We start from the raw sequence: 57,497 nt of genomic DNA on the forward strand, positions 1-57,497 counted from the left end.
TTACCCTGCTTTCCTTCTTCTATCGTCTTATTGACTTCAGGAGAACGTATCTTCTTTTTCAGTTTATCATCCTGATACAGGCTATGGAACTTATCCCATTTCTCAGAATTATTATACTTCAACTCCCTGAACTTCGCAAAGTCTTTCGGTACATCATTCCCCAGAATGGCCCGATACTCTTTATGCTGCTTCATATCTCTGAGGAGCTGCTGCCGGTTCTTCTCTTTTTCCCGGTACGCTGCGATCTGCTTCTTCGTCCGCGGATCTCGGCTCAGAGGATTCTTTTCGATGCTTGAAAAGTCCTTGTCCTTCTGGATCCGATCCGCGCTCTTCCCGATCGTGGTGTACTTGACCAGGCTGTGCAGGCAGTTCGGATGGATGTTCAGATAGGTGTTCGACAGATCATTACTCCCATACGGATCGACCTTCCCAAACGCTACCGTTAACGGCGGATAATCCGGATTGGTGCCGCTCTTCGAGTACACACGCCCTTCTAACGGCGCACACACCGGACAGGTTGTCCCGACTTTCGTGATCTGCCAGAGATCATATTCATCGGATGTCAGGAGTGCTGCCACTTCCGCCTGTCTGGCCGTCGTCCGGACCGCCATGTTTCCGTAGGCCTGCATGCTCCATTTCCGTCCAGCTTTGTCCGTAAAACCTGTAATTCCGTTTGTCTCCAACTCCTTTACAAGGTCCTGGCTGCTCTTGATCCACGGCTTCCCTGCCGCCTCCTGCCGGAGGATCTGTTCCAACGCCAGTTTCCGGTACGGATCGTTCTCCAACCTTGCGATCGTAAGCACATTCTCAACGCTACTCTTCGCCGTTCCCGCCATCTCCATGAGTTCCCCTTGAAGATTGTTCGCCAACTGCTCCATAATAGCAATCTGGGTCACGGAGCGTGTTCCTGTGATCGTCCTCGCGTTGGTATACCCGGCGGCATCTTTATCCGAGTGATAAAAAATCTTTTCAATCATCACTGGCACATAGTTCCAGGAGGTGTCCACCATGTTCTGAAGGATCTTCTGGACCCGCTCCAGCGCCGCTACCTCGGCATATTCTACATGCCCTGCGGCACGTTTCCGGGTGATCTCTCTGATCAGTTCCTGCTCTGTCCGGAGGAAAAGATTTCGAAGCAGCGCCGTAACATCAGCCTTCTTTGGCGGCCGGATCTTCGTTGCCATCGCCTACATCATCCTCCCCTGTGCTCCCTGGGAAGGAAAAGCCCGCCATAGGATCCTGCATGCTGCGGGACTCCGAGTAGAACTTTCCTTTCCCGGCTTCGATTGCTTCATCCGTGATCTTGCTGTAAAGTCCTGTCTCATCGGACAGACTCTTCAGTTCCTGCATAGCGGTTGCCGCATCAATCAGGTCATTCTGATATACCGCAAGGACCGCATTGCTCTTCCGCTCTGTGATCTCCGCCACGTCTTTCGCATCCGGCGTCTGCATCGGCGGGAAGTCGATGTCCATATCGTCCGGAATCCTGCCCCATGCCGATAGCGCCATGATCGGGAGTAGCCGTTCAATGATTCCCCGGAGCTCCGTCTCCCGCAGTCCATCGATGTAATCATAATAGTTCTTCAGGTCGGATTCTCCGGTGGAGTTCATGCCAGCAGGCGAACGTCCAAATAACTTCGTCACCGGCGTCCTTGCGGCTCCGGCCACGTCCATCATGACACGGTCATAGACATCCGGAAGTCCGGTAAAGGTGTACTGGGTATTGTGGATCGCGTCCCCCTTGTTGATCATCCGGGTTCCGAAGTTGCTCTCCATCACGGACTGCGCCGCCAGTGTGTTCCAGAAGCGCCGCTGAATCTCTGCATTCGCAGACCCGAGTAACTGATCCAGTCCATCGGTCTCCTGGTAGTTGATATTCGCCCGGAATGTGAGTGCCGCAATGTTCCCGGCCACGTTGTCCCGGCGGGTCAGCTCCTCATAGATTGCTTCGACCTCCGACTCCCCCCAGTACTGTTCGGTCACCTGCTCCATCCATGGAAGCTCCCTGCCGATGAACCGGATCACCCGACTGTGGTGCACTCTCGCCACCATGGTCCCTGTTTCATCATTCCGGACCGTGTAGAACATCGGAAGCCCGAAGTCTGGATCTTCCGGATCCGTGACAAGCTCTCCTTCCGGGTACACTCCGTTCCAACGATCCAGAATATGAAGTCCAAGAAAGCTTCCCGGCATGATCGTGTCCAGGTTCAGCGGCTGGCTCATGTCATTGTGTCCCTTGATCAGGATCACGCCCACCGCGCCGCCATAGAGCCGTCCCCAGCACATTCCAAGGAGCAGCTTCTTCCGGATCTGTGTCCGGCGCTCTAACTGTGTCATCTGCTTCAGGTATTCCGGTGCCACACTGGTCCTCAAGTCGTACCATTTTCTCATCATGTCGTTCGGGATCGTTGAGATAATGTTCTGAATAATCCAGTTCTCCCGATACAGGCTTGTCAGAAGCTGATAGTTCTGCGTCATTCTGGTCATCGGGTACTCTGTTGCCTGGAGAAGATCCAGCGTTCCGAATCCGATCCTTGCCGCAGGATTAGAAAAGGCGTCCATCGTCATGACGGGCGCCCTCGAATCCATATTTTGTTTTGTAGCCGCCCTTGTCTGGCGTGATGTCCTTTTCTTTGACATTTAACTTCCTCCTATGCCCCGATCCGCCACTTTGGAAGGACCGTATAGCAATAATATCTTAACGCATCCGGGCCGTGATCCTTCTGCTTCACGGGCTTTTCCTCGCCCCGCTCTGCCGCCTTGTCGTCCCAGACGTAGGACCGCATCTCTCCGAGCAGTCCCTTGCAGTTTTCTTTGTTGATCCGGATGTTCCGCTTTGCCAAGAGCGATCCGACCACGCGGATCCCGTCCTCCACCTCGTTGTTCGCCGGTTTTACATACACGCCACGGCTGCGGAGCTCTGCAATAAAGGATGCTGCTGACGGGTCCACAACGACCATGCACTGATCTTCTGGCGTCGATCCCATGAACTCCTCCATATCGTCCGCGTACTGCGAATCCGTCCTCTGTGGGTTCCCGCTGCGTCTTGCTTCCTCTGACCGGCTGTCCCAACGGTACTCCCGATCAACCCACAGCGTTTCCCCATCGTCCCACACCTCCAGAAATACGCAGGGGTTCGTGGTACCGTAGTCCACGGTGATCGTCTTGGCTGCCGTGCTCTTCAGGCCTGCCGGGCGTTCCGCGTTCGTGTACAGGTTCTCCTTCGTGAGCATTGTGTAGATCAGACCTTCCGCCACGGCCCACATGCCCTTGATATACCGCAGATAGAAAACCCCGGCGTACATTTCCCGGTATTTTGCCTTGACCTTTTCCGAAAGACTTAAGTTGTCATCCATCGTAAAGTGAAGGTACAGGAGCCTCTTTTTCTTCCGCTTATCGATCCACTCAAGCTTGAACCAGTGCATCGGTCCCGCCGGGTTGCAGTTAAACCACCAGGTCGCGCCCTCAACGGAGCAACGGCCCGTTGCCTGATTGACGAAGCTCTCCGGCATCAGGGCGACCTCATCAAAAAAGGCTCCCGCTGCCGTGATACCCTGTACCAGGTCCTGGGAACCTTCGTCCTTGCCTCCGAAGATATAAAAATAATTGGTCTTGCCGTTTCTGGTGACTTCCAGCATGTTCGGAAATTCTCCGGAGATGTGGTAGATCCAGTGATACCCGCGGCTGGTCAGCATCAGCTTGAGGTTCTGCAGCACATTTCGCTTGAAGGAGCTGATCGTCTTCCCCGCCATGATGAAGTTCTGGCCGTCATACTTTGACATCGCCCACATCACATAGGACAGGCTCATGCTGACAGTCTTTCCGGAACGGATCGCTCCGTCCGCGATAATGCCGACTGCATCCTTTACCAGGCTCTTGTCCGCCCACCAGGTGAAGATCTGGCGTTGTTTCCTTGAAAATGCCTGAAACTTAAATATCGGTCGTTTCTTCTTCATCATCTCCGTCTTCTCCTTCCATTGCTCCCGGATCCCAGTCATCCGTAGCGGATTCGTTCAATGCATCCAGGAATCCGTCGTCCTCCGACTCTTCCTCCACATCGGTTCCCAGCTTCGACTTGGTCGCTGCCATGCGGAGCTGCTGCTCTTCCAGATCGGTATCCGACTTGGAGGTCTGCCCCAGAACATCCTTGATCGCCACATACGCTTTCACGTTCCCCGCCAAGGCCTCTTTGATCATCGCCATGTTGACCGCTGATTCCAGGGTGGAGTCCAGCCCCATTGCCTTCAGGATAGGCGTCCATTCCGTGCTATCTATTTCTGTCGTGAGAAGGGCGTTGAGTGTCCTCCGGAAGTCTGCTTTCCTGCGCCTGGCTTCCCCGGATGCCTTGCCGCCCGCTCTCCCACGTTCTCTTGCTTCGCTCTTGGTTCGTACAGGTTTTAAGTTTTCATTGTTGGCCACTCACCTCACCTTCCAATCTGTCTGATTTTGAGTAAAAGAAAAGAGCCACGCGGTGGTGGCTCCCTTCTATTGAATCAACTTACAAGTTCAGCTGGATCTTGATTTACTATTTCGCAATTCCATTCATCGCTTCCATCCTCTTTTACTCCAAATAAATAATGCACTTTCATATCAAATTTCTGTCTATACTTATTTCCAAACATATCTACAAAGCTGAAATTACAAGTAATTGTTTTTTGCCATCCTATTTCTCGATCATAATTATCAACGATGCTAAATTTCTTGCGAATATTTTTCTCATCTTTATTGGGAATAGTTCCTATCTTCTCTTCTCCAAGGTATACTATTTCATCACATTGGCAATTTTCTAGAATTACTTTTTGCGCAGGTCCTAAACCTATATTACAGACCTGCAATTCTATCTCTAATTGAAAACTAAAATCTCCTTTTTCTGAAGACTTTATATTTCCTAACGTCTTTTTGGACTCCTCACTTAGCCTGTAATTTTTACAATTTATATTGAGAACTTCGTAATCCAATACAGGTATTATCTGCAAGCGATGCTCTTCTTTTCTTGTTTTTTCCGAATCCTTAATAGTCCAGAAGAAAACTATAACTGTAATTATTCCTCCGCTTACACCTCCGAAATAATTTCCCCAAAAACCAATCCAATCACTATCTTCTTTAACAGATGCTAAAAAAGTACATATGTCACTCAATATTGGTATTGAGGTGTCAATCGGTGTTATTAAACGAATCGTTAAGCATGGAAAAATTATTGCTATTATTAGCAACAATATCATTCCTAACCCAAAATGCATATTCTTTAATTTGTTTAAAAGACATTTAGCACATTTCATAGTTTTCCCCCTCTCAGTGTTGTCTTATTATACACATGAATATATTCGGTTTGCAAGCAAGAAGTCGAAAAAGAAAAGCACCCATCTCTCGACAGGCGCTTTTCATGGGGGATATTATGAAATTAAAGCAAAGTACCGTTTCTCAAACCTGCGGCTCATGCCTCATCCGAGAAGATTCTTTGCTACCTGGAATGTCTGGGTGGAGATCCCGAAACCAGGCAAATTGCGGAGACTGGATTTGAACCAGTGACCTTCGGGGTATGAACCCGACGAGCTTCCAGGCTGCTCTACTCCGCGAACCAGGACGGAAGGCCTTGCACCCTCGACACGCTGATTAAGTATCAGCTGCTCTGCTTACTGAGCTACGCCCTGATAATTGGCGGCCGCTCTGCCTAACGGCCGCCCACGTATACCTTCACTTGAGGAGGATGTAGGAAGCCGCCGGCTGTATGCCCTTGGCTTCAGGTTACACTATAACATTTTGAAAACGAAAAAAGCGAAAATAACGAAATTACTTACTCTGATTTCATAAAATTGGTATACTCCATCCTCACGCTGTCCGCCGTGGCCTTCCGTCCCATACGAATTGCCACCTCATTCCAGGATAACTCCTCGAACACCCGGTACCGAATAATCCGCTGCATCCGCTGCGGAATTGTGAGCATCCACGCCTCCACCTGGCGCTTGATCTCCTCCGCCTTCTGAAGCCGCTCCTGAAGGATTGCTTCCCGCCGATCCAGCTCATCCGGATCCTTCACCACCGGATATGCCAGGCCCTCGATGTGGAAACTCTTGGCGGTATACGGAAACTCCTGCGCCGATCCGGACACCCGGTCCTGCACGATTTTCTTCCGGTTCTTCTTAAGCCTCAGTATATCTTCCTTCGCTTCCTTCACCTGCTCGCAGGCATCTATGTACTGCTTCAGAATCTCCTTGTCCATTGGAATCACCTCCTCGATATCTTGGATCCGGGCAAAGGCTTGTCCCCGTATACGGCAGATGCGACGCGCTCCAGCTCCGCAGGCTCTGGTCCTCGCTCATGATCGCGTATTCAGTAGCCTTCCGCTTCTTCATCATGGCACCGGCTATTTTCTCATCCCATTCCTTTTTACTCATCACTTCACCTCGTACTTTATGCCATACATCTCATAAGTCTCATCCCGATATGCCCGAATGTCCGCATTCTCATCCCCACAGATCCGGTTGACCTCCGCAACAACTGCCTCCGAAAACCGGTATAACCTGGACCTGTGATCATTCTCACTCCGAAGTCCAGTCCATCCAAACTGCTCACACAGGATCCGGGCCGGGACTGACATCAGAATCGCCAGAACCGCCTGACGCTTCATGGCTTCGATCTGCTCCAGCGTGAACTGGTATGTAGTCCTGCTGCCTGACTCCCGTTCCATCCGCCGTCTCTCCGCCCTGGTCATCATCACCACCGCCGCCCTTTCCTATCGACTAAAGTCACTTTCCCGAGGACCCGCACATGACAGATCACGCTCAGCGCCTTAATCATCTTTCGGAACATAATGATCTCCTCCGGTGGCCGATCCGCTGCTTTGATTGCCCTGGCCGCCGTTGGACCCGGATATCCCTCTTTGTTTTTATATCCCATAATATCTCCTAATCTTACCAATGTCTCCGACTTTAATGTCGAGAACATCAGCTCTTAATTTTCCTGACCTCATTCAACTTTTTCAAACCGTCCCATATAATGGTCTTTCCAGCCGGTATCCGCAACGGGCTTTTCTTCCACCTCTGCCTTATATGGCTCTGGCAATGGCATCCATGCATTCACAAAAAGTCCTACAGAAAGATACGTACAATCCAAAGCGCCTACGTAGAATGCTCCGCTGCCGTCATCATCAACTCTATAAATCGCAATATCCGGGAGTGTATAATTATCAAACGAAACCAATATATAGGTTTCTGGTTCCGGCAGTTTCTCTGCAACCGGGATCCACTGCTGCCGTTCTTCACCTTTCATTCGCTCAATTTCATCCGAGAGCCTCGCAACCCGCTTCAGCATCGCACGAGCCTGTTCCTGCGTTTCCTCGTTCAGTTCCAGAACTTTGTCCGGCATCAGTCCTGTCTCTTCATAGTTCTTGAGCTTCCAGAGCGCCCCGCAGAGCTTTTTCCACACCTTCTCAGTAATCACTGCACCCGGCTTGATCTGGCTCCATTCCATGCCTTTCAGCTTCCAATTGCCATTATCATCCACTTCTGTAAGTCCCATATTCACTCCTCCTAAACCACATACTTCTTATGCGCCTGTTCCAGCTCATCCTCCGTCAGATCCAGATAGATCTGCGTTGTTGATATCTCTGAATGGCCTAACATTTTTGAAACCTGCTCGAGCGGCATTCCTCTCCGAAGTGCCATCGTTGCGCAGGTCCTGCGGAACTTATGCGGGTTTGCCTGTTCGACACCCGCTCGCTTTGCGATTTTCCGAGTTATCGCTTCGATTGTACCTGTTCCAATATGTCCCTCACCTACGCACTCCGGGTTCATCCACCAGAATTTCTGTTTTCTTACACTAATTCCTTTTTCATGAATTTCGTGTATTGATATCATCCCCGGCAAAAGATACGGATTTGTATCCTGGCGCTTACTCAGATATGCTTCAAGCATTACCTCGGCCTTCGCGTTTAAATATACATAACGCTCTTTCTGCCCCTTGCCATGAATTAAAACCTTTGTTCCATCAATTTCTGAAAGCAGGATCTGAGACAGTTCTGTCACGCGGCAACCGGTTGACAGAAGCACCTCGATAATCATTTTTTCCTGCTCTCCTTCTGCTGCCGCACGTAATTGTTCAATTTCAAGCTCCGTTAATGCTTTTTTCTTTTTCTGCTCATATCTGACTTTCTCAACTCTCAGCATTGGATTTTTCAGTAAGATTTCTTCAGCATTCAGCCATGCCATGAAACTGCTGAGACATCTTACTTCGTTCCCGATTGTAGTCTTTGTCACTTTGTCCCTTCTTTGCCTGATCGCCATATAATAGCGGATATCATCCGCTGTAATGTCATCTACTGTTTTTTGCATTGACCTCAATATCAGCCGAATTGACATCTTATAGTGCTGTACTGTTCTCGGAGTACGTCCGCTTACTGTTTTCGCTATCAGAAACTTCTTCAGAAGGTATTCATTCCGTTCTTCATCCTGTACCGCGATCTCCGTACACCTGGAAGTAATTTCATACTCATTTGTAAGCATATAAAGTGTATTTTTTATTTCCCTTATATCCGGCACAATCGGCATTAAGTAGTTGCAGATTTTATTGATCAGAGTCTCCCGTTCGTCTGTTACTGTCATACCAACACTCCCATCATTCTTTCACTTTGGATCCTCTAAACCACATATTTCTTATGAGCCTGCTCCAACTCATCCTCTGTCAGATCCAGATAAATCTGTGTTGTTTCCAGTTTTTCATGCCCTAACATCTTTGAGACCTGTTCAACCGGCATTCCCCTGCGGAGCGCCATCGTTGCGCAAGTCCTGCGGAATTTATGAGGGTTTGCCTGTTCAACACCCGCTCGCTTTGCGACTCTCTTTGTTATGATCTCTATTGAGTCTTTCGTTATATGCTGCTCTTCGCTAATAAATTCCGGCTTTTTCCACCAGGATATATATGCTTTTTGACTGATTCCTTTCCTGGGAATCTCCGCTATCGACTTCATTCTTGGAAACAGATATGGATTATTGTCCTTGCGCTGCTGTAGATACGTCTTAAGTGTCAGCTCGGCCCTTGCATTCAAATAGACGTATCGATCTTTCTGACCTTTGCCATGAATCAGAATCTTTGTTCCGTCTATTTCTGAAAGCAGAATCTGGGACAGTTCTGTCACGCGGCAACCCGTTGATAAAAGCATCTCGATAATCAGTTTTTCACGGTCATCCGTCAATACTGCGCGCATTTTTTCAACTTCAAGCTCCGTCAATGCGTTTAGTTTTGTTTTCGGATTCTTGATCTTTCCAAGTTTCATCACCGGATTTTTCTGTACAAGTTCCTCCGCAACAAGCCATGTAAAGAAACTGCTGACACTTCTTATCGTGTTTACCAGAGTTGTCTGTGATATCCCATCCCGTCTCTGGCGTATCGCCATATAGCACCGGATATCATCTGCCGTAATATCATCCACGGTTTTCTTTATTTCCCGAAAAAAGCCCTGAATGTTACAGTTGTAAAAAACAAGTGTTCTCGGTGTGCATCCATTTACTTTTTTCGCGATCAGGAACTTTTTCAGAAGATATTCATTCCGTTCCTCGTCCTGCGCCACAATTTCTGTACATCTGGAAGTAATTTCATACGGGCTTACAAGCATATAAAGCATGTTTTTTGCTTCCTGGATGTCTGGTGCAAACGGCATCATATAATTGCAAATATCATTGATCAGCGATTCCCGCTCATCTGTCACTGTCATATCAACATCCCCATTCTCTTCGGCGTCCGGAAAATGCATTCCGGCGGACGATTTTTCCAGTCAAAATCCAGCAATGCATCTCCCTGTACCACCACAGCGTTAATCCCCAAAAGCGAGAGCTGCACATAACACATATAAACGGCTTTCCAGTCGAGATCCTGGGCAACAACCTTCATGACTTTCTGGTAATTGATGTTTTTATCTTTCAATGCCTTCGCGGCCGCTATGAGCATTCCACCACCTCCACAGCTCGGTTCGTTAAGCTGGATCGGGCTGTTCCCATCTGCTCCGGCCAACGAGACCTTTGCAGTTGCCAGGGAGATATGGAACGGAGTGAAGAACTGTCCTGTGTTTTTATTTCCACACCCCGATTCCATATAGATTTCTCCAAGCACATCCGAGAATTCATCTTCCAGCGTCGTCACAAGCATGCCGGTCATTTCAGCAAACTGCTTTCCATCCTCTCCATATGCCCGGATCGTCTTTATGTATTCCTCTTCCCGTTTCTTCCAGATCTCGTCCTGGAACATGCAACAGGAATTCTGGATGCTCAGTGCCATGCATTTCACCCAATCGCAATATACTTCGTATGGGGACCGGCTTCCAGAAAGAGCATTGATCCGCTGAATGATGTTCTTTTTCTCATTCATGATTATTCTTTCCTCATCTGCTCGTCCAGTCCATTCATGGCACACACGCCGTTACACTCGGATGTTTTCACATTCTTCCAACTGCACTCCTCGCATCTGAATGTTTTCTGATCATCCCCGGCTTCAACGGCTCTCCGGATGGATTCTCTGCATTTCCAATAATCTCTCTCCATCTCATCTGATACGGAGATCCTGATCTCCACATGCGGGAACGGGAATAATTTGATCTTTCTCATCAACTGTTCCTCCTTGATTTTCTCCATCTTTCCAACTTTTCCTCATAGCTGCCTTTTCCGAACTTCAGTCCACCCAGTACCATCTTCCGCACACAATCCCATTTCATACACATCTCCTCGGTCCAGAACTCTGAATAATCATCTTCATCCAGACTCACCTTCCAGGTGTTTCCGTATACTTTCCCATCAGCCGCATAGCGTGATACTCTCTGAGACGGAATTCCGGTAATCTGGTGAACTTCGCCAGCCTTAAGACCAGTGTATTCCACTGTACCGGTCTGGATATTTCTCAGTGTATAACTGTAACTCATGCCGTCTCACCACCTTACTCGCTTTTCTGCAGCTCTTTCAGTTTCTCGATCATGGCAGACCGGTTTGTACGGCAATCCCGGAAGAACTTCCCAGGTTTAAGGATATACTGCTCACTAAGTCCATAACCCTCTTCGTACCGTGATCCACTTTCGACCTCCCATCCGAGAAATATCATTGCATGATACACTTTAACCACAAAACTCGTTCCATCCGGAAGATCATACCGGTAATACTTCTCTCCGGTTTCCTGGTTATCAATCCAAAGCGGCCAGGACTCATAATCATCCACGAAAGCGGCTCGCTGATCATTGTTTTTTAGACGGGGCAGCTCCGGCTGTTCTGCTTTTTCCTCTTCCGGCTCCGGTTCTGCTGCCTCATGGCTCTTCAGTAGAAGTTCATACGCCTGTATCATCATCATATATTTCGTACAGAGAAATTCCGCCTGCCCCATCTTCCAGCCTTCTCCCATACATTCCAACCGGGCCTTTGCATCCAGGATCATGCTTTCCAACTGATCGCGATTATAATCTGCTGGTTCAGCCGTACGTTCTGGATCTGGCGGAGTACTGTCCAGTTCACAAGCAACCGAGTTTAAATCTTTGACGGTCTTCTGTGTATCTTCCAAGGCAATCACATTCCACATGCTCTGTATCGCTGCGCATAAATAGAACCACTCACAATCTCCGAGAAAGTCTTTCCCCCAGAACTGGATATATTTATCAAACAGATTCACATGCATCATTTCCCCGTCATCACTCTTGAGCCACCATGTACGATTGGAGTAGCCTTTAATTTTTTCTTTTATCTGCTTTTCGGATTCAACAACATTCAACACTCGATTCTGGTAATCCTGTCCGAACCATGATTTCCAGTCGCTGATCAATTTTCTCGCCAGCTCATTACATCGTTTCTCTCGGAATCCATAATCATCCATCGGATACCGCTGCTTTTCGGCAGCGTTTTCACCACCATTTGGCAGCGCCGTAGTTTCTTTCTGTTGCGACATCGCAACACATTCTGTCTCGTCCTCGATCAGATCCTCCGCAGTCACCGAAAAACTTCCCCTCTCCGGGATCAGCTCCTCCGTTTCCTCCACGTCCACCGCCGCATCCGGATCATCCCCAGCATCATCCATCCCCGGGAAATCCGAGATATTGAGCTGCCCCGGAATGTCGTAATACGGCAGCTCCTTCGGTCTCTTCAATTCCCGGATCTCGCGCACCGTCATGCCCGGCGTCACATCCTCAAGCTGATCCGCATCAAGGTTTAGCATCTCCTGCAACTGCGCTTTGCTGTAATCTCGGTACTGCTCAGCCAGCTTCGGGCTGTTTCCATCCACGGAGAACCGGTCGTTTCTCGCCATGTACCGGCTGGCCGTTGATTTACTGAATCCGAACGTGGCCGCAGCATAGTCCCAGATATTTTTATATCCGGCATCCAGGTACAGCTCCTTGTCCCGGATCCTCTTGAGGTAGAACCCAACTGCGATCACGTTTCTGGCCGCATCCCTCAGGCAGGCGTGAATGTTGGTCTCCGCCTCCTCAAGGTTCACATCCAGGTAATATTTTTTCTCCGGAATCCTGGTCTCTTCCGCCACCCCTGTTTTCTCCTGTTCGTCCATCTTCCTGCTCCTTTGCCTTTTCCACGCGTTCCTGGAAAATCATCGAGTCATAGTCATACTGCCGCTCTGTAAAGTTTGCGAAACGGCCAGCAGACTTCTTCTGCGCTTTATTTGCGCTGACGGTCCGGTTTGCATAATTGCCCGCCAGTACCTTCGCCATATTGGCATCAGCGATCAGCCAGTCAAACGTTGCTGACCAGCTCCGGTTATTGTTCCCCTTCAGGAAATCGCTTGCTTCTGCCAGTTCAAAGAGTTTCCGGAAGTCCTCGACGGTATAACCGTCCCTCAGTCTGGCACGGATCTCCTCTTTTCTCGCTTCAGACAGCTTTACCGGGCGGGGATACGACCCACAAACGGAATCATAAAATTCTCGAATCGCGGCAATCTGTTCTTCAAAAAGCTCTGGCATTTCTTGTACTGCGGTAGCAGTATTCTTTATGTTTTGTTTCTGTTTATGTTTATATAATGTGTCACTAATTTGCATACCAACTTGCACACCATCTTGCGTACTGTTTTGCACACCAATTTGCGTACTAACTTGCGTACTATTTGCTATAGTGATCTTATATCTGGTCGCTTTTGTTGCTTTTTCCTGAAAGTCAATGAGCCCTCTCTGCTTCAATTCGTTTCTCGCTTTCAGTATTCCTGACCTCGATAATCCCGTCAGTACCGAGAGCACCTGATTCGGCGCTGCAAACCACTCTGTCCAGTTGCTCCTGTTGCATACATGCAATAACGCAAAGTATAACGACACCTGCCCTGTAGACAACGGATTTGTTGTGGCCGAATCCCAGAACGCATTGATCTGGGCGATATAATTCATAAAGGCAGTCACCTACCTTTCTGCTTTCTCTTTTAAATCCTGTCCGGCTTCCCACTCCCGAAAGAGGGTAAACCAGTCTTCCATACGCATGGTCACAAGCCATTCCGACCGGTCACGCCGGTGAAAGACCGCCGGGAGCTCATCATCCCTTGCATCTCTCACAGACTGCCCGACTGCGTCCAGAAGATTTAACTTCTCAACTCGCTTACATTCCACATGGATCCCTGGAAGACCGATCACGTCGGCATCTCCGGACGCTCCGCAATACTGCTGTCCGCGTCTTGCGTCATATCCATGTTCCCGGAAGATCTTCGCAAGCTCCCGCTCTCCGCGGGCGCCTTTCTGTCTGCTGTTCATCCTTGCTCCTTCATTTCCCGATGCCGGCGGCCGGAGCACCGGGATTCCTGTGACATATATCAGAAAGAGGGATGGCCGCCTGTCTACATTTTTTATCCGATGATCACGATCCGGTTCTGGATCTCCTCCGGCATATCCGCAAGCGCTTTCTTGAAATATTCCTTAATGCGGCTCACTGCTTCGTTCTTCCAGACGCCGCCCTCCGCTTCGATCAGGGAGAAGGCCGGAGTCTGTTTGTCCGCCATCCGGAACACAAAGTTCGAGAAAGGCTGTTCGATTTCCTGGAAGGTGCGGTACGGTGCCAGGAGAACCGGATTCGGTACGATCACATCCGACTTTGACGCAACTCCAACGTTCATCGTAGCGACCTGAGTCTTTCCATCGTCCGAGAATGTTGCACTGTTCTTCTGCTCCACATTTCCCGCGAACTTGATCAGAACGTCACGGTCCGAACTCGGAACAAAATTGGACTGGATCTCGATCATGAAACGCTCCTGATCATACCAGTTATCAAAACGGAATTTCGAGATCTCTGCCTTGCAGGAGAACAGGCATTCTCTTTTTCTCTCGATGTTCAATTCAGAAATAAGATTTACCTCTTCCGGATCCTCGATCTGGATGATCATCCGACTTGTCGAGAATTCATTCGAAAGTGATTTAATGTAATCGACCAGTGCTGACAGGGATGACGCCTCAATTGCTGCCGCTCTCTTCGGTGCTCCGTAACGCTCCAGACGCTTATTTGCATAGGTCTCGCCGCAGATTTCCAGGACCTGGACCTTTTCCGCCTCATTGCCGACTCCGATCAGGTACTGCATCGCTTCTTTTAATCCTTCTAACATGGTTTTCTCCTCTCATTTACGCTCTTAAGTCAATCGGTCCTTTTCTCTCCTCGTCCAAGATCTCCCCGGTCTCCGGATCAAATGGTTTCTCTTCCGTCCGCTCCACTGCAGTGTACGCTGCCACCTGCGGACGGTTATTGCCATACTCGGACATCTCGATCCGGCCGGTCTTCGCATCCTGGCCGATCAGGAACAGGGATTTGCCCTTTCTGAATCCTGCAAGTTTTGTCTTGATATCGAACTCAACGTTGATCCCTCCGGACTCATTCGGTTTGAACTTCAGGTTGATCGTCATTCCTCTGGATGCATCCGGATCAGAGTTCGGGTCCATGATATTTCTGCCGATCTGAGCCAGTGCAACCCGGAAACGTTCTGCCAGCTCTCCGCCGGCGATCGATTCAAACGTGATCTTTGCCATCTTCCTCACCTCCTCCCTAAGCAGGCTGATCATTTATTGAAAAACGCAGCCGCCATATCCATCTGGGCATTTTCTGTCATCGGCTGTACCGGCGGTGTTGTAGGCTGTTCCTGTTCCGGGATCGCTGCCGGCCCCTGATCGGTTACAGGCATGTCCGGCGGTGTCAGGAAGCTCGTCTCCTCTGTTCCTGCCTCTTCCTCACTGTAGAGACCGGAGAAGTTCTCCGGGAACGCTTCTCTTAATGCCTGGACCAGAGCAACCTTGCGGATCATCGTCGCCGGCTTCTTTGACCACTGGCTGTTTAAGCTGCCATCTTTCTTTCTGGCCGCATACTCATCAAAGGAGACCTCCACGCGATAGGAATGGGTGCGGTCCCTCCGGAATACCTCCGCATAACCTCCCACAAGCTCCTCATCCGGCAGTTTCAGGGTTCCCTTCCGGTAGATCAGTTCATCCCCGGAAAGGACGATCACACCCGCCTCGAAACCGTCAAAGCCTGGCGTTTTCTCCGCACGCTTCATGAATGCTTCCTTACCAACCACCATTGTCGCCGGCTCGCTCCCGTACTTGATGCAGTACGCTTCTTTTAACCACGGATTCAGTCCGGCATACTTGCAGAGGTTGATGAACATCACAACCTCCTGCATGGAGACACGCTCCTTATCACCGCTGACCAGGTAATCACGGACGATCTGCGGGGTCAGTGTGATCTTTTCTCCTGCTACTTCAAACTCCACTCGGTCTGAATTCTGTTTCTTTGCTGTTAAGCTGTTTCCTACTGCCATTGTTTTCTTCCTCCTTCTTACATCGGAATTTCTTCATAACGAATTCCGGAATCTTTTAAAAACTTCTGTAATTTTTGCATCTGGGACTCCGTCACATAGACGCGGAAGTCGAGGACACCAACCGGTTCGCTTTTCTTTTTCATCCCGGAAGTCTCTCCTGCTGCCGGCTCCGGAACTGCTGCCGTTACTTCTGCCTCTTTCTTTCCTGCCTGCACCAGTGCTTCCGCCTCTGCTTTCTCCTTTGCCTCACGCGCAGCCTTCTGTCTTGCGCGTTCTGCTTCATATTCCTGTCTCTTGCGTTCTGCGGCTTCCAGGCGGTTCTTTTCTGCCAGGGCCGCTCCGATGTCGTACGTTTTTAAGAAGACAGCTTTCATATCTGCCACATACGGACTGTCCACCTCATTGAGGACTGCGATCCCTTCCGAAACCTTCTGGATCGTTGCAAGGATCTCCTCCTTGATGGACTTCATCGATGTTGAAGTATTCAGATAAGCCGGCTTGATCACACGCTCAAACGGAAGATACTTCTCCATATCGAAGATGTTCTCATCATAGAACTCCCGGATCTTTGCCTCCTTCATCTTCCTCTGCCGGTTCTCATAATCCTTCACCTGGCCGTCGATGTTGTCGATCGCACCCTGGACAATGTCCGTCAAGGATTTGATCTGTGCGCCGAACTCCTCATACGGTTCCAGCATCTGTCTCCGGACCTCCAGGCGCTTTCCGTTTAAAGCATCCTTGAATTTATTCAGCTGTGCGCGGTCCGCCTTTGCATTCTTGATCGAATCATCCGTGTAGACTGAAGCCGCATACTCCGCGGACCGTGCCTCGATCTCTTTCTTCAGCTCTTCATAGTTCCATTCGATCTTCTTAATGAATCCGTCCTCTGCCGGACTGTAAATCTTTAACTCCACTTTGCATCCTCCTATATGACCGGAAGGATCAGATCCGGGCGCCTTCCGCTCTCCACGCAGTCCCAAAGTTTCTTTTCTGCGTCTACCAGCTCCCGGATGTCCTCCTCAACCTCTTCGCGTTCAATAAAATAGTGACGGACCTCGATCCGCAGCTTTCCATCCCATTCACTTTTCAGCTGGGCTTTCAGAACCACAAAATCGTATTCCGTGACTGCCAGATAATGAAGAACCTGGCAGTAATAATTATCCGGGATCCGGTTGTCCCATTTTTTCTTCTGCGCACTCTGCAGAATGTTTGTCGTCTTGATCTCCAGGATCCCATGCCGCCCTCTCTGGTCAATCAGCTCGCCATCGAGAGAGGCGTGCATCCACGGATATTTCGGGTTCAGGAACATGTTGTTCTCATCATAGAACACCTGGTATTCCGGATGATCCAGGGCGAACAGAGCGCGGAGAGACTTCTCCGCTTCTGTTCCATACCGGACATAATCCCTATCTGAAATATCTTCCGGAAGTACCAGACCAATCTTCTCCTCCCATAGCTGCACATTGTCCTTGTAAGGATTTCTCCCCACACAGGCCGCTGCATCCGATCCGCCGATGTGGTTCTTCCTCGCATCGAGCCAGGCATCTCGGTCCGGGAGTATGTACTTTTCCGCAGGCATTATCCTCTCCATTCTGCAGATTTCTCTTTAAGCTCCTGCTGCAAAGCTTCCGCTATCTCATCAGAAATTCCACAAATATCAAATCCCATATCGGTATAGCCTGTCCCTACAAAAAGCACATTTCCAGCAATCGGGAAGCCATGCTGATCTGTTTCATAAAGCCAGCTTGCAAGGATGTTCGGCTCTAGGGATTTTAAAAGGCCTTCCTCATCGACCAGCATAACGATACAGGAATCCTTCTTCAGTTCTTTGCTGGCAGTCTTTATTTTGGAATAGAGCCTTCTGGGTTTCACCACCTCATGAAGCTCACAGTCATCACCGATCAGCTTGCGAAGCACTTTATTCTGTGCCTGATATGATCCTTCCGGATAATCGTGGATTGTTACCTGCAGGTCCGTTGAAACCCTGATCAATTTTCCCATTGATTTTCTTCCTTCTTTCTCCTAAAATAGACTTGTAAATATTTTTTACTTGATCCCCTACGAGTTGCCGCTCGCCATGGGGATCTTTTTTATCCAATAACCAGTCTGGCCAGGACATACACCATTCCCAGGCAGGACACGCTGCCAAACACACACATCATTTTTTCCATCGCGTTGTACAGTGTGTTCTGCCGTTCGATCCGGATGTGGATCTCCTTGAGGATTGCTCCCTCTTTGTGCAATTCGGACACACATACTCCCCGTGGATCACTGCAAACCGGGATATATTCCAGATCCGGTTGCATCGCTGACAGAGTGCCTGTCGTCCTTTTATTGATCTCATGCATCTGTTTCACCTCCTCTCACAGCAGGATAAATTCCTTGATTTCTTTTGACGTAAGTTCCCGGCCCAGGAGCACAGATGCTGCCTGGATCGGAGTGAATTTTAATACAGTTGCGATTTTCTGTATCTCATCCAGGGAATACGTCTCTGGCCGGTGATACTTATTCTGAATCGTTTTCTTCGTTACCCCGACCTTAATAGCCAGAGCGGCATCATCGATCGCCAGCCGCTCCTTATTCCCCGCAATACATGCACGAACGATCCTGTTCCGTTCTTCCTGTATATTTGGTTTTAACTTCGGCATACTCTTTCACCCCTTCCGCATCTTTGTATGCTTGCTCTCACATCTCCATTGCGTTATACTTTCCATACAGGCTCCCGCCAGAGCCGAGTACATATAATTGGAGATTTTTTATGGTACTTTTCGGTCTTACACTAACCGTATCTGACTGCATTGATCTTTTTGGAATCATCGCTTCCTTAATCCTTAGCTCTGTGGCCATCATCATTTCAATAATGGCACTTCGCCAGAACTCAAAAATGATAGAAGACTCGACTCGCCCCAACATTCAAATTTATCCTGTGTTTCTTGGCAGCATTCTTTATATCATCATCCGAAATTTTGGAAATTCCGAGGCTATTATCGATGACTTGAAATGCAACCACGAATTCAGTAAAGAGGAATATTTCACGGATCCTAACGGCGATGATTTCGCAAAGTTAGTCGGTTCATCTTTTGGCCCGGGTTATAGCCTTCGTTGCCCACTCGCTTCTTACGCGGTTGCTGACGATTTATATGAATTCAAAATAAAATATCATTCAAGCACCCATAAGTACGAAGGAACATTTTCTTTTAATCCGATCAAGTCGACTCCTTTTGCAGATTCTTATCCTTCCGCGAACTCCGCAGAACAGGATCTTCATAATATTTCCAAGAGTCTTCGTGACCTAGTTAAACTGAAATTATGAAAAACGTGTAATTGCCGCACCGATCTGCGCAAAAAATACAGCAACCCAGCTCAAGATCATTGGACCTATGAGAGATTGTCCTCTTCTTTTTACTGCCCAAATCACACTCGCAACACACAAGCAGATGCCAATCATAATCATCGAAAGTCCTATAATGTCACCTGTCGTGAGCTGCGCTACAATGTCTCTCAGTATTCTCACCCCTTTCTGTCAGGCTTCTTCTGATCAGCGATACCCCGGTATGTTTTGACGTCATCCTGGGACATTGACTGATCGGCTACCTGCAATTCTTCTTTCAAGCGTTTGCACACTGCCTCAACAATTTTATCTGCCGACAGATTCCACTTCGACGATTCAGAACAAACTTGGCCTACATTAACATACATCGTTACTGTCAGCTCCGCTGGTCCCTCGGAATCGGCGGAGTGTTCCAGTTTGTACGCTGTCACATTCTGAAGCTCTTCCCCGTCCAGGAATATCCGTTCTGAGGAATCAATAGACACACTTTTCAGGTCCATCGCTCTCACCCCCTTCCTATTCCAGCAGATCCTTAACCTGCATTCCCATCCTCTTCGCAACTTTCTCTAATGAATCTAATCTAGGACTTCCCTTCTCCCATCCACGAATGGTTCCGTTTCCAAGACCACATTCTTTTTCAAAGGTGTACAACGGGATTCCTTCTTTTTCACAGAACTGCATCACTTTTCTGAATGGCATTTTTCCACCTCTCTTTTTAGATTTTTTTATAAAATATATTGACAAGTTTTAGAGAATAATCTAATATAAAGGTGTCTAGCAATTATAAGAGATTATCTCTAAAACTCATTTGTGATTTAGATGTTTCTCTAAATCTGAGTTCATTATATAGAGTATTCTCTAATATGTCAAGTTGTTTTTTAGAGTTTTCTATAATTTTTAGAGGTGTATAATGAACAGTGTCGAACTCATAAAGAAAATATGTAAAGAACGAAAAATTCCTATTTCAAGATTAGAAAGAGAATTGGGTTACGGAAATGGCTACATCAATCAGTTACGCAAAGGAACTATCCCTTCTGATCGTGCCGTAGAAATAGCCAATTATTTACAAATAAATCTACAGTACCTATTATCCGGTGGGGAATCAGCGTCTCAATTAGCAGAATTCACCTCCCGTGATGAAAGAGATATTACAAAAACACTTAATCGAATTATGGATCAGTTCCAAAATAATGAAAGTGGTCCCTTGTATTATGATGGAGAAGAGATAGATGAGACATCCCGAAATCTTATTCGGAATGCTTTTGAGTACGTCATAAGAGAAACCAAGAAGGAAAATAAGGTTAAATATAACCCGAATAAGAACAAAGATAAAAAGTAGGTGGTGCGATTTGGAAACAATCGATCATAAAATTTACCGTTTAATTCGGTATTATGAACGGATCCTTGGAACCAGAGATCCCGTTGCCATTGCAAAATTTGCCGGAATAGGAATTGCGATCATGCCTCTTGGTAATGTTGCTGGTTATTATACATTAGTCCAACGTAAACGATGGATCTGTATAAACGAAGATATTCCCACCGACTCTCCCCTGTTCCGGGTTGTTGCCGCGCACGAATTAGGGCATGCTCTACTACATCGTAAAGAGAACTGTGCATTTCTCAAAAAATACACTCTTCTACTTACATCTGGGATCGAACGCGAGGCAAATCAATTTGCTGCGGAACTCTTGATTTCAGATGACATGCTGCAAGATTATTCCAGCTGCACAAGCGATCAATTCTGTATCTGCACTGGATATCCGAAAGAATTACTTGAGCTGAGATTAAAACGGTCCATAATGTCTTAGTATTAGCACAAAAGAAAGAGGGAATGGGTATGGATAATTTATCAGAAACATCAACTTGTAATTTTAAGACTCCATGGTATTTCAGTACACCGCTTATATGTATACTTTGCGCAGCATGGTTTTTATACGGAATTCCTTTATTAATAGGAATTATACTTGCCATTCTAAAGAGTAGAAATGAGAAAAAGCTGGCTGCTTATTCTCAAGACTTATCTCAAAAATATGCAGATGTTCAGTCTTTATTAACACCAGAAATGCAGGATGCTCATAAACTCCAGCTTTTGGTAAATTCTCTTCATGAAGAAGAAGCTTCTGCTAACAAAAATCTCACGGACATAAAATCCGAAATACAAAGAGCCATTGAACAGAAACAATATGACCTGGAAAATATCGAAAAACAAATTTCCGAAAAGAAAAAAGAACTTATTTGTGTAGATGAGGAGGTTCTCGTTCAAGAATTTGGATTATATACTCCTCAATATGATTTTGCCTCAGCTCTTGATTATAAGGAAGAGTTAGCCAAAATACGGCAGACTCAGAAAGACCTCATCAGAGACAAAAAAGCCGTTCTCGGAAGTACTGACTGGACCGTTAATGATAGCAAAGTTAAAGGTAGAAAAATGGTTTCTGACACGCAAAAACTGTTATTATGCGCATTCAATAATGAATGCGATGATCTAATTGATCGCGTAAAATATACTAATTTTGACGCTACGTTAGATCGAATCTACAAATCAGCAGAAACTATATCTAAATTGGGATCTATAATGAAGATTTCTATCTCTCAAAGCTATTTAAATGCCAAGGTAAAAGAGCTTCGCTTAGCGTTCGAATATCGTCAAAAGAAGCAGGTAGAAAAGGAGGAGCAAAAGGCTGCTCGTGCTGAGCAACGTGAACAAGCTCGACTTCAAAAAGAAATTGATGAACAGCGGAAAAAGTTTGAAAAAGAGCAAAGTCATTATCAAACTGCATTTGAAAAATTACAGTTACAAATTGAACAGAATCCTGATAATGCCGATTTATTAAAGAAAAAGGAACAGTTAGAAAATCATCTATCCGATATTGACAAAGCGCTTTCTGACATTGATTACCGACAAGCAAATATGCGCGCTGGATATGTGTATGTTATTTCTAATATCGGAGCCTTTGGAGAAAATATATATAAGATTGGAATGACGCGTCGTCTGGATCCTCAAGATCGTATTGACGAGCTTGGAGATGCTTCAGTACCATTTAACTTTGATGTTCATGCCATGATCTTTTCTGATGATGCTCCGGCTTTAGAAGCGGCCTTACATCGTGCTTTTGAAGATCGTAAGCTTAATATGGTAAATCAACGCCGCGAGTTTTTCAACGTTACTTTAGATGAAATTAAAGAAGTAATTCGGCAGAATTTCGACAAGACGGTTGAATTTGTCGATGTGCCAAATGCCGAGCAATATCGAGTAAGTCAGAAACTACGTGCAGAGAAGAAGCTATCTGCATAAAACGCATTCTGAAATATAGAAAGGAGTGTTCCTATGCCATTATTAAAGACTGACCACTATACATCCGAAGACTACTGGAACTTACCAGAAGAAGAACGCGCCGAGCTGATCGACGGAAAATTCTACAATATGGCTCCGCCGAGCCGGATCCACCAGAAACTCGTGAGCAAACTGACAGCTCTCTTTAATCAGTACATTACTGATCACCACGGATCCTGTGAGGTCTATCCTGCTCCCTTCGCCGTCAACCTCGACGCCGATGATAAGGACTGGGTGGAACCCGACGTTTCCGTGATCTGCGATCCGAATAAGCTGACCGACCGCGGATGCTCCGGAGCTCCGGACCTCATTTTTGAGATTGTCTCGCCGGCCAGCCGCAAAATGGACTATGGCCTGAAGAACACGATCTATTCCCAGGCCGGCGTCCGGGAATACTGGATCGTGGATCCTGCCAAGGAAAGAACCACCGTGTACCATTATGAAGACGATGCAGCTCCAGCAATTTACACGTTCAGCCAGGAGATTCCTGTTGGAATTTACGATGGCTTGACGATCCGGATCAGCGATCTACTATAACTCTTTAAACTTCCATAAAATGTAAAACCGCCCGGTGCTGGTAACACCGAACGGCTTTACATAGATTTTCTCTTGCCGGATGCTCCGGAAGATATAAATCAGACTTAGAACACCTGAATTATATCATTTTCCGAGCACCCTGGCAAGGGGTGTTCTTTTTATACTCAAAATCGGGCCGTTGCGACGTCGCAACATGGAAAGGAGAATTGATATACATGGCTACTGCGAAAAAGCTACCCTCCGGATCCTGGAGGTGTCTGGTGTACAGTCACACTGAGCGTACATTCGACGCAAAATCAGGCACATGGAAGGATAAACGAATTTATGAATCATTTACCAGCGATGACCCATCAAGACGCGGGAAAGCGGATGCTGAGCGTCAGGCCGCCGAATTTCAACAGGATCGTGACACCAATGTCAGCCGGAAACGTCAAAAAAACGGAAACATTTTGCTGAAAGATGCAATGAAGAAGTACGTAGAAGCCATTGGTCCATCGCTTTCAGGTACCACCATCCAGGGATATTCAAAAGAACAATATGACTCCTATGCTTTCCTGATGGAAAAGAAGCTTAAAGACATCACCACAGAGGACTTACAGAAAGCTGTTGACGACGATACGAAGCGCCCCTCAAAACGTTCAACAAAAACGAAAGCACCTATTTCGCCCAAGACTGTTCGAAACACTTACAGCTACATACGAAGTGTTATAAACTATTTTTATCCGAACGATAACTATGATGTAAGGCTACCTAAGATACCTAAAAAAGTTAAAAACCTTATTCCTGCAAAAACTGTGCTGGAAATCATTAAAGATACGGAAATCGAGCTGCCATGTCTCCTGGCCTGCTGGCTCAGCTACTCTATGTCTGAGATCCGTGGAATCCGTGTTCGAGATATCTCTAACGGGTACATTACCCTGGACCGTGTTATCGTTGACATCGGACAGACTCCAACGGTAAAGGAAAGCGGTAAAGCGGAAGCCCGTCTGCGTAAGCATCACATCCCGAATTATATTCAGGCATTGATCGACAAGAATATCTCTGGGAAGAAACCAGATGATCCTTTGATCACCCTGAGCGGACATGCAATTTACATGCGTTGGGTATCTATTTTAGAGCAGCATGACCTACCTCACATGACATTCCACGATCTGCGGCACCTTAATGCATCTGTAATGGCAATGCTCCGGATCCCGGATAAATATGCGCAGGAACGCGGCGGATGGTCTTCTGATCGGGTTATGAAAAACGTATACACACATACATTTTCAGAGGAACGTGAAAAGGTCGATGAGACCATAGACAATTATTTTGACTCGCTTCTGGACGGAAGTGCTTCAGAAAAAGAGAAGTCCGCCATTGAGATTATAAATGCACTTCGTGAAGCTGATCCGAACGGCTGGTACAAAGCCCTGCTAAATATGCAACACGAAATGCAACACAAAAACTAAAAAGCCGCGTAAATACGCGGCTTTTGTCGTGGACCTGAGGGGAATCGAACCCCTGTCCGAAAACCAATCCCCTGTTCTTCTACTATCATAGTCTGTTATTTAAAATTCCCTCCCGCGCCCGAAAGCAGACATCCTGACTCGTTTGGTAGCTTCATGATACGCCCACGTGCGCAAAGCTTTGCACGTGTCGTTTCCTGCTTTAAATGATGCCGGTGACTTAAAATGCAGGTCTTCTAAGGCCGACAGCTGCCTAAATTAGGCTGCGTATGCTAATTCGTCGTTAGCGTTTATATTTAGGTTTGCCATTTAACGCATTGCATGCGGATAGCTTCACCAGCTTCAAAGTCCCCGTCGAAACCAGTACAAGCCCTTACTGGCACTCTCTTCGGAGTTAAGCTGTGGCAGAGTCTGTCTGCAGTCTCTGTCGCACGGCATTGTTTTTTCTGGGCGACCCCGGACCAAAAACTACACCCTTATGTAACCCAAATCCTATCATCATTTCTTCGAATTGTCAAGTGTATCTTTGCAAAGTCCCCTGCAGTTGTCATCATGCACGGATATTTCCCGCCTGCACACTGCAGACAGATCCTGCCGGTTCTTTCTATTATGGAGCCGCAGGATCTGTCCTCAGCCGCATCTTTCAGCATTTACAATTCAGAAAATTTTCTGTCCATCAAGATCCGCTGCCGTTGCCGTACGCATTTCCGGCATTTACATGCACTCCATCAGGATCTGATAGATTTCTTCGCGATCCAGTTCACGCGGATTTGTCTTTATGATATTGCAGGTATCAGCAACTTTCCGGAGTACCTCCGGTGTGATCTCCACATTTGATCCCAGCTGGCTCATCTTCGTCGGAAAACCGCATTCTTTCACAAATTCTTCCAATGCTTTTATTCCGCCCTCTGCTGTATCAGCGCCAAACACTGCTTTCGCAAAACGTGTGAATTTTTCTTCTGCGTCTTTCAAAATATGACGATAGTAAACCGGCTGGATCACCGCAAGACCCTGTCCATGGTTGCAGTCCGTATAAGCTCCAAGCTGATGCTCGATCTGATGAGCCTGGAAATCGGTCACACGGCCCACTTTCAGGATTCCATTCTCCGCCATCGCAGAATCCCACATCAGATTGCCTCGCGCCTGAATATCATTGATATCCACAAGAACGCGCCGCATATTGACAACCGTATTTCTCATGACTGCTAATGCCACATCATCGGAAACATTGTCCTGATCGGAAGTCCCGAGATATGTTTCCATCGCATGGCTCAATGTGTCAAATGCGCCGGAGAGCACCTGCATCTTCGGTACCGTCATCGTGTAGGACGGATCCAGGACCGCAAATGATGCCGCAGTGCCAAAGATCGGTCCCTTCCACATTTTTTCCTCACAAGTGATCACGGACCCGGCATTCATCTCCGCACCTGTTCCGGATGCTGTGACAACAGCTCCCATCGGGATCCCGGTCGTCGGGAATTTTCCCTTACCATATTCCATGTCCCAGATATCCTCATCAAGAACTGCCTGCGCAGAGATTACTTTGCAGCAGTCAATGACACTTCCGCCGCCGACAGCCAGGATAAAATCTACTTTCTTTTCCCTGACAAGAGCTGCACCTTCCTGTACCTTCGCATATGTAGGATTCGGCATGATCCCGGAAAAATCCACGATCTCCTTCCCTGCTTCCGTGAGCAGAGATCTCATTTCGTCGTAAACTCCCGATTTTTTGATCGAACCTCCGCCGTATGCAAGCATCACAGTCTTTCCAAACCTTCCAAGTTCTGCCGCGATCGCCTTTCTTGCCGCGCCTTCTCCAAAATATACCTTCATTGGATACGAATAAACAAACTCCTTCATGATAGTTTCCTCCTTCATATTGTCTGATCCTATTACTTTTTTTCAGCCGTATACTCTCATGGATCTTCCGCTCCTGTCCCTGATGCCGGATGCAAATCTCCCGGCGCACAGAACACGCCCGATTTACGATCCTGTGATCCGATTGTTTCTATCGGTTGTTGCCATTGATTATAGGATTCGGTTGTAACTACCGGTCAAGGGGTTTTTGAAATTTTTTACATAAACCACCAGAATCCACAACTGCATGATACAGGTTCTTCAGCCCGGAAAATTCCGTTTACAAAAAACGGCTGTCGATTCTTATAAATGTTTTCTTATATATTAGTACATCTCTCAATGCCTGAATCGCCTTGTGTTTCTCTGCCGCTCCGATATATTAAGTCAAGGAACTTTTCATTACTTTTCCCGGGTAGGAATTTTCTAAACGGAAAATTCCGTATGATACAGTTGTGGCCGCGAATTTTGCCGATTCAAAATGCGAAGTATCGGAAAAATCCGATTCCTTTGCGCTTTCCGTTTCTTATAAATGTCTCGTTTTATATTAGTATGCCTTATTTATAATTATTAGCAAATCTTTTAAGTATTCAGTCAAAAACTTTTGAAATTGCAACTATTCTTCAATTTCCAAAACATTTATTTTTTCTTATGTAAATATTGTGCAAATTGAACATTGACAGAAACCGCCATTTAATGGTAACTTTACTGTAAGTTCGCTCAGCGTTTTCATGATACGACAAACGCTGTATAAGAAAATATAATGAAGAGGTGTAGACATGCAGGAATTAAAACCGATCAAAGAAGGAAAAGTACGCGAAATTTATGACAATGGCGACAGCCTGATCATGGTTGCCACCGACCGTATCAGCTGTTTTGACGTGATCCTTCACAATGAGGTTACCTCCAAAGGTGCTGTTCTGACCCAGATGTCCAAATTCTGGTTTGACCTGACAAAGGATATTCTCCCGAACCACATGATCTCCGTCGATACAAAGGATATGCCGGAGTTCTTCCAGCAGAAAAAATTTGAGGGCAAAACCATGATGTGCCGCAAGTTACATATGCTCCCGATCGAATGCATCGTCCGCGGTTATATCACAGGAAGCGGCTGGGCAAGCTACAAGGAAAACGGTACCGTCTGCGGAATCCGTCTTCCGGAAGGCTTAAAGGAATCCGATAAGCTCCCGGAGCCGATCTATACTCCGTCCACAAAGGCTGAGATCGGTGACCATGACGAGAATATCTCCTTCGAGCAGAGCATCGACCATCTCGAGAAATACTTCCCGGGAAAGGGCCGCGAGTATGCGGAGCTTCTTCGTGACAACACCATCGCTTTATATAAAAAATGTGCTGAGTACGCCCTCACAAAGGGAATCATCATTGCCGATACAAAATTCGAATTCGGTCTTGACGAGGAGGGCAACCTCGTGATCGGTGACGAGATGCTCACACCGGACAGTTCCCGTTTCTGGCCGGCAAAAGGCTATGAGCCAGGCCACGGTCAGCCGTCCTTCGACAAACAGTTCGCCCGCGACTGGCTTACTTCCCATCCGGGCAACGACTGGACACTTCCGCAGGAGATCGTCGATAAGACCATCGCGAAATATCTGGAAGCATATGAGATGATCACCGGGAAAAAATTAGAGGCATAACCCCCACAAACCTCCTTCTCTAAGTTTTTCCATTTAGTTCCTCATTTTTACGGAAAAAGCGTCCGGAATCCATTCCTATGGATCCGAACGCTTTTTTCTGTTGTTCTGTCTTCACCCGTCTGAGGGACACTGCCGCTTTCAGGTCTCTGGGATCTTCTTATTTTAAAATATCCTGTCTGCAGATATGCCGGATCTTTTCCGCATCAAGTCCCCGGATCACTTCCACAGCAAGATCTGCTGCCGCTTCAAGATCAGACTTCGCGCAGAAATTATAATGAGTATGAACATACCGGCTCGGGACGCCGAGAACCAGAACCGGAACTGCCTTTGCTGTCAGGCTGATCTTTCCCGCGTTCGTGCTTCCGCCACGGCGGACCGTCTCCTGAAATGGGATTCCGAATTTCTTCGCAAGCTCTTCCGCGTACTCGATAAACACCGGATTGGAAATATAGCTCTTATCCATTCTGCGGATCTGGACACCGCCCCGCATGTGCCCCTGGGTCTGGGCCGCACTGAAATAAAAATCATCCGACGGGGATCCCTCAAAAACAATCGCCAGATCCGGACGGACGATCTGGGATGTGACTGTGGCACCTCTTGTTCCAACCTCCTCCTGAGCCGCAAACGCTCCGGTCACCCGTACCGCCAGCTGATCCTTCTCCCCACACAGACGGGTCATGGTGTCGATAATGCATGCACAGCCTGCACGGTTATCAAACGCTTTTCCAAAGCAGAGATCACGTTCCTCATCGTAGGAAAATGAAACTTCCGGGACTGCCGGATCTCCGATGGAAATGCCGAATACTTCTGTTACTTCTTTCCTACTCACTGCGCCGACATCCACGCTCAGCGTCTCAATACTCAACGACTGGGAGGCCCGCTCTGCCTCATTCATAAAATGGATCGGCTTGGACGAAATAATTCCCCGCACAAGTTTCCCGCTTCTGGTCCGGATCATTACTGTGTGCGCCGGAAGGTTCGTGATGATCACGCCGCCGAGCATGAGGATCTCCAGGCTTCCATTCTCTCTGATGCTCTGTACCATAAATCCACACTCATCCGTATGGGCATCCAGCATCACGACCGGTTTCTCCGGATCCTCACCGGGCATACGCGCATAAAGGTTATTCATCGCGTCATTTTCCAGCTCCAGACCTTTGCAGTACTTCGCAACCGTGCGGATTACATCCTCCTCAAATCCGCTCGGTCCAAACGCATCACAGATCTCCCCAAACATCTTTACATTCATACTGATTCCTCCTGTATTTTCATTTTAATTCTTACCTTTTCCATTGACGGTCTCCAACGGCCTGTTTTTTCAGGATCATGATTATTTTTCCTGTATCTCCGATGGAGCAACACCCGCAATTTTTTTAAATGTGTTAGAAAAATACGCAATATCTTTATATCCGACTTTTTCCGCCACCTCGTATACCTTGTTCCGGTGGTCTGAAAGCAATTCCACTGCCTTTTTCATCCGGTACCGCGTGAGCCACCCCATCACCGTATATCCCGTCTCTTTCTTGAAGCAGTGGCTCAGGTGGCCTTCGCTGATTCCCACCGCACCTGCGATCTTCGCCACATTGATCGTACTTTCCCCGTAATGAGATGCCATATAAAGCACCGCGTCCCGGACGTATCCGGTAAGACCTGCGGTATTCTCATCAAATGGCAGACAGAGCCGGATCACCGTGGCATTGCTCTCCGGTCCGTCACTTTCCAAAGCTCCAGGATATTGCTCCCTTTCCGGTGCCTTATCCGGGACAGATCTGCTCAGACCGGTATCTCTTCGCTTCTCCCGATCCGTCTCGATCCGCTCTTTTGCCCTTAGGATCGCGCTCTCCAGCTCTCCGTCCTCGAAAGGCTTTAACAGATAATCAAATGCGTAAAGCTTCAATGCCTCTCTGGCGTAGGAAAACTCGCTGTACGCGGTCAGAAAGATCACCTGTACCGGATTTTTCTCTTCCCGAAGCTTCTTTAACATCTCAAGACCGTTCATCTTAGGCATCCGGATATCACAGATCATCAGGTCCGGATTCTTTTCATGGACCAGCTCCAATGCGTCCAATCCATTTTCCGCCTCACCGACAACCTCGCATCCCAGCGAGCCCCAATCCGTCTCACCGACAATGCCCATCCGGACGAACCGCTCGTCATCTACAACGATCACCTTTATCATAACAGCTCCCCCCTTCCTTATTTCCTTTCCCTATTGGTCATCAGGATCTGTTTTCCATACCGGGATCCGGCTGTCCATAGCCATTCACCGGTATTCTTATCGTTACCTTTGTTCCTCCTGCAGCCAGCCGCTCTGCCCTGAGACCGTAGTCTTTTCCATAATGAAGCCGGATGATCGTATCCACATTGTAAAAGCCGATGTGGCCATTCTTCTGTTCCTTGTCCCGGTTTCCGAGCCGTCGGATCACTTCATCACTGATCCCGCATCCGTCATCTGAAACCTCGATCACAAGCTCCTTCCTTTCCAGATACGCCCTGACAAAAATATGTCCCTCATCCGCATCCGCCAGCCCATGAATCACCGCATTCTCCACGATGGGCTGAACGATGAGCTTTGGAACCAGGATCTCCTCCGTCTCAGGAGCGATCTCATAGCAGAAATCAAACTTTCCGTTAAACCGGATCTTCTGGATCTTTGCATAGCTTTCCACCAATGTCATCTCTTCCCGCAGCGTGATAAACTGGGCGCTTGAGATGCTGGTCCTTAAGATCTTCGCAAGCTTTGCCGCCAGCGTCGCGATCTCTGGAATATGGTTCGCCTTCGCTACCCACTTCATCGTATCAAGGGTATTGTAGAGAAAATGCGGGTTTAACTGGGACTGCATCATGGCGATCTGGGTCTCGTTCAGCTCCTTTTCACGCCGCACACGCTCCTCCATGTAGGATGAGATCCTCTTTGTCATGATATTAAAATTTTCCGCCAGCTCCCCAAACTCGTCCTGACGTTCCATGTCCACATGGGTATCCAGATTTCCCTCCTGAACCTCATCCATGGCATCATGAAGCACATGGATCGGCTTGGAGAGAAAAGAGCTGATCCCGATCGCGACACCAACACTTAAAAGAAAGCTTCCCGTGGCCATGAAAAGAAGAACTGTATACATGGATCTCGTGGTATCACTCGTAAAAACATGGGGACGGATCAGGACACTGTAAAGTCCTGTGTTACCCAGCTTTGAAACGTAAATACTATTGTTGTTCCAAACCTCCGTCAGAGATTCTCCCTGTAGAAAACGGCTTCTCAGAACATCTCCGACCGTCTCCCCCGATGCCGTGCCTACGCTGTACACGGTCTCCAGGAATCCATTAAGAATACAGATTCCATCCTGACCGCTGTATGTGCCGGAGAGCGCCTTTGCGAAATGCTCCGCCGTCATTGTGACCACAAAATATCCGGAACATTCCTCTGAATTTCCGGTCACCGCTCTGGCAAACCGCAGGACCTCATCACCGCCAATCTCCAGATCACTCCGGATGATCAGGTCATTCGGGTGGGCATGAGCCTCTCTCAGGATCCCCCAGTATACCGGCAGCATCTGTCCGTAGGTACGGTTTCCCGTAGAATACAGGCAGGAGCCGTCCGCATTGTAGAGATGAAATCCCGCCATCTCACGGCATGCAGCGGTCGCCCCGTACAGGCTGCGGTACACTTCATTTTTCTTTCCAAAGCTCTCCTTTTCCAGCGCCTCGGCGACCAGCGGATCCGTACACAGTTCCTCCGCCGCGTCATGGTAAGCGTCAAACAGCGTCATCAGCTGCTGCTCTACCGCACCGGCAAGCTCCATATCCTTTTTCTCAAAATCTCTTCCGACCTTCACCTTAAACATCTGAATCAGAAACACACAGCACACGATCAGTGGAAGAACAGACACAGCGAGAAAACTCACAAGAAGCTCACGCCGGAAAGATCTCTGGATAAAGTTCTTCATGATCCACCTCCGTTTCCTGCCATGAGCGCCGCCCATGTTTCCAAAATGGATTTCTGGTTTTTCACCGCCCATCCAAGATCGAAGTCCATGATCGAGCCCTCTTCCTTCTGATCCGGGGTAATATCATCGCGGACCGTCCGTCTGTAAAGCTTCTCGACAGCCAGTCTCTGGACATCAGGACTCACGATAAAATCCACAAAAAGCTTCGCGTTTTCTTCATGCTCCGCACCCTTGATCACCGCGCATCCGTCTGCCACCGCGCTGGTTCCCTCCCGCGGATAGACGATCGAGATCGCCGCGCCGCGGTCGATATACTTTTTCGCAGTTTCCTCCAAAGTCAGACCAACCAGATATGTTCCCTCTGACACCTCATCGAGCACGGCGCCTGACCCCGCCGCCATCCGGCGGCCGAGCACTCTGGCAAACTGTTCCAGGACCTCATTTTCACGCATCGGCAGGACCTGAATCATCGTTTCCAACATCGTGCAGCTGCTGCCGGATCTTCCCGGATCCGCAAAGGACACCTTTCCGTCCCAGTTCCCGTCAAACAGATCCTCAAATCCCCGCGGGGCGGAAGCCGCGTCCACCAGCTTATTGTTGTAGATCAGAACAATGGGAAGCTCCGTAAACGGAGTCCAGACATGATCCTCAGTCCGGTATATACTCTCGATATGATCGCTCTGGGTACTCTCGTATGACACGAAGCAGTCCTTAAAGACCTCATAGCTCTCCACACCTCCGCCAAACATCACGTCACAGGATCCCTTTTCCCCCTCTTCCCTGATCCGCTCCAGAAGCTCCGTCGTTCCCCCGGGAACCACTTCTACCCAGATTCCGGTCCGCTCCTCAAACTCCTTTATGATCGGCGCATAAACCTCCTGCTTGTGGGAAGTATACACCGTAAGCCTCTTCTCCTCACTCACCTTCTCCGGTCCCTGTCCGCTGCTCTCCCCTACGACACAGCCCGCCGCACTCATCGCCGCAACTGCAATTCCAAGGAATACCGCCCATACGTTTCTCTTTCCCTTCACTCCCCGAAATCCCCCTTTTGATTTCGATCAAATTTTGTTTATCCCTTTCATATTCAGTTCTACTATTCACTCTTTTTTTTCCATTTTATCATATTTCTTATACAAAAGCCACAATAAATAGCACTGTTGCTCCATAAAAAGAAACAACAGTGCCAATACATTCTCCAAATTATTTTTCTTTATAAAAATTGGGGATTTGTTTTTCGTGATATGTGCGGATATTTTTCTGAAAATCAGGATCTACCAAAATATCATATCCAGTCATGGCAAGTCCTTTTGCGCCTTTTAAGCAGATTTCCTGCGCCTCTAAGCTTCCTGCCGCATTTGCATACTCTATCGTATGACCCTGAATTGTTTTGTCATCTGTGATGGACAGATAATCATGAATCGCCGGAATTTTGATGGATACATTTCCGATGTCCGAAGAACCGTATTGCTTTTTCGGATCCGGCCATTCCATGTGAATTCCTATCAATTCCATATTATCCTTGAATGCCTGACACATCGGCTGATTTGGATATCGTTCCGCATAGATATCGCCCAGATTAATCAAAGCCTTTGCTCCTGTCAGTTTTTCTGCATTTTCTACACAGCGTTTTAAAATTTCAATCAGTTCCTCCGTCCTCTTCATCGTATCCGCCCGGACACAGAACTCACATTCTGCCTGCGCAGGAATCACATTTGCAGCGCTGCCACCGTTTGTTATAATTCCATTGATGTTGTCCTGAGGATCGAATGTCGGACGTAGAAGATCAATCTGCTGGAACACATGAAGAACAGCACTTAACGCATTGATTCCATTCTTCGGCACGGAGGAATGCGCTCCTTTTCCCGTAAAACTAATTGTCAGCGTACATGCTGCCCTGCCGCCTCTGCCAACCAGATTCGCTCCTCCGGATGACGGATGCATCATCAAAGCGAAGTCTACATCGTCAAATGCTCCATTTCTGAGAAGTTTTACCTTTCCAGCTCCTCCTTCCTCCGCCGGAGTTCCGATCAGGCAAACATTTCCGTTTAATTCCGCCATCATGGAGGCAAGTCCTAAAAATGCCCCCGTCGAACAGGTGGCAATCAGATTATGACCACAGCCATGACCAATGCCTCTGAGTGCGTCATATTCCGCCAGAAATGCAACATTCGGTCCCTTCCCTTTTCCCGCTTTATCTGCGCGAAAGGCAGTCTGAAGACCTCCATACCCCTTTTGCACCTGAAATCCGTGACGCTCCAGAACCGAAGAAATTGCCTCCACCGCCTGAAACTCTTCAAAACCAAGTTCCGGATGATCATGGATCTTCTTTGACAATTCAAACAATTCATCCCTGCTGCGATCAATCACATCTGCAATACGTTCTTTTTTATTATTCATGTATTTCCCTGCTTTCATTCTGGAATGCTACTGCTGCCATACACATCACTCTTGTCATCAACTGAATCCAATGCTCATCCACCATAAAATGCTCATTGTGTGCTGACGCATACTCTCCTACCGCCATCTTGATAAATTTTGCATATCGGTACAGGCTTTCCCCTGCAGCTGTCAGGGTAAGCGTATTCTTTCTGTTAAAAAACTCTATTCCAAACTGTTTTTCCAATTTTGCAATATAATTACTCAATGATTGCTGCGAAATATACAGTCGCTTTGCGGCCTTTGTAAAATTCATCTCTTCCACAGCAGCAATAACGTAATTCCAGTTTGTGTTTCCCATGATTCCATCTCCCTGCTAAAACTTATGTTTATCTGTACAGTTGTACACACTATTTTCTCTGAATTTTCCATTTATTTTGCATTAATGTTCCTTTTTCTCAGAATCATATATTATGCCGCGGCAATTATCTTTACAAACTAATATACCACATTTTAGTATTTTCCGATAGTGTTCTTTACGTGACATACTCTCTCCACTTAGCTAACACTTGAAGTGGGGGCTTCTCGTTCGATTGCCCTATTGGGCAAAGCATAGGCGAGCTATCCCCGTGTGTCCCACGGTTCTGTTATTACGAGCGGGACTGTTTCGTATCTACGCAGTCCCGAACAAAATCTACGTTTTGGGGGGAAATCAGGAAATTTTTCTTTCTGTATCAAGTTCAACTCCCGATATTCTCAAGCCTTCCCTGCATATATTGATAGCTGCATTCTCATCACGGTTCATCTGATTTCCACAGGTGCAGCTATAGATACGATCTTCCAGTTTCAACTCCTTTTTGAGTTTTCCGCAACAGCTGCAGATTTTTGAGCTGGGATACCACTTATCGATACGAACCAGTTTCTTACCGCCACGTTCTAATTTGTAGGAAAGAAACTCAGTAAACATTCCCCATCCATTATCATGAACACTCGTTCCAAACCTTGAATCCTGGCTCATTTCTTTCATGTTCAAAGATTCTATGCACACAAGATCGTAAAAATTGGTTATCTTTCTGGATTCCTTGTGCAGATAATCTTTCCGCTGACGTGCAATATGAGCATGGAGTCTGGCTATTTTCTTTTTCTGCTTCATGTAACGGCTGCTACCCTTTTCGCAATGACTCAGCCTGCGCTGCTCCCTTGAAAGTTTTTCCTGGGATTTTCGGAAAAAATGAGGATAATCTGCATGAGCTCCATTGGAATCTACATACAATTCGCTCATGGAAAAATCAAGTCCGATTGCGGTTTTTACTGGCCTGATTTCATGTTCCGGTTCTTCTGCCGTATACAGTAATGATACATAATACTTGTCATCTGCTTCCTGGCTGACGGTGGCACCCTTCAATATGTAACGATCATCGATACTCCGATGCTGTTTTATGCGGATCCAACCTGCTTTCGGAAGTTTCAGTTTCGCATTCTGCAAAGTAATATTTCCATTTACGCAGTTTGTCGTATAACTTCTCACCGGATTCTTTTTTGACTTGAACTTCGGAAAACCAACCGAAGAATCCCGAAAGAAGTTCCTGTAGGCTGTCTGCAGATGCAGCTGTGCATTACATAATGCCAGACTGTCTACCTCCTTCAGCCACGGAAACTCTGCCTTATACTTTGCAGGCGTAACCTTTAATACTTTTCCGGTTTTCTCATAATATTCGTTCTTTTCTGCCAGCATCCGGTTATACACGAAACGTACACAGCCAAATGTTTTTACAAATAATTCTTTTTGAGATTTATTCGGGTAAATCCGAAAGCGGTACACGATGTTCACTCTTATTTTCTCCCTGCGTTTCTATGTACTGGCGGATAACCTCAATGGGTGCACCACCAGCACTTAACAGACAAAAACTCTGGCTCCAGAACATTTCTTTCCAAAGCTTCTGCCGAAGCTCCGGATACTCTTTTTTAATCAATCGGCTGCTTGCGCTTTTATACGCATTAATAAATTTGCTGAGTTCCGATTTTGGATGGGCCCGAAACATGATATGAACATGATCCCGATCATGATTCTATTCCTCTAATGTAACATGATACTTCGGAGCGATATATTCAAAAATCTCCCGTGCACGCTCAGAAACAGGATCCGTCAGTATCTTTTTTCGGTATTTTATAACCAGAATCAAATGATAACAGAGTAGAAATACTGAATGCGCATTACTGTCCAATTTTCTCATAAAATCAGCCTTTCCTTTTACTTTCGACTGATTATATCATAACACAGGAACACTTGTTTGTCTATGTGTTTCAGAACATTTGTTCTTCTGCGTTTGTTTTCATTTATGTGCACAGATATGTGAGTTTTAAGATAGTTAAATGCAATACTAAATTCCAGAATGCAAGAGTTAATTCCATATGTCTTGAGGGCATGCGGACGAATTTAGTTTTTCATTTAAGTTGAGTTTTAAGATGCCAGATATTGCATGATTTTCCCAAAAGGCAATTCATCTCACCACCTAGAGAGGATGGGAGAATTCTTGCAAAGTGTTGTTAAATTTATATCTGCAGGCTTGCCTTCCTCTATCCCCCCCAACATGGAACCTCTTTTTCTCTTTTCCCTATCACCGAGCCCCTCAGCACAGGACCATCTCCGGACACGGGTGTCTGATTTCAGGGGCATGGCTTCCTCTTGGCTTCCGGGAGAATGCGTTGGATGACAGGGGTCACTTGTTTGAGCCACAGGCGAGTTGTGTCCCCTGTTCTCCGCCCTTAGCATTCTTTCGGGAGCTTAGAGGAACCGCCCCTGGAATCCACCAGCATCCGGGGCAGGAGACGGTCCTGCGCGTACCCGGAGCCACTATGACACAGCATCCCATAAAACAGAAAAAACCGCCGCACCTCCACGATCTCCCCAAAAGGAAATCATGTTCGGTACGGCGGTTTTTCGCCTGACTCCGCGTGAACACTAAGAAACAGGAACGCCTGCCCCTATTTATTATGAATTATTTACTTTCTCATCTCAAGAACATCCGCAAATGCCTCGATAGCAGTTGCAGCCTGTCCGAAGTCTCTCATCTGCTGGTCAACACCAAGCTTGATGTGCGGGATACCTGCGTTGTCGAGAGCTTTCTTGAGGTACGGATACTCCATCTCCTCCGGATCGCAGAACTGCTGCATGAAGAGTACAAGACCCTGAGCGCCGCTCTTCTTAACCATGTCAGCTACGAACTCGCCACGGCGGTTCTTGGAAGACTGCGGATCGTAAAGAAGGACATCGTAGTCCATGTTTGCAAACTGTTTTGCAAGAGCTCTAAGAGCATCCTGCTCGTCCTCCGGAACGTCTGTACGGAAGGAACGGCTCTCATGAGCAACATCATCAGCTGCGATCGCGATGTTGTTGTTCTCGAAGATCTCAAGAAGCTTCGGGTTGTCAACGATGATACCGGATGTAACAACCTTTGTTCCCTTCCAGTCACATACCGGAAGAGCTGCGAGCTCTTTGTTTAACTCTTCGAGTTTTGCAGTGTATTCCGGTTTCTCCATGAAGAAGAATGCCTTTAATACTGCGGAACGCTTTGTAGGAGTTACAACGTCACAGTGCTCGTTAGCGAGTTTTACGAACTCACGGCGGGCTGCACGGCTCTTGTTGTAAACCTTGATTGCGTCAAGGATCGCATCGTTGGTGATCTCGTGGCCACATACTTCCTCGAGGTCAGCCTTAACGTTTGCGTACTCCTCCTCACAGAACTTAAGTCCGAACTCTTCGAAACGGTTCTGCGGATGAGCAAGGAAGATAACTTTCATCTTGTCGCCCATAGCAACACGGAAGTTCTGGCTCATCGGACGTAATGTATCACAGATTGTTGGTGTGATGATTCCGTCTAACTGATCCATAGTTCCGTCAAGAAGCATCTCAAGTGCGAGCTGAGCGATTGTGCAGTAGAAGGTTGCACAATACTCTTTTGCACGGCTGATTGTCTTGTTGTTGGAGCCCCAGATTCCCATCGGAACCATGCCTGCAGCATATACAAGCTCTTCCGGAGCGTAGTACGGGAGAACGCCGATGACCTTCTTGCCCTGTGCTTTATATTCAGCAAGCTGCTGTTTCGGAGTTGCAGCTTTTACTTTAAATTCGTCAAATAATGCGTTGATACTCATGGTCTATTTAGCCTCCTTTGCCTGGATGTTTGCTTCCATAGCCTCAACAAGACCCTGTACTCTAGTCTCGTACTGAGCGGCATTGAAGTTACGCGGGTCAGCCTGGTCACCATCGAATCCTGCGCACGGGATGCCAAGATCCTTAGTGAAGCGACGCTGCATCTCAGCCATGTAACCGGACCACGGCTTACAGCTTCTGTTGTAGTGAACGAGAACGCCATCTACCTTGTTGTCGCGGCAGATGCCTTCACGCCATGCAACACCCTGCTCGATACATACAGAGTTCGGTGCTTTGTAGTAAGCACGTGCCATCTCATCCAGACCATTATATACGAAACCGAATGCCGGTGCGTATACAACTGCTGTTACGTTGACGCCGTTAGCCTTTAACGGTTTGAACAGTGCCGGAAGCTTCGGCCAGCACGGAATACCCTCGAACATTACACGGTATTTCTCCGGGAACGGAGTTGTTGTCTCGCCCTTAGCGATCGTCTCGTCAAGGTCTTTTTCTAACTGCTCAAATGCCTCAGCAGCCTCAACTCTTGCACGTGCGGTTACAACGTCAGCCATATGGTTGAACAGGTCGAAACCACTGTACGGAGCCGGTTTGTACTGTAAGTAATCACAGACTTTTAACCATGCCTTTGCTGTACGGTTTGCGTTCTCACATGCATGCTCGAACTTCTTCTCGTCGAACTTCTTGCCTGTAAGCTCCTCTAACTGCTTGATTGCCTTGTCGAACTGTCCACGAACATAGCGAACATTCTGATCAGCAACATCAACAGAGTTGTTGTACGGAATATCGATCATGATAAGCGGAATGTTGCACATACGAGCGATGTTCTCATACCACTTTGTCATACAGTTACAGATGTTGTTGCAGCAGAGAACAAAATCCGGCTGCGGGATCTGCATCTGACGGATCGGGGAGATTGCTGCGATGCGGCGCTCTTTATCCGGTCCATCCGGAAGTTTTTCAAGCTCAAGAAGGTTTACAACCTCAAGATACGGAGTCTGAGTCTTCGGATCTTTCTTCGGCTTGCCAGTTGCCTCGTCGATCACTACGTTACCGTCAGCATCCTTTAACGGCTTACCTGTGCTCGGATCGATGATGTATTCACCTGTCTCCGGGTCAAACTTACGAGCAACACGGACACCAGCTGCATATGCAAGGCTGATACGTGCATAACCGCAGATATCGTTATCGTAACCCATATCCTCAGCTGCCTGGCACATAAGCTCACCGTAACGGTTTGCTGCGATACCAGCTGCCTGGTTCTCCGGGTACATAACGTTTAAATCAAATGCTGCTGCGAGCTCGCACGGGAATTTGGAAGAAGACCATCCAACTAACTCGCCTCTCTTTTTGGCCTCACGCGCGTCTTTATGAACGTCGTCTACGACTTTACGCAGCGCAAGAACACCAGGGCTAACCTGCTTTGCCATAATAAATATCCTCCATTTCTTATCAATCATGACCGACCGCGGCTGTGGGACAATCCCGCAGCTGTTTTTCAGCCATAAAATTGCATAACCTAATTCTGTTTCACCGATCCATGCAGATTTGCATGGACGATAAACATCAAACTGTCTTATGCGCGGCGGCTTGCTGCCTGATATGCATATAAGGCTGCACCAAGCGCACCGTTATACTGTGTCAGAGGAGATCTGTGGATCTCACATCCAAGCTCATTCTGAAGAGCTTTGACAACACCGTCGTTCTGTGCGACACCGCCAGTCATGACGAGTGCCGGAACCACTCCGATCCGGTGTGCGAGTCCAGTGACACGGTGAGCCACGGAGCGGTGGATACCTGCGATAATATCACATTTGTCGGTTCCCATCGACAGCTGGCTGATAACCTCGCTCTCCGCAAATACGGTACATGTGGAGCTGATCTCGACTCTCTTTTTGGAGAGGGAATCAAGATGACCAAGATCCTGGACCTTTACTTCAAGAACGCCTGCCATTACGTCGAGGAATCTTCCGGTTCCTGCAGCGCACTTGTCGTTCATCTGGAAGTTGGTCATTGCACCGTTGTCAATATGAAGAACCTTAACGTCCTGACCGCCGATATCAATGACAGTGTGAACGTCAGGGAACAGGAAGTAAGCCCCCCTTGCGTGGCAGGATAACTCACTCATCTGTTTGTCTGCAAAATTCATTAAAGAGTTACGACCGTATCCTGTTGCCAGGGTAAAAGCCACATCCTCTTTTTTCATACCTGCGTTTTCCAGCACTGCATCGATCGCGCGCTGTGGGCCGCTGGTACCTGCACCTACATCGATCAGGGATTTCGCTACGATCTCCTCGCCATCCTTCAGCATGATGCATTTGGATGCCGTGGATCCTACGTCGATTCCCAGGGTGTAAATTGCACTCATAATAACCTCCGGGTATACTGAAAATGTAAAATGAAACTGGCTTTGTTATACCAGTATATCCAGGCCAGAGAAAGTACTCCCCTGGCCTGGATACGTATCATTTTACTCTATCCTTCAGTCAGAATCAAGCTTTTTTAAATGTGTTCCACTCACGGATCGCACGCGGTGTTACCATCTGATGGAACGGGCAGATAGACTCCGGATTCTGGTAAGCAGACTCTGTGAATGCCTGGATGTACGGACGGATCTCTGTAAGATCAACGATCTCGTCAGCCATACCCTTGATTGTGCAGTATTTCGGACGGGACTTGTCGTGGTACATCTGGATCATGTCGTTCATCTTGTCGATGATCGGCTGGAGATCCTCGCCGGCCTTCTTAGCCTTAACAAGTTTTCTGGAGTACATAGCGTTTGCTGCTGTCTCACCCGGCATTACATAGTACTCAGAAGCGCCTGTTGCAAGGGAGAATACGTTTGTATCGTTGCCCTGCGGTCCGCCAAGTACGTAGTGAGCAGCTGCGGATGCCTTACGAAGTGTAACCTCTAAGGACGGAAGCTTGGAGTTCTGGATGGAGTAGATCAGAGACTGACCAAGACCAAGAAGCTCAGCCTTCTCAGCGTCATCACCTACATCGATACCAGTTGTATCCTGTAACCAGATCAGCGGGATTCTGTCACGAGCGCAAAGTGTTACGAACTCGTTCATCTTGATCAGGCCCTGACGATATAACTTTCCGCCGATACCAACAGAGTTCTGTTTGTACTCCGGATAGTTCATAAGGAGACCCTGAACGTTTGCTACAACACCAACGAGAAGTCCGTTTACTTTAGCAAGACCTGTTACAACCTCCGGGCCGTAACCGTTCTTGTACTCAGCGAACTCACTGCCGTCGAAGAGACGGCCGATTACATCGTAGATATCGTACGGACGTTTCTGGTTCATCGGGATGATGCTGTAAAGGTCCTCTGCCGGAAGAGCCGGTGCCTTCGGATCATCAACACGGAAGAACTCGAGGTTGTATGCCGGAAGGTAGCTAACGTACTTCTTGATGCCCTCGATTACGCCGTAATCGTTCTCATATACTTCACGGAAGAAACCAGTCTCGTCGTAGTGAACCGGAACGGAACCCGGAGCCGGAACGTGCTTCTTGCCGTTTTCGATCTGTGCTGCGATGATCTGCTCAGCAGACTCTTCGTCAATATATCCCTTCGGGTTCATACCGGAAAGAATACCAGCGCCGCCTACTGCCATGTTTGCCTGGCTGTGTGCGATAAGGATTGTCGGGGAAATGCTGTGGTATCCGCCGCCTGCCGGGTTTGTTCCGTAGATACCTACGATAACCGGAACACCAAGCTGGTTTAACTCAGCGTTACGGAAGAACGGTGTACCGCCGCCGCGTCTGTTCGGGTAAACCTTATCCTGGTTCGGGAACTCAACGCCGGAGCAGTTTAACAGATATACGAGCGGAAGGTGGAGCATCTTAGCTGCATCGGAAGCACGCAGAAGGTTGTCTGCCTGTCCCGGTACCCATGCGCCGGCCATCTTCTTGTTATCGGAAGCGATGATGTAAACCCATTTTCCGTTTACACGGCCAAGTCCGTTAAGAATGTTTGTTGTACCGAACTTGTTGCCTTCCGGGTTGTAAAGGCTGTTTAACGGGCACCATGTTCCCTCATCAATGAGAGCGTTGATACGCTGCATTGCGGAGAGCTGTCCGCGCTCGTTTAACTTCTCTTCTGTTGTGATACCAGCTGCAAGAGCTTTCTCGATGGACTCATGGATGTCAGCCTCTACGGCTTTGATCTCTTTTGCGTTCTCGTCATTTACATTTACCAGCTCTTTACCAACAGTAGGCATTTCCTGGAAATATTTCGGCATGGAAAAGTAACCCATGTTCTTCCTCCTTATATATACGCGATCGCTGCGGTCAGCGGTTTTTGCCAGTCACTGACCGCGGCATGATTATATTTTAAATGATCGTTTCGATTACTTTGTTTCCTTCGGAACTTTGATGAAAGCCTGACCTGGGTCGATCTCTTCACGAATTACGCGAATGATCTCCGGATCCGGACCTTCCATAAGCTGAGCTCTTGTGGTATCGATCTCGAAACCTGTGTTCTCCTGAACCATTTCCGGAGAGGAGAATGGATAGTAGTAAGCAAGGTACATTTTCTTGGTCTCTTCGTCGAACTTCATGATACCAAGATCTGTAACTACCATCTGCGGTCCGCGGTTGCCCGGAAGACCTGCTCTCTCACGTCCGCCAGGGCCGTCCATCCAGCCGCAGCTTGTGATGTAGTCAACATGCTCCATGAATCTTCTCTTCTGGTGCTGCATCATAATGATGGTGTTGCAGAATGTAGCGATACCGTTAGCTCCGCCGGAACCTGTGAAACGGGTTGTCGGCTGAACGTAGTCGCCCTTACCGAAGATACATGTGGAGTTAACGTTACCATACGGGTCGATCTGAGCACCGCCGATGAAAGCGATCATACGGTCAGCGTCATGAAGCCACTCATTCGCCTCGAAGCCTACGAAACGAACGTTCGGCCACTGTACTGCACAGTGAGCCATGAAACGGTTATCACCTACGGAACGCGGTACCTCTACCGGTGAGCAGTCCATAAGTCCGCTCTCTACGATCGGATGGCAGCTCGGGCAAACCACACGCTTCGCAAGAGAAGCACCGATTAACGGAAGACCGGTACCAACGATAACGATCTGATTTTCTTTAATATTTTTTGCGATGGCATAAGCCTGCATTTCCTGCTTTGTATACTTTGTATAATCAGCCATTTTTGAATTTCCCTCCCTCAATTAGTGTCTGGTAGAATAGCCAAGATGCGGCTCATTCTTAAGGTTCATGAGGCGAGCGCCGCCAAGGACATTAAGAAGATCATCCTGATCCTTGCAGCCGTATACGTATTTCTGGAGGTAATCCTTGAAGGTCTCCGGAATCTTTGTGCCGTTAGCAGCATCCTCTGCAGCCTGTTTTGCAACTTCTGCAGCCTTTGCAAGCTTCTCGTCTTCCGGTTTAGCAGCAGCAGCCTTCTCAGCCTTTGCAGCAGCCTTTGCGAGCTGTGCCTTAGCATCCTCAGCATCAAGGTACTTGGAAGCCTTATCGTACTCCTTAAGTCCCTTATCATCATCATCATAGTAGCCATAGCACTGTGCCGGCCATGCGCCGTACGGAGTACGAACGACAGCGTCTACGCACTCACCGAAGATTCTTGTCTTTGTAGGATCACGGCGGATATATTCATCACTTACGATCTCCTCGCATGTAACGATCGTACGCTTTGCAGCGATTGCGATATCAACATCGTGGAACTCATCACCATCGATAATGCAGGTTCCATCCGGAGATGCCTGCTGTACATGGATGATCGCGCAGTCAAGCTTCGGAACCGGAACAGCAAGAAGCTTCTCGCCCGGCTCAAACGGGTTCTCGATATCTACGCACTTTAAGTTGTCAACGCCTTCCATTGTTTTTCTCTTCTCTTCGCTGATACCCCAGAATTTAACAAGACCGGAGCCCTGCATCATTCTTACCGGGAGGTACGGAAGACCAAGGGAAGCTGCGTGAAGCTGTAACATAAGAACGTCCTGGGAGTAGTCCTCATATGTAAGCTCACCTTTCTCGATTGCAGCACGGAAACGACGTGCAACGTTTGTATACCCAGAGTTTGCTGTGTAGCAGTTGATGTAAGCTCTTACACGACCCTCACCGATTAAGGAGTCCCAGTCTCCGCCTGCCGGGCCGGACCAGCCTACAAAACCAGTTTTACCCTGACGAAGGATCTCGTAAACAGCAGCATACGGTTTACGGTTTGTTGTAAATCCGCCGAGGCAGAGTACATCGTTATCATGTACGTACTTCTCTACGGCGTCGTGTAATGACATAACTTTATTAGCCACAATAAAGCCTCCTTTATTTATATTTGCAGTTAAAAGGCCTGCCTGTTCTCCTCAGACAGGCCTGAACTGCTTTTTAGTTCCTGTAAAAATATACCATGTTATGAAACGAATTTCAACTTCGATTCCATTTCTGGAATGGATTTTATCAAGATTTGAACATCAGCATGAAGTAACCGGCTGCTACTGCAGAACCGATAACACCAGCTACGTTCGGGCCCATAGCGTGCATCAGAAGGAAGTTGGTCGGGTTCTCTTTCGCACCAACTGTCTGAGAAACACGGGCTGCCATCGGAACTGCGGATACACCTGCGGAACCGATTAACGGGTTGATCTTACCGCCTGTGATCGCGCAGAGAACTTTACCAAGCAGGATACCACCGACTGTCGCGAAAGCGAAAGCAAGAAGACCCATAGCGATGATGGCAAGTGTCTGGACACGAAGGAAGATCTCACCATTTGCTGTAGCACCTACGGTTGTACCGAGCATGATTGTAACCATATTACAAAGTGCGTTCTGTGCAGTATCGGAAAGTCTTCCGGTAACGCCGGACTCACGGAACAGGTTACCGAGCATCAGCATACCAAGAAGCGGTGCTACGGACGGAAGAAGCAGGGAGCAGAACAGAACAACGAATACCGGGAAAACGACTTTCTCGACTTTGCTGACTTTTCTTAACTGCTTCATAACGATCTGACGCTCTTTCTTTGTTGTGAGGAGCTTCATGATCGGCGGCTGGATCAGCGGGATCAGAGCCATATAGGAATATGCGGCTACAGCGATCGGAGCTACAAGATCCGGAGCCAGGTTGTTTGCGATATAGATCGCGGTCGGGCCATCGGCACCACCGATGATACCGATTGCTGCGCACTCACCCGGTGTGAAAAGTCCGGTTGCATTTGCGAGTGCAAATGCAACATAGATACCGAACTGAGCGGCTGCACCGAGAAGAAGGCTGACCGGGTTCGCGATCAACGGACCGAAGTCTGTCATCGCGCCGACTGCCATGAAGATCAGGCACGGGAATAAGCTGGACTTAACGCCCATGTACATAATTCTTAACACACCGGACTGATACCAGTGATCTGCCTCATTCATAAGACCTGCAAGCGGAAGGTTCGCAAGGAACATACCGAATGCGATCGGGAGCAGAAGGAGCGGTTCAAACTGCTTCTTGATTGCAAGATATAATAAAACGAAGGATACAAGGAGCATAACACCCTGCTGCCAGGTGATTGCGGCGAAACCTGACTGAGCGAGGAGCTCCGAGAAAACTGAAAGTATATTCACGTGTGGCACCTCCCGCTTAGTTTAAGGTAACCAGAACTGCACCTGTCTCAACGGAATCGCCTGTGCTTACATTGATAGCTGCAACAGTTCCTGCTGCCGGAGCAACGATCTCTGTTTCCATCTTCATAGCTTCCATAACGATTACGCACTGACCGTAGCTTACTGCGTCACCGACTTTAACCTTGATGTCAAGGATCTTACCTGGCATCGGAGCTTCTACTGTCTGTCCACCTGCGGACGGAGCTGCTGCCGGTGCTGGAGCCGGAGCCGGTGCCGGAGCTGCCTTCGGTGCCAGTGCTGCTGCCGGAGCCGGAGCTGCCTTCGGTGCCGGTGCTGCTGCGAGGATCGGTGCCGGTGCGCTTACCTGCGCGCCTCTGTCAAGCGGTCTGTACTCGTCTACTCTCTCGATCTCAACTTCATACTTTTTTCCGTTTAATGTTGCAACGTATTTCATTTCTTTTAATACATCCTTTCCTTTTTTTGCGTGCAGCTGATTCATATTCGCATAGCTGCTTTTGCTTTTACATTTGGGTCTTTTACAGTTCCTTGATACTTACTACACGGAACTCTTCCCCGGACAATCTTGCTTCCTCACTGACTGCCGCGAGAAGCACTGCATAGGATTCCTCATCGATAGCCGGAGCCGGTGCTGCAACTGCCGCAGCTGCCTTTGGCGCACTCTCCTTAAATAATGTACCGATGACCTTAGAGATAATGATAACCGCGATTGCGAGCACTGCAAGTGCTGAGAATACGACTAACAATCCAACGAGTGAAATGACAATCGAATCCGCAACGGTCATACCGCCTGTCCACATATACTTACCGCACCTCCTTCGTTTCGTTTCATTTAAGAAACTTTTGTTGGTTAGTTATTCCGTATTGTGAAATGCATTCCACATTTTTCTCGGCGCATAAGGGTACTTGACAAATCAGCACCCGTAATCACCTTGTTTCTATGCAGTTTTCACAATATCGTAATTTGAGTATATCAGCTTTCTGCGCAAATGTCAACAAAGCCGATTGAAAAAAATATATCAAATATACTAATTCAACGTGATATAAAGACAAGTACAGCTTATGTCCTTATATCGGCAAACCTACTCTGTTAGTACTGTTTTCCAGTCCTGACCGTTCCGTTTTCACTGCTGTCCCGGCACATTCCTGCGCCGGAGTACTTCGCTTGCGACAGTCTTCAGCTTCGTGCGAGTTCGCAAAAACCGCCCGTCAACTCCTGCATGATATGCATGAATCGACGGGCAGTCACAGTCTCAGATATGGTTCCCGATTTACGGCTGTTTTCCAATATAAGCAAGGATTCCGCCGTCGACGTAGAGGATATGTCCGTTCACGAAATCAGATGCCTCAGATGCGAGGAATACCGCCGGTCCCTTTAAGTCCTCGACAGTCCCCCATCTCGCTGCCGGTGTCTTCGCGATGATGAACTGGTCAAACGGGTGACGGGAGCCGTCCGCCTGGCGCTCTCTTAACGGCGCCGTCTGGGATGTCGCGATATAGCCAGGTCCGATGCCGTTGCACTGGATGTTACCAGAGCGATCTTTCCTTCCAGGGAAAACATGTTTTTCTTATCCATTTTATCTGTTTCCTTTCTCTCTATAAATAATAAGGTATCGATCATCCTGCCGTCATCAGTTCTTTCGTTCAGGATATCTTATTTTAAATCTGTAGGAGTGATCGTGTCCATATCGTCAAACTCCTGGTTCTCTCCGCCCATCGCCCAGATGAAGGTGTAGTTGGAGGTTCCGGCTCCGCAGTGGATGCTCCATGACGGGCTGATCACCGCCTCCTCATTCTTCATGACGATGTGTCTCGTCTCCGTCGGCTCACCCATAAAATGCATGACCACCTGGTTCTCCGGAACTTCAAAATACATATAGATCTCCATGCGGCGCTCATGTGTGTGGCACGGCATGCCGTTCCAGACACTGCCCGGTTCCAGGGCCGTCATTCCCATGGACAGCTGGCATGTTTTTAAAACGTCCGGATGGATAAACTGGTTGATGACTCTCTTATTGGACGTGTTAGAGTCACCGAGCGGACGTTTCGCAGCATCCTTTAAGGTGATGAGTCTCGTCTCGTAAGATGTGTGGGCCGGCGCACTCACCATATAGAATTTTGCCGGAGCATTTTCATTGTCGCTGGCAAAAATCACTTCTTTCGTACCTTTTGTGATGTAAAGGCAGTCTTTATAATCAAGATGGTACTCCACCCCATCGGCTGTGATCGATCCGGAACCGCCGATGTTGAAGATCCCGATCTCACGGCGCTCAAGGAAGTAATGAGTCCCGAAGTTTTTCCAGCAATCGATCCCTTTTTCGATGGAAACATGTTCTTTCACCGGCATGCAGCCCAGTGTCACCATGCGGTCTACATGAGAGTAGACAGATACCACCTCGTCCGGGCGGTAGAGATCCTAGATCAGGAACTCATTTCTCAGTTCTTCTGTCGTGTAGCGTTTTACATCTCTCTGATTTGTGGAATAGCGAATATGATATTGTGGTCAGAAGTCCGCTCCTATCTCCGCAGACAGACCTACAGAAAGCATCGGAACTCCTGACCCTGACAGCATTCTATGCAGAACGACAATTTTTGTCATCCTATCTGACTATCTGACTTTTTTCGCGGCGTACCGGAGTGCTCCGACGCCAAAAAGTGCCAGAAGGAAAGCGTCCAGCACCAGGAACATGATCGCCGCCTGGAAGCCCAGCCTGTCCGCAAGGACTCCGATCACCTGCGGGGTCAGGATCCCGCCTAGGGAACCGATCCCCGTAAACACCGACATTCCAAGCGGGGAATTTCCCATGAGATCGCCGGTAAAGGCCGTCGTTGTCGGAAATGCGCCCGCCATGCCAAGACCGAGAAGAACCAGGGCTGCCACCGCCATCGCCGTATTGCCTGCGAATACAAGGATCAGCACCGAGGCAAACTGAAGAACGGAGATCACAGCTAGGATCTTTGCCGGCGGCACATTCTTCGAGATCGAAGCGATCACGATCCTGCCGATCATGATCATGATCCAGGTTACAGACACCATAACGGTCGCGAGACTTGCGGACATAAATCCGGTGCTCTTTAAATAGGTAACAAACCACCCGTTTACGGAGTTTTCAAGTCCCATATAGAAGAACAGTGCGCCGACTGCCAGGAGAAATCCTGTATTTTTTAAGAACCAGAGCTTGTCCTTCTGTCCTGATGCCGGACCATTCTCCTCTCCTGCCGGTTTCTTTTCTTCCTTTTCGATCTTGCGGTAATCCATCGTCGCATAAGAAACAACGATGAGAACCGTGAGGACTGCAAGAAGCTGTAAGATCGTCTTCCAGTTCATCCCCGCACCCATAAGGATCATGGTGACAAACGGGGACAGGAACGCGCCCACCGCATACCACATGTGGAGCAGGTTTAAATATTTGTTGGAGCTCCCCGTCACCTGACGGATCGCGTGGTTATTGATGATCGTGATCATTCCCTTTGTAATACCGATGAGAAAGATCATCACATAGAGAACCGGGACCGGAAGTCCGAATGTAAATAAAAGCAGGCAGACCGGATACGGGATCGCGAGGACCACGACAGCCATCTTCTGGGACATCATCCCGCAAAATACCGGGTAGACCAGGCTGGAACATAAGTTTCCGATCGCCAGGAACGACAGCAGACCGCCCGCCGCCGTAAAGCTCAGGTTTCTCTCTTCGATCAGGTTTGGCAGGATGACTCCGAAGATCAGGATGACCATTCCGCTGATAAAATAAGCCAGATAACAGTGATCGATCACCGACCGCCTGTCTTCTCTCGTGATTTCCATCATATGTGTTCTCCCCCAAAAAGCTTCTGAAAGGCGCCGCAGTGACCGGATCCTCTCCGCTTTATTGTTAATTTTTCTCCATATTTTTCCATCATATCACCTTTTTTCCGCCAAGACAAGGAGGATTTCCCCTGATATTCCATCTTGTGGAATTTTTATACTATTATTTTGCAAGAATTTTCCACTCCGAAAATTCCGCAGGATACTTTTCGCTGTGGATTTTCTGGTCTGAAAATCCGTAATTCGTTGACACTCTCCCCGACTTACTATACAATAAGAGGAAACAGTGTCTGCCGCCTGCCATTTCCGGCAGTTTCCGGCAGTTTCTCCCGTCTCTGCGGAGAGGGGGCAAAATAAGGAGGATAAAAGGTATTATGAAGGACATAAAGAAGGTGACGTTGATCGGTCTCGGCGCGATGGGGGTATTTTTTGCGCCGCGTATTTCAGAAAAACTCGGGGCTGATTTCCGGATCCTCGCGGATGGTGCGAGAAAAGAGCGCCTGGAGCGAAAAGGTGTGACCGTCAACACGATCAATTATCGCTTTCCGATCATCACCCCGGATGTAGAGGGAGATCCGGCAGATCTCGTCATCATCGCGGTAAAAGGGTATGATCTGGAGCAGGCGATCAAAGATATCAGAAATCAGGTCGGAAAGGACACGATCATCCTCTCCGTATTAAACGGCGTCGAGAGTGAAAAGCAGGTTGCAGCTGTCTATGGAGAAGAACATGTCCTGTATTCCTACATGCGAATCAGCATTGTCATGAAGGACGGAAAGACAGAGTTCGATCCTCACAAGGGTTCGATCCACTTCGGGGATCTGAAGAATGATCCGGAACACTATTCCGAGAATGTTCTCGCAGTAAAGAATCTGTTCGATCTCTGTGGGATCGACTATAAGGTCGATGCAGACATGTTAAAAGGCATCTGGTTCAAATTCATGTGCAATGTCGCCGAAAATATGACCTGTGCGATGTTCGGCGTTCCGTTCGGCGCTTTCCAGAAGAGCGATGACGCCAATTATTTCCGTCACAAAGCCATGTGGGAAGTGATCCATGTTGCCAATAAACTTGGAATCGACATTGGTCAAAACGAGATCGACCGCCAGGAGCACACGATCGGACGTCTTCCATATGAAAATAAGCCATCCACACTCCAGGATCTGGAAACTGGAAAGCATACGGAAGTCGATATGTTTGCCGGTACCGTTGTACGTCTCGGGAAAGAACTCGGCGTTGAGACTCCGGTCTGCGAGTGTTTCCTTCATGGGATCCATCTGATCGAGGACCGGATGTTCGGAGTTATCTAAGTCTCATACTTCTGCATGTTTAAAGCTGTCCGCTGTTTGTTTCTGCGGACAGCCTTTCTTTTTGTTTTTCTCTTTTCTGCTTCTTTTTCATCCTGTTTTCCTGGCAAAACCTTATTTTATTAGTTCTTTGGGCAATACTGAAAACAACCTTGCATTTCCCGACGGGCTGTATTATATTAAACATATGAACGATGGTTCATATGTTTATGTATAAATAGATTGCAAATATAATTCTTAGGAGGTCGACTCTATGGATGAATTAGAAAGAACCAAGCAGGAACCGGATGAGCATGAAGCTGAAGAATGCTGCTGCGGACACCATCATCACCACGATGAGGACCACTGCTGTGGACACGAACACGGCGAGCATCATGACGCGCATCACGACGAGCACCATGAACACGAACACTGCGGCTGCGGACACCACCATCACCACGATGGCGACGACCACTGCTGCGATGATGACGATTGCTGTGGACATGAGCACGGCGAGCATCATAACGAGCACCATGAACATGAACAGTGCAGCTGCGGACACCACCATCACCACGATGGCGACGACCACTGCTGCGATGATGACGATAATGATGATCACTGCGGACATGAGCACGGCGAGCATCACGAAGGTCACGAGGAACACCACCACGCTTCCACTCCGAAATCCGAGTGCATCGTCTACGTGATGAAAAACATCGACTGTGCAAACTGCTCCGCAAAGATCGAGAAAAAGATCCAGGAACTCCCGGAAGTCGATGACTGTATCCTGACGTTTGCGACAAGGCAGCTCCGTGTCTACTCTTCCGAGGGCACCAAACTTCTCCCGAAAATGCAGGCGATCGCCGATCAGATCGAACCCGGAACCATTATCGAGGTCCGCCCGAAGAATCCAAAGGCTGTCTGCACAGTCTATGTGATGAAAAACATCGACTGCGCGAACTGTTCCGCAAAGATCGAGAAAAAGATCCAGGAACTCCCGGAAGTCGACGATTGTATCCTAACGTTCGCGACAAGACAGCTCCGTGTCTACTCTTCCGAGGGGACAAAGCTTCTCCCGAAGATGCAGGAGATCGCTGATCAGATCGAACCTGGAACCGTCATCGAGATCCGTGAGGAAGGAAAGCCGTCCTCCGACACCCACGACGACAAACACGACCACGATATTCCGGAGCTGCTCGCCGGAGCTGCTTTATTTATCATCGGTGAGCTTCTCTCCCATTCGATGCCGCCGGTATCGATCGGCTGTTTTGTGATCGCCTATCTGATCCTCGGACGCGAAGTCCTCCTCACCGCACTCAAGAATATGAAGTCCGGCCATGTCATGGACGAAAACTTCTTGATGAGTGTTGCAACGATCGGTGCGTTCGCGATCGGTGAATTCGGCGAGGCGGTCGGCGTTATGCTCTTCTACCGTGTCGGTGAAGCGTTCGAGCACCGCGCAGTCGAGAAGAGCCGCAGTCAGATCATGGAAGCCGTCGATCTCCGCCCGGAGACTGTTCTTCTTGACGAGAACGGCACTGTCCGGGAGATCCCGGCCGGTTCTGCCGCCGTTGGAAATATCGTGCAGATCCGCCCCGGCGACCGCATCCCGCTCGACGGAGTCGTTGTCGAGGGCGAGAGCCGCATCGATACCTCCCCGATCACCGGAGAGCCGGTTCCGGTATCCGTAACAGTCGGAAGCACCCTGACCTCCGGCTGCGTCAATACCTCCGGTCTCTTAAAGATGCGCGTGGAAAAAGAGCTCTCCGAGTCCATGGTCACAAGGATCCTGGATTCTGTAGAGAACGCTGCAGCCAGCAAGCCACAGGCAGAACGCTTTATCACAAAATTTGCACGGGTATACACCCCGTTCGTCGTTGCTCTCGCAGCAGCGACCGCGATCATTCCGTCCCTGATCACCGGAAACTGGTCCCACTGGATCTACACAGCGCTTACCTTCCTGGTAATCAGCTGTCCATGTGCCCTCGTTTTAAGCGTACCGCTCGCATTCTTCTCCGGGATCGGCGCCGGATCCAGAAAAGGGATCCTCTTTAAAGGCGGGATCGCCCTGGAAACACTGAAAAATGTAAAAACCGTCGTCATGGATAAGACAGGAACCATCACAAAGGGCAATTTCATTGTCCAGGACATTGTTCCTTCCGCAAATTACACAGCAGCCGAAGTCCTTCAGGCTGCAGCTGCATGTGAGACCGCTTCCACCCACCCGATCGGCACAAGCATCCTTCTCGCAGCAAAAGAGCAGGATCTGAGCCTCGAAAACCCGGCACAGCTTGAAGAGATTTCCGGAAAGGGCATTCATGCCAGACTTTCCTGCGGAGATGTCCTCTGCGGAAGCAGAAAGCTCCTGACCGAGTTCAACGTGGACTGCGGTACTTACGATGAAAACGGAGCCGTCACCACCGTTTATGTAGCGATCAATGGTACTTTCGCCGGAACGATCCAGATCTCCGACACGATCAAGCCGGAGGCAAAGGATGCGATCAGGACATTAAAATCCATGGGGATCCGCTCCGCAATGCTCACCGGTGACGGGGAAGCCGCTGCCGAAGCTGTTGCGGATGCTGTCGGGATCGACCATGTTTACGCAAAGCTTCTCCCTGCCGACAAACTGGAAATCCTGCAGAAACTCCGCGCCGAGAGCGGCAGCGCGATGTTCGTCGGCGATGGGATCAATGACGCACCGGTTCTCGCAGGCGCCGACGTCGGAGCTGCGATGGGCAGTGGTGCGGATGCCGCGATCGAGGCTGCTGATGTCGTATTTATGACTTCCAGCATGGACGCGATCCCGACCGCGATCAGGATCGCAAAGAGCACCGGCGCGATCTCCAACCAGAACGTTGTGTTCGCACTCGCAGTAAAGGCACTCGTCATGGTACTGGGACTCATGGGAATCGCCTCCATGTGGCTCGCCGTGTTCGCCGATACAGGAGTGGCGATCCTCTGCGTATTGAATTCCATTCGGATCCTGTACAAAAAATAAAGCAGGAAATTCCATCTGGATTTCCCCCTAATCATTAAAAAGCTCTGAAGAACCTTTTCACATTGTTCTTCAGAGCTTTTTCTTATGCCCGATCATATTTTCACATCTTCGTCTGGTTTCAGGCAGATATCTTTCACGGTCCGGACTTTTTCACGCAGTCTCCGCTTCTTCGCCCGGATCTGCACTCTTCTATTTCAGCATTCCCATCACCACGACTGCCACAAACAACACGCACATGCACCCGATAAAGATATCGATCGTCCGGACCGACACGTTGATCTTATCGTACATGCGCTCCTTGATGGATCTGTTTTTCAGCCTCTCATTCTCCTCCTGAAGCCGTTTATTTTCTTCAGCGAGTTCTTCCAGGCTCTTTTCCTTCAAGGTCTCCACAGCCTCTTTGGCGGCCTCAGCCACAGTCTCAGCCTCCCCCATCTTCTCCATCTCTTCTTCCATCCTCTCACCTCCAGCTTTTTCCGGATTCACACAACAGCAACAAGTGAAAACACACTTTGCGAGTTTCCCCTTGTTATCGCGACAGTCGCCAAGGTCCGCGCAAGCGTGGACTTTGGCTCGTTGTTCGCGTAAACAAAGAACGGGCTTCGGAACTCATCCGCCGCCCGTTCTCTCAAACTGCCTGACAACAGTTTCTTTATTACTTCTTTGCAATGTACTTTCTGATATCGAGTGCGATCGCAACTACGATAACGATACCCTGTGCAATGTACTGGTAGTTTGTATCTACTCCTAAGTACTGTAAGCAGGTCTTTAAGATCTCGAATACAAGGACACCGATGAGAACACCGGAGATACGTCCGATACCACCGTTTACGGATACGCCGCCGATGGTGCAGGCTGCGATAGCCTCAAGCTCCCATCCGTTACCCATGTTGACGGAGGAACCACCGGATTTCGCTCCTACAAGGAAGCCGCCCAGTGCGTAAAGAGCTGCAGCTGTCATGTAGATGATGATCTTTGTCTTCTTTGTGTTGACACCAGAAACCTCTGCGGACTGCTCGTTGCCGCCGATCGCATACATGTATTTTCCATGAGGAGTCATGTTGTAGATGAACCACATAACAAGACCAACCGCAAGGGCGATCAGGAACAGGTACGGAATCGCACCAAAGAGTTTACCTTTTGCTACTGCTGTGTATGCGTTGTGATAACCGCCGATCGGGGTTGCGTTTGTGTAAACAAGGCAAACACCGTAAACGATAAGCTGCATACCAAGAGTTCCGATGAAAGCCGGAACCTGTAAGTAGGAAATTACGATACCATTGATGAAACCAAAAATACAGCAGACTGCAACGCAGATCAGAAGAACCGCGAGAACCCATAACGGCCATGCGTTTCCGAAGTCCGGAAGGTTCTGGAAAAACTTACCGCTGTAATCCGGTTTCTGAAGTAATGTACCTGCTAAGCAGGCAGAAAGACCAACCATACGTCCTGCGGAAAGATCTGTACCTTTTGTAATCAGGCATCCGGAAACGCCGCAGGCGATGATGAATCGCGGCGCTACGTTTAACGCAATATTGATCAGGTTGTTGCGTGTGAAAAATGTAGGCTGTTTGATTGCAGTAAACACTGCAAGTAATAAAAGGACGACGATGATTCCATTATTGATAAGGAAATCTTTTGCATTTATTTTTTTCGCTGTCATGACTGAACCTCCCTGTAATCTACTTGTTTTCCTTGCCGCTTAAAGTAAACTTTGTGGCGAAGGACATGATCTTCTCCTGAGTTGCGTCTTCTCCTTCCACCTCACCGGTAATGTGACCGTTGCACATTACGATGATTCGGTTGGACATACCGATCAGCTCCGGCATCTCCGACGAGATCATAATAATGGATTTGCCCTGTTTTACGAGATCGATCATGATCTGGTAGATCTCATACTTGGCTCCGACATCGATTCCTCGGGTCGGCTCATCCATGATCAGGATATCAGGATTGTTTGCAAGCCATCTTGCGATAATTACTTTCTGCTGGTTACCACCGGAGAGAGACTGGATCAGGGTCTTTCCGCTCGGTGTCTTGATCTTTAATTTCGCGATGCTGTCCTTTACGACCGCGTCAACTTCTTTCCTGTTGATCTTGCCCATATGGGTGTAGTTTTTGTAGGAAGCCATCGCCGTATTATCATTGATGCTCAGGCATCCGAAAATACCGTTACCACGGCGGTCCTCTGTAATCATTCCCACGGAACTGTTGATCGCATCCTGCGGTCTCTTGATGTGGGCCTCTTTTCCGAGGATCTCAACGGTACCGCTCTCAATGTGGCGCATTCCGAAGATCGCTTCCATAAGCTCTGTTCTCTGTGCGCCGACAAGTCCGCCGAATCCTAAGATCTCGCCTCTCTTTAACTCGAAAGAGCAGTCCTTAAAGGAATTCGGTAAGATACTTGTCAGGTGGCTGACCTTGAGCACTGTCTCATCCGTCCGGTAATCTTCCTTCGGCGGATAAACGTTGTTTAACTCACGTCCAACCATCTGTTTTACGATCTCCTCATCGGAGATATCTTCGATCGCCCAGGTTCCAACGTATGTACCATCTCGCATGATCGTGATATCGTCGGAGATCTGGCGGATCTCAGCCATCTTGTGGCTGATATATATCATAGAAACACCTCTGGACTTCAGATCTCTGATGATCCGGAATAATGCCTCTACCTCGTTATCAGTCAGGGAGGACGTCGGCTCATCCAGAATTACAAGATTTGCGCTCTGGCTGACCGCTTTTGCGATCTCTACTGACTGCATCTGTCCGATTGATAATGTGCCGAGTTTCGCTTTCGGGTTAAAATCCATCTTAACGTCCCGAAGCCATTTCTCAGCTTCGCTGTTCATCTTCGCGTGGTCAACGACCTTGACCGGTCCGAAGTTTTTCATCGGATAACGTCCAAGATACATATTCTCAGCAATGGAGCGTTCCGGAATCGGCTGAAGCTCCTGGTGAACCATGGCGAGTCCCTTTTTGAGCGCGTCATCCGGGTTTGCGATCTCCGTCTTCACTCCGTCGATATAGACTTCGCCTTCATCCATCTTGTAAATTCCGAAAAGACATTTCATCAGTGTCGATTTACCGGCACCGTTTTCTCCCATCAGTGCGTGGACCGTTCCGGGGCGGACCCGTAAGTTTACTCCGTCAAGTGCTTTAACACCTGGGAAGGTTTTTTTGACTCCTCTCATTTCGAGTCTGTACTGTTCTGCCATCCCAAAACTCCTTTCAGATACACTCCCCCGCATCTCTGAAGTGACCCCCAAAAGTTAGACAATATTTTGAAGTAAAAATTGTTCAAGCAGCCGAAAGGGCTTGCTGTCTGTGAATTGCAGGCGGCAAGCCCTTTAGCTTTGCCTTGATCCTGCGGTTGTTGTAGTAATCCAGATATTCGATCAGTTCCTGT

The 57,497-nt window shown here is 48.2% G+C and carries 59 protein-coding genes, 2 tRNA genes, 1 other RNA gene and 2 pseudogenes (2 of these 64 running past the window's edge); 9 read left to right on the top strand and 55 right to left on the bottom strand.

Annotated features, from left to right (window positions below; all coding sequences use genetic code 11):
• The 27 genes from ACXMYH_RS09750 to ACXMYH_RS09880 form a co-directional block, all read right to left on the bottom strand.
• On the bottom strand, positions 1-1,184 hold the 5' portion of the coding sequence (locus tag ACXMYH_RS09750) for a phage minor capsid protein (protein ID WP_486554787.1). Its footprint begins 268 nt before the window's first position; the window shows 1,184 of its 1,452 coding nt (coding positions 1-1,184); the start codon lies at positions 1,182-1,184; its stop codon lies beyond the left edge, outside the window.
• Positions 1,150-2,640: a phage portal protein gene (locus tag ACXMYH_RS09755; RefSeq protein WP_486554788.1), complete on the bottom strand. Its 1,491-nt coding sequence runs from the start codon at positions 2,638-2,640 to the stop codon at positions 1,150-1,152. Before ACXMYH_RS09755 ends, ACXMYH_RS09750 begins: the two co-directional genes overlap by 35 nt.
• 11 nt (positions 2,641-2,651) lie before the next feature.
• Positions 2,652-3,959, bottom strand: coding sequence for a PBSX family phage terminase large subunit (locus ACXMYH_RS09760; protein WP_486554789.1), 1,308 nt, complete (start codon positions 3,957-3,959; stop codon positions 2,652-2,654).
• Complete coding sequence (locus tag ACXMYH_RS09765; protein WP_486554790.1) at positions 3,931-4,419, bottom strand: hypothetical protein; 489 nt, start codon at positions 4,417-4,419, stop codon at positions 3,931-3,933. The genes ACXMYH_RS09760 and ACXMYH_RS09765 overlap by 29 nt, the downstream gene beginning before the upstream one ends.
• A gap of 74 nt (positions 4,420-4,493) precedes the next feature.
• Positions 4,494-5,279, bottom strand: a complete 786-nt coding sequence (locus ACXMYH_RS09770; protein ID WP_486554791.1) for a hypothetical protein — start codon at positions 5,277-5,279, stop codon at positions 4,494-4,496.
• 223 nt (positions 5,280-5,502) lie between these two features.
• Positions 5,503-5,576 (bottom strand) — tRNA-Met (locus tag ACXMYH_RS09775).
• A 2-nt stretch (positions 5,577-5,578) separates the two neighbouring features.
• Positions 5,579-5,651 (bottom strand) — tRNA-Lys (locus ACXMYH_RS09780).
• A gap of 143 nt (positions 5,652-5,794) precedes the next feature.
• Complete coding sequence (locus ACXMYH_RS09785; protein WP_486554792.1) at positions 5,795-6,220, bottom strand: hypothetical protein; 426 nt, start codon at positions 6,218-6,220, stop codon at positions 5,795-5,797.
• Positions 6,221-6,394: 174 nt separating this feature from the next.
• Positions 6,395-6,688 (bottom strand): hypothetical protein, encoded by a 294-nt coding sequence (locus ACXMYH_RS09790; RefSeq protein ID WP_486554793.1) that lies wholly within the window; start codon positions 6,686-6,688, stop codon positions 6,395-6,397.
• Positions 6,689-6,714: 26 nt separating this feature from the next.
• Complete coding sequence (locus ACXMYH_RS09795) at positions 6,715-6,897, bottom strand: hypothetical protein (RefSeq protein ID WP_486554794.1); 183 nt, start codon at positions 6,895-6,897, stop codon at positions 6,715-6,717.
• A gap of 69 nt (positions 6,898-6,966) precedes the next feature.
• A complete protein-coding gene (locus tag ACXMYH_RS09800; RefSeq protein ID WP_486554795.1) occupies positions 6,967-7,518 on the bottom strand; it encodes a DUF551 domain-containing protein in 552 nt (183 codons plus the stop codon).
• An 11-nt stretch (positions 7,519-7,529) separates the two neighbouring features.
• Positions 7,530-8,600: a tyrosine-type recombinase/integrase gene (locus ACXMYH_RS09805; protein ID WP_486554796.1), complete on the bottom strand. Its 1,071-nt coding sequence runs from the start codon at positions 8,598-8,600 to the stop codon at positions 7,530-7,532.
• Between the two features lie 35 nt (positions 8,601-8,635).
• Positions 8,636-9,709 carry a tyrosine-type recombinase/integrase gene (locus ACXMYH_RS09810; protein ID WP_486554797.1) on the bottom strand — a complete coding sequence of 358 codons (1,074 nt, stop codon included), beginning with the start codon at positions 9,707-9,709 and terminating at the stop codon, positions 8,636-8,638.
• Positions 9,706-10,359: an N-6 DNA methylase gene (locus ACXMYH_RS09815; RefSeq protein ID WP_486554798.1), complete on the bottom strand. Its 654-nt coding sequence runs from the start codon at positions 10,357-10,359 to the stop codon at positions 9,706-9,708. The genes ACXMYH_RS09810 and ACXMYH_RS09815 overlap by 4 nt, the downstream gene beginning before the upstream one ends.
• Before the next feature lie 2 nt (positions 10,360-10,361).
• The gene (locus ACXMYH_RS09820; RefSeq protein WP_486554799.1) at positions 10,362-10,595 is read right to left on the bottom strand and encodes a hypothetical protein; all 234 of its coding nucleotides are present in this window, start codon (positions 10,593-10,595) and stop codon (positions 10,362-10,364) included.
• On the bottom strand, positions 10,595-10,906 hold the full coding sequence (locus ACXMYH_RS09825) for a hypothetical protein (RefSeq protein WP_486554800.1): 312 nt from the start codon (positions 10,904-10,906) through the stop codon (positions 10,595-10,597). The genes ACXMYH_RS09820 and ACXMYH_RS09825 overlap by 1 nt, the downstream gene beginning before the upstream one ends.
• 14 nt (positions 10,907-10,920) lie before the next feature.
• Positions 10,921-12,528 carry a hypothetical protein gene (locus ACXMYH_RS09830; protein WP_486554801.1) on the bottom strand — a complete coding sequence of 536 codons (1,608 nt, stop codon included), beginning with the start codon at positions 12,526-12,528 and terminating at the stop codon, positions 10,921-10,923.
• A complete protein-coding gene (locus ACXMYH_RS09835) occupies positions 12,449-13,351 on the bottom strand; it encodes a hypothetical protein (protein ID WP_486554802.1) in 903 nt (300 codons plus the stop codon). Before ACXMYH_RS09835 ends, ACXMYH_RS09830 begins: the two co-directional genes overlap by 80 nt.
• 12 nt (positions 13,352-13,363) lie before the next feature.
• A complete protein-coding gene (locus ACXMYH_RS09840; protein ID WP_118322418.1) occupies positions 13,364-13,708 on the bottom strand; it encodes a putative PDDEXK endonuclease in 345 nt (114 codons plus the stop codon).
• Between the two features lie 92 nt (positions 13,709-13,800).
• Complete coding sequence (locus ACXMYH_RS09845) at positions 13,801-14,550, bottom strand: hypothetical protein (RefSeq protein WP_118322417.1); 750 nt, start codon at positions 14,548-14,550, stop codon at positions 13,801-13,803.
• A gap of 16 nt (positions 14,551-14,566) precedes the next feature.
• Entirely contained in the window at positions 14,567-14,968 is a 402-nt protein-coding gene (locus ACXMYH_RS09850) for a hypothetical protein (protein ID WP_118322416.1), read from the bottom strand.
• Between the two features lie 29 nt (positions 14,969-14,997).
• Positions 14,998-15,753 (bottom strand): phage recombination protein Bet, encoded by a 756-nt coding sequence (gene bet / locus ACXMYH_RS09855; RefSeq protein ID WP_486554803.1) that lies wholly within the window; start codon positions 15,751-15,753, stop codon positions 14,998-15,000.
• A gap of 17 nt (positions 15,754-15,770) precedes the next feature.
• Positions 15,771-16,667, bottom strand: a complete 897-nt coding sequence (locus ACXMYH_RS09860; protein WP_486554804.1) for a DUF1351 domain-containing protein — start codon at positions 16,665-16,667, stop codon at positions 15,771-15,773.
• A gap of 11 nt (positions 16,668-16,678) precedes the next feature.
• A complete protein-coding gene (locus tag ACXMYH_RS09865; protein WP_486554805.1) occupies positions 16,679-17,344 on the bottom strand; it encodes a YqaJ viral recombinase family nuclease in 666 nt (221 codons plus the stop codon).
• Positions 17,332-17,754 (bottom strand): DUF3846 domain-containing protein, encoded by a 423-nt coding sequence (locus ACXMYH_RS09870; RefSeq protein ID WP_486554806.1) that lies wholly within the window; start codon positions 17,752-17,754, stop codon positions 17,332-17,334. Before ACXMYH_RS09870 ends, ACXMYH_RS09865 begins: the two co-directional genes overlap by 13 nt.
• A gap of 89 nt (positions 17,755-17,843) precedes the next feature.
• On the bottom strand, positions 17,844-18,101 hold the full coding sequence (locus ACXMYH_RS09875) for a hypothetical protein (protein WP_486554807.1): 258 nt from the start codon (positions 18,099-18,101) through the stop codon (positions 17,844-17,846).
• Between the two features lie 15 nt (positions 18,102-18,116).
• Entirely contained in the window at positions 18,117-18,401 is a 285-nt protein-coding gene (locus tag ACXMYH_RS09880) for a helix-turn-helix domain-containing protein (RefSeq protein ID WP_118515113.1), read from the bottom strand.
• A 110-nt stretch (positions 18,402-18,511) separates the two neighbouring features.
• Between ACXMYH_RS09880 and ACXMYH_RS09885 the strand changes: the two genes are divergently transcribed.
• On the top strand, positions 18,512-19,066 hold the full coding sequence (locus tag ACXMYH_RS09885; protein ID WP_118322408.1) for a hypothetical protein: 555 nt from the start codon (positions 18,512-18,514) through the stop codon (positions 19,064-19,066).
• A 197-nt stretch (positions 19,067-19,263) separates the two neighbouring features.
• Here the strand turns inward: ACXMYH_RS09885 and ACXMYH_RS09890 are convergent, their stop codons facing one another.
• On the bottom strand, positions 19,264-19,584 hold the full coding sequence (locus ACXMYH_RS09890; RefSeq protein ID WP_486554808.1) for a hypothetical protein: 321 nt from the start codon (positions 19,582-19,584) through the stop codon (positions 19,264-19,266).
• A 16-nt stretch (positions 19,585-19,600) separates the two neighbouring features.
• Positions 19,601-19,783, bottom strand: a complete 183-nt coding sequence (locus ACXMYH_RS09895; protein ID WP_436974741.1) for a helix-turn-helix domain-containing protein — start codon at positions 19,781-19,783, stop codon at positions 19,601-19,603.
• 211 nt (positions 19,784-19,994) lie between these two features.
• Between ACXMYH_RS09895 and ACXMYH_RS09900 the strand changes: the two genes are divergently transcribed.
• From ACXMYH_RS09900 to ACXMYH_RS09920, 5 genes are all read left to right on the top strand, one after another.
• Positions 19,995-20,423: a hypothetical protein gene (locus ACXMYH_RS09900; protein ID WP_486554809.1), complete on the top strand. Its 429-nt coding sequence runs from the start codon at positions 19,995-19,997 to the stop codon at positions 20,421-20,423.
• Positions 20,424-20,433: 10 nt separating this feature from the next.
• Complete coding sequence (locus ACXMYH_RS09905; RefSeq protein WP_486554810.1) at positions 20,434-20,892, top strand: ImmA/IrrE family metallo-endopeptidase; 459 nt, start codon at positions 20,434-20,436, stop codon at positions 20,890-20,892.
• A gap of 29 nt (positions 20,893-20,921) precedes the next feature.
• On the top strand, positions 20,922-22,379 hold the full coding sequence (locus ACXMYH_RS09910) for an SNIPE associated domain-containing protein (RefSeq protein ID WP_486554811.1): 1,458 nt from the start codon (positions 20,922-20,924) through the stop codon (positions 22,377-22,379).
• A 33-nt stretch (positions 22,380-22,412) separates the two neighbouring features.
• Positions 22,413-22,955, top strand: a complete 543-nt coding sequence (locus ACXMYH_RS09915; RefSeq protein ID WP_486554812.1) for a Uma2 family endonuclease — start codon at positions 22,413-22,415, stop codon at positions 22,953-22,955.
• A gap of 215 nt (positions 22,956-23,170) precedes the next feature.
• A complete protein-coding gene (locus ACXMYH_RS09920) occupies positions 23,171-24,406 on the top strand; it encodes a tyrosine-type recombinase/integrase (RefSeq protein WP_486554813.1) in 1,236 nt (411 codons plus the stop codon).
• A gap of 26 nt (positions 24,407-24,432) precedes the next feature.
• Here the strand turns inward: ACXMYH_RS09920 and ssrA are convergent.
• Positions 24,433-24,776, bottom strand: a transfer-messenger RNA (tmRNA) gene (gene ssrA, locus ACXMYH_RS09925).
• A gap of 341 nt (positions 24,777-25,117) precedes the next feature.
• Positions 25,118-26,263 (bottom strand): iron-containing alcohol dehydrogenase, encoded by a 1,146-nt coding sequence (locus ACXMYH_RS09930; RefSeq protein WP_118529667.1) that lies wholly within the window; start codon positions 26,261-26,263, stop codon positions 25,118-25,120.
• 773 nt (positions 26,264-27,036) lie between these two features.
• On the opposite strand from ACXMYH_RS09930, the gene ACXMYH_RS09935 reads away from it, so the two are divergent.
• Positions 27,037-27,912 carry a phosphoribosylaminoimidazolesuccinocarboxamide synthase gene (locus tag ACXMYH_RS09935; protein WP_486554814.1) on the top strand — a complete coding sequence of 292 codons (876 nt, stop codon included), beginning with the start codon at positions 27,037-27,039 and terminating at the stop codon, positions 27,910-27,912.
• 157 nt (positions 27,913-28,069) lie between these two features.
• On the opposite strand, the gene ACXMYH_RS09940 is transcribed toward ACXMYH_RS09935, so the two are convergent.
• The 20 genes and pseudogenes from ACXMYH_RS09940 to ACXMYH_RS10035 form a co-directional block, all read right to left on the bottom strand.
• Complete coding sequence (locus ACXMYH_RS09940) at positions 28,070-29,161, bottom strand: M42 family metallopeptidase (RefSeq protein WP_021904238.1); 1,092 nt, start codon at positions 29,159-29,161, stop codon at positions 28,070-28,072.
• Positions 29,162-29,242: 81 nt separating this feature from the next.
• On the bottom strand, positions 29,243-30,091 hold the full coding sequence (locus ACXMYH_RS09945; RefSeq protein ID WP_486554815.1) for a response regulator transcription factor: 849 nt from the start codon (positions 30,089-30,091) through the stop codon (positions 29,243-29,245).
• A 40-nt stretch (positions 30,092-30,131) separates the two neighbouring features.
• The gene (locus ACXMYH_RS09950; RefSeq protein ID WP_118529664.1) at positions 30,132-31,859 is read right to left on the bottom strand and encodes a sensor histidine kinase; all 1,728 of its coding nucleotides are present in this window, start codon (positions 31,857-31,859) and stop codon (positions 30,132-30,134) included.
• A complete protein-coding gene (locus ACXMYH_RS09955; protein WP_486554816.1) occupies positions 31,856-32,890 on the bottom strand; it encodes an ABC transporter substrate-binding protein in 1,035 nt (344 codons plus the stop codon). Before ACXMYH_RS09955 ends, ACXMYH_RS09950 begins: the two co-directional genes overlap by 4 nt.
• Before the next feature lie 169 nt (positions 32,891-33,059).
• Complete coding sequence (locus ACXMYH_RS09960) at positions 33,060-34,256, bottom strand: M20 family metallopeptidase (RefSeq protein WP_215702711.1); 1,197 nt, start codon at positions 34,254-34,256, stop codon at positions 33,060-33,062.
• Positions 34,249-34,596 carry a LysR family transcriptional regulator gene (locus ACXMYH_RS09965; protein WP_486554817.1) on the bottom strand — a complete coding sequence of 116 codons (348 nt, stop codon included), beginning with the start codon at positions 34,594-34,596 and terminating at the stop codon, positions 34,249-34,251. Before ACXMYH_RS09965 ends, ACXMYH_RS09960 begins: the two co-directional genes overlap by 8 nt.
• A 351-nt stretch (positions 34,597-34,947) precedes the next feature.
• Entirely contained in the window at positions 34,948-36,066 is a 1,119-nt protein-coding gene (locus ACXMYH_RS09970; protein WP_486554818.1) for an RNA-guided endonuclease TnpB family protein, read from the bottom strand.
• Positions 36,029-36,469 (bottom strand): annotated as a pseudogene (gene tnpA, locus ACXMYH_RS09975) (IS200/IS605 family transposase). Before tnpA ends, ACXMYH_RS09970 begins: the two are co-directional and overlap by 38 nt.
• A 769-nt stretch (positions 36,470-37,238) precedes the next feature.
• Complete coding sequence (gene hgdB / locus ACXMYH_RS09980) at positions 37,239-38,390, bottom strand: (R)-2-hydroxyglutaryl-CoA dehydratase subunit beta (protein ID WP_118529658.1); 1,152 nt, start codon at positions 38,388-38,390, stop codon at positions 37,239-37,241.
• 3 nt (positions 38,391-38,393) lie between these two features.
• Entirely contained in the window at positions 38,394-39,836 is a 1,443-nt protein-coding gene (hgdA, locus tag ACXMYH_RS09985) for a (R)-2-hydroxyglutaryl-CoA dehydratase subunit alpha (RefSeq protein ID WP_118529657.1), read from the bottom strand.
• Positions 39,837-39,982: 146 nt separating this feature from the next.
• Positions 39,983-40,774 carry a (R)-2-hydroxyglutaryl-CoA dehydratase activase HgdC gene (gene hgdC / locus ACXMYH_RS09990; protein ID WP_118529656.1) on the bottom strand — a complete coding sequence of 264 codons (792 nt, stop codon included), beginning with the start codon at positions 40,772-40,774 and terminating at the stop codon, positions 39,983-39,985.
• Between the two features lie 124 nt (positions 40,775-40,898).
• Positions 40,899-42,668, bottom strand: coding sequence for an acyl-CoA carboxylase subunit beta (locus ACXMYH_RS09995; RefSeq protein WP_118529655.1), 1,770 nt, complete (start codon positions 42,666-42,668; stop codon positions 40,899-40,901).
• Between the two features lie 93 nt (positions 42,669-42,761).
• Positions 42,762-43,571 carry a glutaconate CoA-transferase subunit B gene (gene gctB / locus ACXMYH_RS10000; protein WP_486554819.1) on the bottom strand — a complete coding sequence of 270 codons (810 nt, stop codon included), beginning with the start codon at positions 43,569-43,571 and terminating at the stop codon, positions 42,762-42,764.
• A gap of 21 nt (positions 43,572-43,592) precedes the next feature.
• A complete protein-coding gene (locus ACXMYH_RS10005) occupies positions 43,593-44,693 on the bottom strand; it encodes a CoA transferase subunit A (RefSeq protein WP_405578914.1) in 1,101 nt (366 codons plus the stop codon).
• 145 nt (positions 44,694-44,838) lie between these two features.
• Positions 44,839-45,981, bottom strand: coding sequence for a sodium ion-translocating decarboxylase subunit beta (locus ACXMYH_RS10010; RefSeq protein WP_182426733.1), 1,143 nt, complete (start codon positions 45,979-45,981; stop codon positions 44,839-44,841).
• 16 nt (positions 45,982-45,997) lie between these two features.
• Entirely contained in the window at positions 45,998-46,435 is a 438-nt protein-coding gene (locus ACXMYH_RS10015; RefSeq protein WP_486554820.1) for an acyl-CoA carboxylase biotin carboxyl carrier protein subunit, read from the bottom strand.
• Positions 46,436-46,517: 82 nt separating this feature from the next.
• Positions 46,518-46,799 (bottom strand): OadG family protein, encoded by a 282-nt coding sequence (locus ACXMYH_RS10020; RefSeq protein WP_118322395.1) that lies wholly within the window; start codon positions 46,797-46,799, stop codon positions 46,518-46,520.
• A 471-nt stretch (positions 46,800-47,270) separates the two neighbouring features.
• Positions 47,271-47,534: pseudogene (locus ACXMYH_RS10025) on the bottom strand (SDR family oxidoreductase); the annotation flags it as partial.
• A gap of 119 nt (positions 47,535-47,653) precedes the next feature.
• Positions 47,654-48,364, bottom strand: a complete 711-nt coding sequence (kduI, locus tag ACXMYH_RS10030) for a 5-dehydro-4-deoxy-D-glucuronate isomerase (protein ID WP_486555857.1) — start codon at positions 48,362-48,364, stop codon at positions 47,654-47,656.
• Positions 48,365-48,607: 243 nt separating this feature from the next.
• Complete coding sequence (locus ACXMYH_RS10035; protein WP_215702707.1) at positions 48,608-49,807, bottom strand: MFS transporter; 1,200 nt, start codon at positions 49,805-49,807, stop codon at positions 48,608-48,610.
• A gap of 371 nt (positions 49,808-50,178) precedes the next feature.
• Here ACXMYH_RS10035 and ACXMYH_RS10040 point away from each other — a divergent pair, with 371 nt between their 5' ends.
• Together ACXMYH_RS10040 and ACXMYH_RS10045 are read left to right on the top strand one after the other, a co-directional pair.
• Positions 50,179-51,114, top strand: a complete 936-nt coding sequence (locus ACXMYH_RS10040; RefSeq protein ID WP_118529650.1) for a ketopantoate reductase family protein — start codon at positions 50,179-50,181, stop codon at positions 51,112-51,114.
• 250 nt (positions 51,115-51,364) lie between these two features.
• The gene (locus ACXMYH_RS10045) at positions 51,365-54,091 is read left to right on the top strand and encodes a heavy metal translocating P-type ATPase (RefSeq protein ID WP_486554821.1); all 2,727 of its coding nucleotides are present in this window, start codon (positions 51,365-51,367) and stop codon (positions 54,089-54,091) included.
• A 189-nt stretch (positions 54,092-54,280) separates the two neighbouring features.
• On the opposite strand, the gene ACXMYH_RS10050 is transcribed toward ACXMYH_RS10045, so the two are convergent.
• From ACXMYH_RS10050 to ACXMYH_RS10065, 4 genes are all read right to left on the bottom strand, one after another.
• A complete protein-coding gene (locus ACXMYH_RS10050) occupies positions 54,281-54,547 on the bottom strand; it encodes a coiled-coil domain-containing protein (protein ID WP_243022216.1) in 267 nt (88 codons plus the stop codon).
• A 199-nt stretch (positions 54,548-54,746) separates the two neighbouring features.
• Positions 54,747-55,754, bottom strand: a complete 1,008-nt coding sequence (locus ACXMYH_RS10055) for a galactose/methyl galactoside ABC transporter permease MglC (protein ID WP_118529647.1) — start codon at positions 55,752-55,754, stop codon at positions 54,747-54,749.
• A 19-nt stretch (positions 55,755-55,773) separates the two neighbouring features.
• Complete coding sequence (locus ACXMYH_RS10060) at positions 55,774-57,306, bottom strand: sugar ABC transporter ATP-binding protein (protein ID WP_118529646.1); 1,533 nt, start codon at positions 57,304-57,306, stop codon at positions 55,774-55,776.
• Between the two features lie 82 nt (positions 57,307-57,388).
• Positions 57,389-57,497: the end of an IS3 family transposase gene (locus ACXMYH_RS10065; RefSeq protein WP_118655573.1), read on the bottom strand. 737 nt of this gene lie beyond the right edge of the window; 109 of the gene's 846 nt are visible here — the last part of the coding sequence; the start codon falls outside the window, past its right edge; its stop codon occupies positions 57,389-57,391.

The organism is Pilosibacter sp. NGB245 (assembly GCF_057397225.1).

Excerpts from the sequence above, each read along its gene's own strand:
- ACXMYH_RS09755 (WP_486554788.1), bottom strand. The coding sequence starts at position 2,640 with ATGTCAAAGAAAAGGACATCACGCCAGACAAGGGCGGCTACAAAACAA.
- ACXMYH_RS09760 (WP_486554789.1), bottom strand. The coding sequence starts at position 3,959 with ATGATGAAGAAGAAACGACCGATATTTAAGTTTCAGGCATTTTCAAGG.
- ACXMYH_RS09770 (WP_486554791.1), bottom strand. The coding sequence starts at position 5,279 with ATGAAATGTGCTAAATGTCTTTTAAACAAATTAAAGAATATGCATTTT.
- ACXMYH_RS09785 (WP_486554792.1), bottom strand. The coding sequence starts at position 6,220 with ATGGACAAGGAGATTCTGAAGCAGTACATAGATGCCTGCGAGCAGGTG.
- ACXMYH_RS09790 (WP_486554793.1), bottom strand. The coding sequence starts at position 6,688 with ATGGAACGGGAGTCAGGCAGCAGGACTACATACCAGTTCACGCTGGAG.
- ACXMYH_RS09795 (WP_486554794.1), bottom strand. The coding sequence starts at position 6,897 with ATGGGATATAAAAACAAAGAGGGATATCCGGGTCCAACGGCGGCCAGG.
- ACXMYH_RS09800 (WP_486554795.1), bottom strand. The coding sequence starts at position 7,518 with ATGGGACTTACAGAAGTGGATGATAATGGCAATTGGAAGCTGAAAGGC.
- ACXMYH_RS09805 (WP_486554796.1), bottom strand. The coding sequence starts at position 8,600 with ATGACAGTAACAGACGAACGGGAGACTCTGATCAATAAAATCTGCAAC.
- ACXMYH_RS09810 (WP_486554797.1), bottom strand. The coding sequence starts at position 9,709 with ATGACAGTGACAGATGAGCGGGAATCGCTGATCAATGATATTTGCAAT.
- ACXMYH_RS09815 (WP_486554798.1), bottom strand. The coding sequence starts at position 10,359 with ATGAATGAGAAAAAGAACATCATTCAGCGGATCAATGCTCTTTCTGGA.
- ACXMYH_RS09820 (WP_486554799.1), bottom strand. The coding sequence starts at position 10,595 with ATGAGAAAGATCAAATTATTCCCGTTCCCGCATGTGGAGATCAGGATC.
- ACXMYH_RS09825 (WP_486554800.1), bottom strand. The coding sequence starts at position 10,906 with ATGAGTTACAGTTATACACTGAGAAATATCCAGACCGGTACAGTGGAA.
- ACXMYH_RS09830 (WP_486554801.1), bottom strand. The coding sequence starts at position 12,528 with ATGGACGAACAGGAGAAAACAGGGGTGGCGGAAGAGACCAGGATTCCG.
- ACXMYH_RS09835 (WP_486554802.1), bottom strand. The coding sequence starts at position 13,351 with ATGAATTATATCGCCCAGATCAATGCGTTCTGGGATTCGGCCACAACA.
- ACXMYH_RS09840 (WP_118322418.1), bottom strand. The coding sequence starts at position 13,708 with ATGAACAGCAGACAGAAAGGCGCCCGCGGAGAGCGGGAGCTTGCGAAG.
- ACXMYH_RS09845 (WP_118322417.1), bottom strand. The coding sequence starts at position 14,550 with ATGTTAGAAGGATTAAAAGAAGCGATGCAGTACCTGATCGGAGTCGGC.
- ACXMYH_RS09850 (WP_118322416.1), bottom strand. The coding sequence starts at position 14,968 with ATGGCAAAGATCACGTTTGAATCGATCGCCGGCGGAGAGCTGGCAGAA.
- bet (WP_486554803.1), bottom strand. The coding sequence starts at position 15,753 with ATGGCAGTAGGAAACAGCTTAACAGCAAAGAAACAGAATTCAGACCGA.
- ACXMYH_RS09865 (WP_486554805.1), bottom strand. The coding sequence starts at position 17,344 with ATGGAGAGGATAATGCCTGCGGAAAAGTACATACTCCCGGACCGAGAT.
- ACXMYH_RS09870 (WP_486554806.1), bottom strand. The coding sequence starts at position 17,754 with ATGGGAAAATTGATCAGGGTTTCAACGGACCTGCAGGTAACAATCCAC.
- ACXMYH_RS09875 (WP_486554807.1), bottom strand. The coding sequence starts at position 18,101 with ATGCATGAGATCAATAAAAGGACGACAGGCACTCTGTCAGCGATGCAA.
- ACXMYH_RS09880 (WP_118515113.1), bottom strand. The coding sequence starts at position 18,401 with ATGCCGAAGTTAAAACCAAATATACAGGAAGAACGGAACAGGATCGTT.
- ACXMYH_RS09885 (WP_118322408.1), top strand. The coding sequence starts at position 18,512 with ATGGTACTTTTCGGTCTTACACTAACCGTATCTGACTGCATTGATCTT.
- ACXMYH_RS09890 (WP_486554808.1), bottom strand. The coding sequence starts at position 19,584 with ATGGACCTGAAAAGTGTGTCTATTGATTCCTCAGAACGGATATTCCTG.
- ACXMYH_RS09895 (WP_436974741.1), bottom strand. The coding sequence starts at position 19,783 with ATGCCATTCAGAAAAGTGATGCAGTTCTGTGAAAAAGAAGGAATCCCG.
- ACXMYH_RS09900 (WP_486554809.1), top strand. The coding sequence starts at position 19,995 with ATGAACAGTGTCGAACTCATAAAGAAAATATGTAAAGAACGAAAAATT.
- ACXMYH_RS09910 (WP_486554811.1), top strand. The coding sequence starts at position 20,922 with ATGGATAATTTATCAGAAACATCAACTTGTAATTTTAAGACTCCATGG.
- ACXMYH_RS09915 (WP_486554812.1), top strand. The coding sequence starts at position 22,413 with ATGCCATTATTAAAGACTGACCACTATACATCCGAAGACTACTGGAAC.
- ACXMYH_RS09920 (WP_486554813.1), top strand. The coding sequence starts at position 23,171 with ATGGCTACTGCGAAAAAGCTACCCTCCGGATCCTGGAGGTGTCTGGTG.
- ACXMYH_RS09930 (WP_118529667.1), bottom strand. The coding sequence starts at position 26,263 with ATGAAGGAGTTTGTTTATTCGTATCCAATGAAGGTATATTTTGGAGAA.
- ACXMYH_RS09935 (WP_486554814.1), top strand. The coding sequence starts at position 27,037 with ATGCAGGAATTAAAACCGATCAAAGAAGGAAAAGTACGCGAAATTTAT.
- ACXMYH_RS09940 (WP_021904238.1), bottom strand. The coding sequence starts at position 29,161 with ATGAATGTAAAGATGTTTGGGGAGATCTGTGATGCGTTTGGACCGAGC.
- ACXMYH_RS09945 (WP_486554815.1), bottom strand. The coding sequence starts at position 30,091 with ATGATAAAGGTGATCGTTGTAGATGACGAGCGGTTCGTCCGGATGGGC.
- ACXMYH_RS09950 (WP_118529664.1), bottom strand. The coding sequence starts at position 31,859 with ATGAAGAACTTTATCCAGAGATCTTTCCGGCGTGAGCTTCTTGTGAGT.
- ACXMYH_RS09960 (WP_215702711.1), bottom strand. The coding sequence starts at position 34,256 with ATGAATAATAAAAAAGAACGTATTGCAGATGTGATTGATCGCAGCAGG.
- ACXMYH_RS09965 (WP_486554817.1), bottom strand. The coding sequence starts at position 34,596 with ATGGGAAACACAAACTGGAATTACGTTATTGCTGCTGTGGAAGAGATG.
- hgdB (WP_118529658.1), bottom strand. The coding sequence starts at position 38,390 with ATGAGTATCAACGCATTATTTGACGAATTTAAAGTAAAAGCTGCAACT.
- hgdA (WP_118529657.1), bottom strand. The coding sequence starts at position 39,836 with ATGGCAAAGCAGGTTAGCCCTGGTGTTCTTGCGCTGCGTAAAGTCGTA.
- hgdC (WP_118529656.1), bottom strand. The coding sequence starts at position 40,774 with ATGAGTGCAATTTACACCCTGGGAATCGACGTAGGATCCACGGCATCC.
- ACXMYH_RS09995 (WP_118529655.1), bottom strand. The coding sequence starts at position 42,668 with ATGGGTTACTTTTCCATGCCGAAATATTTCCAGGAAATGCCTACTGTT.
- gctB (WP_486554819.1), bottom strand. The coding sequence starts at position 43,571 with ATGGCTGATTATACAAAGTATACAAAGCAGGAAATGCAGGCTTATGCC.
- ACXMYH_RS10015 (WP_486554820.1), bottom strand. The coding sequence starts at position 46,435 with ATGAAATACGTTGCAACATTAAACGGAAAAAAGTATGAAGTTGAGATC.
- ACXMYH_RS10020 (WP_118322395.1), bottom strand. The coding sequence starts at position 46,799 with ATGTGGACAGGCGGTATGACCGTTGCGGATTCGATTGTCATTTCACTC.
- kduI (WP_486555857.1), bottom strand. The coding sequence starts at position 48,364 with ATGGTGACACTGGGCTGCATGCCGGTGAAAGAACATGTTTCCATCGAA.
- ACXMYH_RS10035 (WP_215702707.1), bottom strand. The coding sequence starts at position 49,807 with ATGATGGAAATCACGAGAGAAGACAGGCGGTCGGTGATCGATCACTGT.
- ACXMYH_RS10040 (WP_118529650.1), top strand. The coding sequence starts at position 50,179 with ATGAAGGACATAAAGAAGGTGACGTTGATCGGTCTCGGCGCGATGGGG.
- ACXMYH_RS10045 (WP_486554821.1), top strand. The coding sequence starts at position 51,365 with ATGGATGAATTAGAAAGAACCAAGCAGGAACCGGATGAGCATGAAGCT.
- ACXMYH_RS10050 (WP_243022216.1), bottom strand. The coding sequence starts at position 54,547 with ATGGAAGAAGAGATGGAGAAGATGGGGGAGGCTGAGACTGTGGCTGAG.
- ACXMYH_RS10055 (WP_118529647.1), bottom strand. The coding sequence starts at position 55,754 with ATGACAGCGAAAAAAATAAATGCAAAAGATTTCCTTATCAATAATGGA.
- ACXMYH_RS10060 (WP_118529646.1), bottom strand. The coding sequence starts at position 57,306 with ATGGCAGAACAGTACAGACTCGAAATGAGAGGAGTCAAAAAAACCTTC.